The organism is Methanobrevibacter sp. (genome assembly GCF_045603845.1).
In the GTDB taxonomy this organism is placed as follows: Archaea; Methanobacteriota; Methanobacteria; order Methanobacteriales; family Methanobacteriaceae; genus Methanocatella.
Genome location: NZ_JAZUMY010000068.1, coordinates 1 through 54,960, shown reverse-complemented (window position 1 = coordinate 54,960; position 54,960 = coordinate 1). Strand labels below are relative to the sequence as shown.

The following is a 54,960-nucleotide window of genomic DNA, read 5'->3' as shown; positions in this document are numbered from 1 at the left end:
CTTTTTGGAAATCAGATCCTGAATGATTTTTCCCATCTCAACGTACTGGGTAAATATTATCACTTTTTCACCGTTATCCAAAATGTTAGTTAGAATCTCAACCAGAAGCTCCATCTTTCCTGACTCGGAAATCTTCGGCTTTTTGATATCCAGAAACTGTGCCGGATGGTTGCATGCCTGCTTTAAAGCTGTTAAAATCTTTAAAATAATACCTTTTCTCTGGATTCCCTTTGAGTTTTCAATGTCAAAGAATATCTCATCAAGAATAGCGTTATAAAGGACAATCTGCTTTTTGGTTAGGGAACAGTAAATATCGTTTACGAACTTTTCAGGAAGTTCCTTTTTGATGTCACCGTCACTTTTAAGGCGCCTCATGACAAATGGCCTTGCAATGCGGCGAAGATTAGCTAAAACCTCCTCATCCTCAAGTTTCTCAATCGGCACAACATAGTCCCTTTTGAAATCGTCTTTAGATGACAAATACCCCTCATTGACGAAATCAAATATTGACCAGTAGTCCATGAGGCGGTTTTCGATTGGAGTACCTGTCAAAGCCACCTTTACAGAGGCCTTGACGCTTTTGATGGCACGGGTCTGTTCCGTATTTGGGTTTTTGATGTTTTGGGCTTCGTCTATGACACATAAAAGCCAGTCGTTGTCAAACAAATCCAGGTCAAGGCGCACAACGCCGTATGAAGTCAGTATTATATCATACTCATCAACCGGATATGTCCTTCCCGGACCGTGATAGATGTAATAGGTCAAATCAGGTGTGAACTTGTTGATTTCGTTTTCCCAGTTTGAAATAAGGGTCGGCGGAACGATAATCAGCGTCGGGCGTGAGTCGAATTTTGCCTGCTCCTTAAAGTACAGTATGGCTGCAAGAATCTGAATGGTCTTTCCAAGCCCCATATCATCTGCCAGAATTGATCCGAAACGGTATTTGATGTTCTGAACAAGCCAGGAATAGCCGATTTTCTGATAGGGCCTCAGCTGGCCGTTGAGTGATTTCGGCTCGTCATAGACTATCGTCTCGTTGACAAGCTTCTTGAACCTTTTGTAGTCTTGAGGAGTTTTGGGATTCATTGTTAATGTATTGTCTTTAGATTAATATTAAATGTATGACCTAAAAAATACAGATAAATTTAAATAATTATTATGACAATTATTAATTAAGGGATTAACATGACAAACATTGGATTAAGATTAAAAACATTACGTAAAGAACACGGATATTCACAGATGCAACTTTCAGAATATTTAAAAATAGACCAAAGTAACCTATCAAAAATAGAAAATAACAAGAGAAATTTAAATTTAACCCTATTGGACAAAATATGCTCCCTATATAATTGCACACCAGAGTATCTTTTAGGTGAAAGCGATGATTACGAAAGGCAAAACATAATGTTCAAGTCAGGAAATGATATGGATTTGAATGCAATAGCTAAAATCAATAAGCTAGCATCCCATTTAACCACACTAAGAGAATATTCTACGCCTGCAGAACAGAAACTGCCCAAATTAAACATAAATATAAGAAGACATCTCGGAATTGACGAATACAGTCCGATAAATGTTTTCGCAATAATTCCACAAAAAATACAAAATCTCACAATAGTATCCTTTCCTATGAAAAGAAGCGTCAGCGGATGCTGCTTCAAGAAAAATTCTGACTTTATCATACTAGTAAACTCAACTCATTCAATAGGACGTCAAAATTTCACACTGGCACATGAGCTATACCACATATTGGATAATGAAGAAAATTTCTTTATCTGTTCGGAAGGCTTTAAAAGTGAAATTGAAGAAAAAGCAGATAAATTTGCATCCAATCTGCTCATGAGCGAACATGCATTATATGATTTCATTGAATCCAACAACATAGGCAAATGGACAATCGAAGACATAATAAAATGCGAACAGTATTATCAGATAGACCATAAAATGCTGATTAAAAGATTATACAGCGAAAACATTATTGACGGATCACAATTTGCAGAATTTTCATTCAATATCATTGCCAAAGCCAACAGTTTAGGTTATGACACCTCATTATATAGGCCTCCAAAAGACAAGGAGCATCATTCAATAGGCCATATGATACCACTGTGTGAAAATTTATGGAAAACTGGAAAGATTGGTAATGGTGTTAGAAAAGATATTCTGCTTGACCTTTACAAAGAAGAGCTTATTTACAAAACATGGAGTGATGAAAATGAGGGAAAAAACTTTTCTAATTGAAAATACAAAGTAAACCACAGGTGAAAAAATATGAATATAGCAATTCTCGGCGCTACAGGAAACTTTGGAATCGCCCTGACCTCAAAACTGCTTGCATTTACAGACCACAAACTTACTCTGATTTCAAGAAATGCGGCAAACAAGTTTGAGGACAACCACAGAATCAGGGCATTGAACGTGAATGCAACAGACGTAAGAGCCCTTAAAAAGGCATTGAAAGACCAGGACATAGTCTATTGTGCGATTTCAGGAGACTACCTGCCGGTCATTGCAGACAATATCATAAGCTGCAAACCTAAGCGGTTCATTTACATGACCACCGTCGGTGTCTACAACGAGCTTGAAAATGCAAAACATTTAAATGTTGACAACGAGCCTTTACAGATTCCAAACCAGTATGCGGTCAATCTGATTGAAGAAAGCGACGTTAACTACACCATTCTGAGATTAGGCCTTATGGAGCACGGCGATGAGGATGACTATGTAATAACTGAAAAGGGAGAGGGCGTCAGAACCCACAACACGACATCAGAATCCGTCCTTAAGATTGCAATGGAAATAATTGATGATCCAGAATTATACTCCCGCAAAAGCATCAGCATTACAAAAAAATAATTAAAAGGGATTGACTCCCCAACAATAATGGTTAATTTAAGACTTTCTTTTTTTTCTCACATTCTTTTTTGAAGGATTCTAGCAATCCTTCTAAACTCTCCTCAATAATCAAATCATCATAATCCTCAGGAGGTTTAGCACAACGAAATTGTAATGGTTTTTTAGGCTTAATACGTTCACCAAATCCAAACATAATATCACCCCAACAATTATCCAAATTTCCATACATATTCAAAAATAACTGATACAGTTAAAAAATGTATGGAAGGGAAAAATCCCTCACAATAATGGTTAATTTAAGACTTTCTTTTTTTCGCACGTTCTTTTTTGAATGATTCAAGATATTCTTCAAAACTCTCCTCTAAAGAAGGTAACTCCTCATAATCATCAAGAGGTTTAGCACAACGAAATTGTAATGGTTTTTAGGCTTAATACGTTTACCAAAACCAAACATAATATCACCTTTAATTATAATTTATAACAAAATTTATTTAAAATTTACTATACAATTAATTTTCATCAAAATATTTCTCTTTTTTAATCCATGCAAATCCATCTAATTTTGATATTACACCAACATTTATCTCACCCCCAACAATATTCAACTCTTGAGAGACTTTATATCTTAATGAAGTTATTTCCACTAGAAGTTCGACCATTTTTGCCATTTCTTCTTTAGAAAGCAAACTCATTGAATTTAGAAAATTATTAAAAAAATAATTTTTCCCAAATTCAATAAAATTTAAAAATTCTGATTTTGACAGACCATATTAGATTTAAACTCATTAACCTTCTTTAAAACATTATTAATATTTCCTTCGGCCAGATTATCTTCCAAATCTATGAATTCTATAAATTCATCTAAAAAATCATTTAAAAAAATAGGATTTGATTTAATAATTAAATCATGAAATTCTGGGCGAATACCATCCAAATAACCTAAAATTACATCAGTTTGAGCAAAAGGAACAATAATATTATATTCATAACATAACTCAGATTGTTCATTTGAAATTTCAATATTGCCATCATTATTCACTACCATATCAAAATTCATATATGATGGAAAATTATCATATTTTCCGAACCCCACAATTACAATTCCTGTTGAATATAAACATAGCTGATGAAAAAAATAATTTTTAAAGGTTTTCCATTTGCCTAAACCTAATTCTTCTTTTAGACTTTTAAAATAATGGTCATATTGAGAATATTCATCCAATTTCAAAACAAAAGAAGGTATTTCCAATCCCAAGTAGTATTGGATTTCAGAATCTATTTCTTCATCATTCAATCTGGCGAAATAATCTGTTATTTCTTTTTTGAAAATATCCAAGCGGGACTCAATATCCTTTTTGAAATTATGTTTTGGAGTGTTTTGAGCTAAAAAGTCTAAAAATAATGATTTTACTTTTTCAACATCATCCACTTCCTCAAAATTTGTTGTATTGATGAAATCTGCAATCAGATTTTCCATAGGAATATTTTCAAAATTCGCTGATCCATACATCATTATTGCCATCGGAAAATTATCTATTGGAAATAATTTTGTGAAACCGTTTGCCGTTTTTTGTCTGTTAATCGTTACTGCACTGTCTACTGCAATAGCAATAGAATTTCTATTCATAGCCAATATCTCTGTTGTCATTAATTAACACCCAATAATAGTAAATCAAGTAATAATTTAAAACAAGCTTTATAAATACTTTATTAATTTTTTAAAGCAATATTGGTCCGATAAAGTTATATTGTGCCATATTAGAATATTGTACGAGAAGGTAATGGTTAATCAGGTGTTTTGTTTACGGACAATTCAGTCCGAAAATCCGTAGGTTTCAGTCTCGAATGTCTTTGCAACATCTTTCAGCACTTCAGGAATAGATTTCAAACCAGCATGCCATCAATCTGTTGAAGAAAGAGATGTTGACTACACAATCCCCAGATTATGTTTTATAGTGCAGTACGATGAGGATGAACACATAATCACGAAAAAAGAAGAGAACACCAAGCCCACAATACGACATCAGAATCCATACTTAGAATTGCAAGAGAACTAATCGATAAACATATATTGTACTCCCGCAAAAACATCAGCATCACTAAAAAATAGAATTTAGTTTAAAACAAGAAAAAATAATCAATGTCAGAATTGCACACAGTACAAAACACTCGTAGACATTGATTAAGATTTTATTTCCATGATAAAAAAAGGATATAATCCTTGATTTAATTATTAATTTTTTTATATTTAAATTTAATTAAAAATTGGGTTGTACTATTAAAAAGACAACTGAGTCCCCAAGAATACGAGTTATTCTAAATTCCCCAATAGCACATTACCCAATTTAGAAGAGATAACAATAGACTTTAGTTAAATCATATGAAAATACATATAACAAGACATGCAATCAAATTGAAAACTAAATTCAAATCAATGACGGCATATAACTTGAAATATAACTCAAGCAACATGTTATCCCCCCATTTTTAATATGGAAATAATTATGACTTTCAATCAAAGACAAATCACAACAATATCCAGTTTTAAAATCACCAAATATCATAGATCATCCCCAATAGAATGTCAGGGAGCCAGCATATTACACACAAACAAGTTTGTATGCATATTAAAATTTAAAACAAGCCTTATAAATACTTTATTGATTTTTTAAAGCAATATTGACCTGATAAAGTTATATTGTGCCATATTAGAATATTGTACGAGAAGGTAATGGTTAATTTGGTGTTTTGTTTACGGACAATTCAGTCCGAAAATCCATAGGTTTCAGTCTCGAATGTCTTTGCAACATCTTTCAGCACTTCAGGAATATTGATCTTTTGAGGGCATTCCTCGATGCATGTTTCACATTCACTGCAGTCTGAAGCTATTCCGACATCAGGAAGCCTGGAATAATTCAGATAAGCATTTCCCTGCTGTGTCCAGTCATCCCGTCCGAGAAGCTTGTGCTTGTTGTACAAATCAAAGAGTTTAGCGATGTCAATCTCTTCTGGACATGACTCTACGCAGTATCTGCATTTGGTGCAGTCCACAGTAATGTTGCTGTTTATAATCTCAGATACCTCTTCAAGGATTTCAAATTCCCTGTCGCTTAAAGGATCGGCATTTTTAAACTCATCAATATTGCTTTCAAGCTGTTCGAGACTGCTTGCGCCTGTCCAGACAACGCAGGCATCCAGATTGGCCACAAATCTCATTGCCCAGGAGACGACTGAACGCTCAGGAGCATGCTCCTTCATTATCTTTTCAGCCTCTTCAGGAACATCGGCCAGAAATCCGCCCTTATAGGGCTCCATTATCATTACCTGCTTTTCGTATTTTTTTGCGACTTCAAGACATTTTCTTGACTCGATTCCCTCATCTTCCCAGTCAAGATAGTTGATTTGAAGCAGAACGAACTCCAGTTCAGGATGCATAAAGAGTATCTCTTCTAAAAACTCTGCATTTCCGTGAGTTGATATTCCGATATGCTTTATAAACCCTTCCTCTTTTTTCTTTTGAATGAATGAATAAAGATCAACGTTTTTCCAGGCGGTTTCTGTAAATCCGCTCACATTGTGAAGCATATAATAGTCAAAGTAATCCACTCCACAGTTTTTAAGCTGCTCTTCAAAAATAGGCTCCAGCTGGGACTCCTCGGAAATTATAAACAAAGGCAGTTTTGTTGAAATCTTATATGAATCCCTTGGATATCTTTCAACAACTGATTTTTTGAATGCATCCTCGCCCATGCCCTCATGATAGACATATGCGGTATCAAAGTGATTGAAGCCCACATCCATGTATGCGTCCACCATCCTATTGACATGTTCGTAATCTATGCTTTTGAAGTCGTTCTCGTCCAAAATCGGCAGTCTCATCATTCCCATACCTAACTTCATGATTATCCCCTCTTTATCTTTAATATATAATCTGTAAGCAAATTTATTTAAATGTTAATGGGTGCAACAATTGCCAGAATCGTTGTGAAAATAAAATTTTCATAAAATTTTATACAATTTATTTTAGCTTATTTTTTAAAAAATATATATTAAAATTTAACTAAAAAAAATTAGAAACATTTAAATAAGCAATATGACAATAACTGTAATTATAGGTTTGGAATAAGGGTTTAAGTCGATATGAATATTTCACATCGATGATATTCAAAAAGCATGAGCACATTGAATGAATAGAAAGCATCACTCGACGAATATCCGAAATTGAAAATTGGAACCTGAGTCGAACCTGCAAAAAATAAGATATAGGGGGATTAGAATGGGTAAAAAGCCAAGTCCAGATTTCGAAAATAAAGTTTCTTTAAAGATAAATGACATCAGCATCGAACTAAACGAATTTGCTGAAGATATGATTAAAGAAGTAATATTCGGTATGGTCAGAGCAATTAAAACAGCTGATTTAGAAATCAGAAATCTCAAAATTGAAATAGACAACGAAGAATAGTTCAATTAGACATATTTATCTCAACCTATCGCAGTAGAATAGTTAACCAATAGTTTTACTGCATCATCAGTCATTTGAAAGATTGAAAATTAGCTGTTGGCTGCACTGCAATAGAATCATGTTCGATTGAACCGATATTTTGAACCTGAATACATCAAAACTAAGGAGGTGAACGGATGGATAAGGAAGCAAGTCCTGATTTCGAAAATAAAGTTTCTTTAAGAATCAATGACATCCTCATTGGGTTGAATGAATTTGCGGATGACATCGTTAAAGAAACCATTTTCGGAATGCTTAAAGCTCTCAACACTGAAGATGTTGAAGAAATCAAGCATGTTAAAATCGAAATTAACAATCAATAATATGAATATTATTGTTTAAATTATTTTTTATTTTTTTATTTTTTTAACTATTCACTGTTTTCTGCGTTCCAGTCTATGAAATTATTGACTCCATTGATATAGCCGCATTGCGGACACATTTCAGTGAAATCATCATAGTATCGGGTGCAAATTGGACATTGCCACATGATAGTTACCTCCCATTATATTATAATTGGACTCAGCCATACATAACTTTTTGCAAAGATATGAATATTGCTTTCATTAATTAAAATTTACCTCAACCACTTTTAAACGATTTTTTAATATTAAAAACACCATATACACATAATTTAAAAGAAAAATTCCTTAGTTTTCCAAGAATTAAACAGTTTAAAGCCGAATATCTCAAAAAATATATTAAAAACAATAATTTTGAAAATGTCTCGGGGCAAAATTCATTTGGAAAAAATAGACATGCCACCAACCCCATTACAACATCATTATAATATTGCTTTAAAGAGGTTATTTTTTAATTTAAAGACCTTATTGCCTTATTTCATACCAATAACTTATATATAACTTCGTTTATACCAGTTATTGCATGATCATGAGTTTTTGAAATTTTCTCGAGAAAATAATATTTAGGAGAAAAATTGAAATGCAGAGGAAAATACGTATGAATAACCCTGAAGATACATTCATGAAGCGGCAATTCACCTATCTTGGCGATATAGCTCATGAATTCTATAATCTTCCGGGAGAATACATTGGAAGTGAGTGTAATGAATATCCCAACGTAGACGGCGGAATTCCAAGAGCAGACATAGTATATGAAGTCCGAATGGAAGACGGAAGCATATGTATTATTAACATAGAGGATGAAACAAGCTATGTAAATGCAGATACTCTAAAAAAGTCATACAACTACAAAACAAACATATACTATAAGACCAAAAATCCGGTAATCAGCGTTATAACAACAACGCTTCCGGAAGACAAATGCTTGAAGGAATTATGGATTTCGCCAACAGACCTTTTCAAACCATTTGTCATTTCACTACACGATGAAAATACTTGGAAAAAATTAAATAGCATGATAACTAAAGCTAAAAATCAAGAAGAATTCAGCGAAATTGAAGGGCTGGAATTGATAAATTTGCCCCGATTTTGTTGTGAAAACCAGGAAAAAGCCATCGAAGTGATCTGTAGTGTACTTTATGATTTGAAAATTGAAGACCCATACGTGAAAAATGAATTAATATATTCCATGCAATGTATGATTCACAAATACGCAAAAACAGATGAAGATATAATAAGACTTGAAGGGATGATAAGATTGAGACAGGTAATGAAAAAAAGAAGTCCGGTATTAGATGCAATGGAACGTCAAGGAGTTCTTAAAGGACGAAAACAAGGAATAAAACAAGGTCGAGAAGAAGGAATAAAAAAAGGAAGAGAAGAAGGAATAAAAGAAGGAAGAGAAGAAGGAATGAAAAAAGTTTTAAAGGATTTAGCCAATAATGGAACGCCTATAGACGAATTGGCAGAAAAATACGGATACACAGTAGACGAAATACTAAACACAATTATTGAATAAACACCAAATATTCGATAATTAACCATCACCCCCCCCACTACCAAAAAAAACAAACAAAAGAGGATGTAAAGTTGAAAGAAAACCAAATGAAAAGAAGTCCCGTATTGGATGCGATGGAACGCCAAGGATTTCTTAAAGGACGAAAACAAGGAAAAAAAGAAGGAAGAGAAGAAGGAAAAAAAGAAGGAAAAAAAGAAGGAAGAGAAGAAGGCCGAGAAGAAGGAATAAAAGAAGGAAGAGAACAAGGAATAATAAAAGTTTTAAAGGATTTAGCCAATAATGGAACACCCATAGACGAATTGGCAGAAAAATACGGATACACAGTAGACGGAATACTAAACAATGACATTAATTGATTTGCTACCGTACATCAAACAGAGAAAGAAATCCTGATTTGAAACAAACATTAATTAAATGAATAAAAAGATTAAAATTTATAATAGTTACAAGAGCAACATATATTTTAATAATGCCTATATTTAATTAAAATGACATCACAACTTATCCCTCAAGAACCTTCAAAAGCAGCTGCTGGGACGAACCCCTTAAAGTCACATTTTTCCCGTCAGCGACATAGCTGAATGCAACTGTTGAATTGGTCTGATTAAGATAACCCATATGTGAACCGAACATCGTATAGTTTCCGTCAACCATAGCGGATCCTACAGTAATGTTGATTGTTTCATTTTTCTCGTTTATGAAAAATATTGTCGTTGCGTTTACTATGGACTTGTCCTGACCAAAGCCGTGAGGTATGGTAAAGTTAACTGAATCATATTCTATTAACGTGTCATTTTCGTAAAATTCAATATTTTCACTTGCCCAAACGCAGGAAACTGCAAATGCAAGCACCACAATTATCAAGATAATTCTTTTCATAATGCTATTTTTTGCTTTTTCAGTTAAAAAATATTTCCTAAAACGGCTCCGATTGACAGTAAAAATACAAATTAAGGAAATGTTTGTTCAACTTATTATTTGAAATATTAAATAAATACCATTAAATTTAATGAAAAAATAAACTAAATTTTTATCTGTACTTTCTAAGGCAATTAAAATAAAGAAATGTTTAAATACTTGGTTAATGTTATATTAATATGGTAACACCTCCCGTGTTACTATTTTTAAAAAATCATTTATCTGATGCATGTTTTTTCTTTTTAGATTAAACATGCATTTTTCTAAAAGATTTAACTAATTTTAAGCTTTTTTTACATTTCATTTTTAAATTTAGGCATTCTTAAATATGGAAATGGTTATATATTAAATTTAACAGAATATTTTATTGTAACATCTCCCGTGTTACTTTGAAAAAAATCGTTTTAGTATATGTTTCGAATCCGGAACATATACCTAAACTTCAAACCCACTATTTTTTAAAAATTATAATCACTTAAAAGAAAAAAAGAAAGGTTAAAATGAATTAACCTATTTTATAAAGTCACTTTAACAGTGTTTGCGATAACGGCACTGATCGGTTCATACATTGAAGTGATAATGTACTCACCAGGAATAAGGTTGATGTTTAACCTTGCAATACCCTCATCGTTTGTAGTACGGTTGTAGAAAACACCGTTGATGTTAAAAGTAATCATCTGACCGGTATAAGGCAATCCCTGACCGTTAACCAATGTCACTGCAAACGGACTTGCAACACCATACTGTTTGGTCAAATCAGAAGCGTTAAGCACAGGTTTGACAGTAATCTGATTTGAAACAAGACATCCTTTGTAATCCGCAGTGATAATGTAAGTGCTAGGACCTAAGTTCAGGTTCAAACGAGCAATACCTTCATCATTTGTTTTACGTTCATACAATACACCGTTGATGTTGAATGTAACAATTTCACCAGCACCTGCAACGGTTCCGTCTTGTTTGATAACTTTAACAGTGTATCCGGTTCCGTTTCTGTAGAAGAGCTCGGTATCCTTATTGTCGACTAATAATGATTTTACAATCAAATCAGTAGCCAGTTTCTCACCAGTGTCAGTTCTCTCAGCGGTTACGATATATTCGCTTGGCAAGAGATTGATTGCAATGCTTGCGCTTCCGTCAGCTTTAGTGACACGGTCATAGAAAACACCGTTGATGTTTAACTTAATTGGAATATTCGCCAAGGGAGTGCCGTTCTGTGAGACTGTAACGTAATAACGAGTACCGTTTTTATACATCATTGTGATGTCATTTGCGTTTAATGTTGGTTTTACATGGACGTATGAAACAACACTGTCATCGTCAGACTCAACAACAACCCTGTAGTCTCCAGGATTCAAATTGATAGCTATTGAAGTCTTACCTTCAGCACCAGTAGTTCTTGTGTAATTCTGACCGTTAATCCTGATAACGAGTGACTGGTTAGCCACAGGGTTTCCGGATTTATCCTCAACAGTCACATAGAACCTTTCAGAGCCGCCGAAATACTTGGTAACTTCCGGAGCGATTATGACAACATTAACGTCTTTCACATCAATTGAGGCACTGTAAGAAACATTATAATACCTGTCATCACCAGCATAGGATACAGTGTAGTTATATGTTCCAATGGTTAAATTTGAAACCTTAATGATCGCTTTTCCGGAAGATAAATTATCTTTATATGTTTCTTTGTTGATTGAAACAAGCACTTCGCCGGTAGCGTCATCATCGAGTGTGATTTCAAATAATGCATCCTGGCCAGCACCGATATCATCAGCAACAACATCCAAGGTCGGAGCTACTTTAGATACCACGAATGCTTTGGAATCCTCACTTCCCAAATAATTACCTTTAGCATCGAAATAGCTAGCAGTTACAGTATAATTACCTGCGCTTAAACCTTCAATAGTGTAGTTTGCTTTATTATTGGATAAAGTAACATTAGCTGAATCGGAATTGATTTCAAATGTGACAACACCTTCTGTTGCATTGACATGAGCAGTTACAGTTAATGAATCGCCAACATTAATGTCACTGACACCAGACAATTCAGTTTTAGTTGAAACCTGATTAACGGTGACATTATTGGATATGCTTTCACCAGTGCTCGGATTGGTTGCGCTAACAACATATGAACCATGATTTTCACCAACATTCAAAGTAGCCTTAGCATCTGAAACCTCAGCAGTATAGTTTTTAGAATTGATTGTGAATGTTACAGTTCCGCCTGTTAAAGCTTTACCCTCAGAATCTAATAAATTGACAACATAACTTACATTATTGTAATCACCTGAAACATCATCTCCACTGATTGTTGGTTTAATTACAACCTTGGAAGAAGCACTTACATCCCCATAACTGCTGATAACGTTATATTCACCACTGGCCTGGTTTAAATCAATGAAGACCTGTCCATTATCATCAGTCACTTTGGAAGTTGTTGCACCATCAATTGTGACATTGACAGTAGCATTAGATACAGGATTATTGTTATCATCGGTTAAATTGACTACAAACTTCTCACTGCCGCCATAATACTTAGTTACATCAGGAGCCAAAATATAGATAGATGATTTCTCAATAGTGAACGTTACATTATTTGATATGGACGAATCATGATTTTCATCACCAGAATATATGGCTACAACAGTATAATTGCCTCCAATTAAATTATTAACATCGACAGTGGCCAGACCCTTATTAACAATGCCCTCATAGACCTTGCCACTGACATTAAACATGACACTGCCGCCAACTCTAGATGAATTTATAGAGGCACTCAAACTGACAGAATTATTGCCTGTTTTATTCAATGATAAAGTTGTGTTAGTTGGTGCAGGAAGGACAGTTATTTTAGCAGTTTCAGAAATATTCTGATAAGTTACAATAGCATGATAAACACCAGAATGCAGATTAATATTTAATGATGCAACACCTGAGCCGTTAGTAACCCTATTATAGAAAACATTGGAGATATTAAAGACAACCGTTTTACCGACTAAAGGATTATTGGATGAATCCAAAAGGGTAGCGGACAACTTATCATAAACTCCGAAATATTTAACCAAGTCCTGAACAATTAAAACAACATTTGTATCTATAACTTTGATTTTACCAGCGAATGATGATGCATTATACTTGTCATCACCAGAATATGAAACCGTGAACGGATAATCCCCAATAGCTAAACCAGGAACACTGATAGTTGCCTTACCGCCAGATAAAATACTGTCATAAGTTTTATTTTCAATATCGACACTCACATTACCGCTAGCATCACTGTCAAGAGTAATTTCAAATATTGCAGTTTGACCGGCATCAATATTTTGTGCAACAACATTTAACTTAGGATTTGCTTTAGATACTTTAAATGATTTGATATCAGAGCTGCCCAAATAGTTAGCCTCAGCATCTTCATATGTGGCGCTTATATTATATGAACCCTCAGGTAAAGCATCGATAGTGTAAGTTGCTTTTCCATCAACAACATCCACTTTTTGAGAATCGGAACCTACTTCAAACGTAACGGTACCTGAAACGGCATTGACAATGGCAATTACAGATAATGAATCACCAACAACAATATCTTTAACACCAAACAGTGTGGTTCCAGTTGAAACCTGATTAATAGTAACGTTATTGGATATGCTTTCACCAGTGCTCGGATTGGTTGCGCTAACAACATATGAACCATGATTTTCACCAATATTCAAAGTAGCCTTACCATTTGAAACAGTAGCAGTATATGTTTTAGAATTAATTGTAAACGTTGTAGATCCATTGGTTAAAGCATTGCCTGCAGAATCCAAAAGATAGACAACATATTTCACATTATTATAATATCCTTCAACATCATTTGCACTGATGGTTGGCTTGATTGTGACTGTGGAAGTGGAGGTGAAATCCTTATAACTGCTTATTACATCATACTTGCCACTAGGCTGATTTAAATCAATAAATACCTGACCATTACCATCAGTTAATTTGGAAACGGTTACGCCATCAATTGTGACATTAACAGTAGCATTGGATAACGATTTATTACCATCAGTTAAAGTAACAATAAGCTGTTCATCTCCCCCATAATATTTTGTTACATCAGGAACGGTTATATAACCGATTACAGAGACATTTTTGCCAACAATGACATAATCATTATGTCCCGGTGAATAATAGAAATTGAAGTTATTATACTTCAAAATACCATCATTACCTTTCCAATAAACTGCACCTGCACTATCCGCAATATTTTCAATGAAATTTGAATTTCCTAAAGTACAATCATCTGCAGCCAAAACAAGAGCACCACCTTTTCCAGAAGCAGTGTTGTTTGTAAAATTACAGTCAGTTACATTGCTGGAATCACTGATGTAAATTGCACCACCATCCCCTGAACTTACAGAGTTATTGACAAAATTACAATTGGTTACATTTGATTTGAAAGTCAATTTAATGTGAACCGCACCATATTCCTGTGCAGCATTATTTGTGAAATTACAATTGTCCAAAATAATACTGGTGGTATAATCATAGCCATACCAACTGTATGTAGTAATAGCACCACCTGAAGTAGCGGAATTATTAACAAAAAGAGAATTTGTTACTTTACTTTCATAACGGAAGTAAACAGCACCTCCGGAATCAGAAGCACTATTATTAATAAAAGTACAATTGCCCACAGTACCCTCATCATAAAATCTGATAGCACCTCCACGATTTAAAGCAACATTATTTGTGAAATTAGAGTTTGCCACACTACCTTTAAGATAAAAATCCACAGATCCCCCATAAGTGGAAGCCCTGTTATTGACAAAAGTACAATTATCCACAATACCTCCGGCATTAAATCTGACAGCACCACCATAATTAGAAGCACTGTTATTGACAAAAGTACAGTTATTTACAACCCTCTTAGAAATATCAGGAACATAATAATCCATATTGACATCAGAATCATAGAAATAAATGGCTCCACCACTGCCTGAGCTTACAGAGTTATTAACGAAAACACAGTTATTCACATTACCTTCATCGTCAAATCGGATAGCACCACCATAATTAGAAGCACTATTATTTACAAAAGTACAATTATCCACACTACCCGAATCTATGCGTATTGCACCACCATCTCCTGAACTTGCAGAATTATTGACAAAAGTACAATTATCCACACTACCTGAACCCATAGCTATTGCATGGGAGTTATTTATAAAATTGGAATTTCTAACTTCCAAAGTTTCGGAACCCCCAATGATTGCAGTTTCAAGGTTATTAACGAAAATACAGTTATTCACTGTACCTTCCATATTAAATCGGATAGCTTCACTATTATTAGTAAAATTAGAGTTTTTAACTTCCAAATTTCCGTAAGCAGAATAAACAGCACAATCCTTATCACCGTCTGAATTATTAACGAAATTACAATTATCAATACTGCCACTAAAGTAAATTGCTCCACCACGCCCGGATGCATAGTTATTAGTGAAATTACTATTGTTTAAACTACCAGCACCATAAAACATATATATTGAACCACCCGAATCAGATGCTGTGTTATGGATAAAATTACAATTATTTATAACATTATTACCTGTAATGGCACCCCCATGCCTTGAAGCATTATTATTTATAAAAGTACAATTTGTTACAGAACCAGAATCCATATCTATTGCACCACCATCCACAGAAGCAGAATTATTGACAAAAGTACAATTATCCACATTACATTTTTCAGTAGATATAATAGCTCCACCGTCGCTAGCAATGTTACGAGTGAAACTACAATTCACAATATTTCCACCCATACCAGATAATCTAATAGCTCCACCATCACTTTCTGCTTTATTATCTATGAAATTACAATTATTCACATTACCTTTACTATTAAACCAGATAGCTCCACCACTTTTGGATGCATAATTATTAACGAAAGTACAATTGTCCACACTACCGGAATGCATGAATATAGCGCCCCCATACTTAGAAGAACAATTGATAAAAATACAATCAGCAAAAGTCAATTTATCAAAAGCATCATATGCATCACAATAAAAGGCACCAGCATCTACAGAAGCAGAATTATTGACAAAACTGGAATTTATTACTTCCAATGTTCCAGACTCATAATAAATAGCACCACCATACTCAGCAACATTACTTGTTAAATTACAATTATAAATACTGCCTGATCTAATAAGGATAGCACCACCATTTTTAGATGCAGAATTATTAAGAAAACTAGAATTTGTAACTTCTATATAACTTCCATATTCATTATAAATAGCCCCTCCAGAACCAAATTCATTATCATAATAATCATCATAACCCCCATCATCATTAAAATTATAAGGGTAAAAAACAGAATTATTAACAAAAATACAATTATTTATACTACCAGATGAAGCATAATAAATTGCACCGCCATAACAGGATGCATTATTATCAGTGAAATTACAATTTTCAACACTTCCGTAACCCATAAAGATAGCACCACCAGATTTAGATGCAGAATTATTAACAAAATTTGAATTATTTGAATCCACATTATTATCGGAGAAAATTGCGCCTCCCTCTTCGGATGCATAGTTATTTACAAAATCAGAATTATTTACTTTTAACTCACCAGAATTTTTATAAATTGCACCACCCCTATTTGAAGCACTGTTATTTATGAAAATACAATTTTCAACGCCACCAAGAAATTTGTAATAAGAGAAATGAACTGCTCCACCTTGATATGCAACATTATTAGTAAAAGTACAATTAGCCACATTACCATCAGACAATTTAACAGCACCACCCTCTTCTGCAGAGTTATGTGAAAAAATACAACTATTTATATCCACATCACTTCCTTCATCTGCAAAAATAGCACCACCATGATATGCAACATTATTAGTAAAAGTACAATTAGCCATATTACCATCAGACAATTTAACAGCACCACCCTCTTCTGCGGAGTTATGTGAAAAAATACAACTATTTATATCCACATCACTTCCTTCATCTGCAAAAATAGCACCACCATAAGTCGCATTACCATTAATAAAATTAATATTATTTAAAACAACAGTATTGCCTTTGAGAATATTGAATACTCTAACCATATTATTGGCATTTATCACATAACCATTCCCCATAATTTCCTCATTTTCACTAATATTTATACAGGAGGAATCTGATTCATTATATGTGTAATTATGATAGAGTTCAAGAGCTACATAATTAGCATTGAAATCTATGATTTCCTGTAAATCTGTAAATGAATCATCTGCAGGATTTAAAATCCAGAATTGTATTGAAAGAAAATTGGAGTCATAATTTTTATCACCAGTATAATTAACAGTCAAATTGTATTTTCCATAATCATAATCGGATAAATCTAATGTTATATAATTACTAGTTAATGTGAAATTTTTTTCATCTTCATTGATTGTGACAGTCAGATTGCCTGTAATATCCTCAATAATTCCCCAGTTGTCACGGAAATTTATTGTTAAACTCTCATTTTCCCGGAAAAGTTTCTTATTAATTCTTATTTCGGGATTTATTTTATTAATGTTATTTGGCGTGTTACCTTCAAAATTAAGATTTTCAGCTGCAATATGTCTGCCATTGGTATCTATGGCACCATAATTAAAAATTGCAGTGTTTTGGATGAAATTAGAATTGGTGATATTTAAATCACCGTATGAGAAGATAGCTCCACCATAATTTGCAGAGTTATATTTAAAACTACACCCCATTATAGTTACATTACTTCCTTCATCTGCAAAAATAGCACCACCATAAGTCGCATTACCATTAATAAAATTAATATTATTTAAAATAACATTATTCGCGCCAATAGTGAATATTCCAACACCATTACTGCCATCAATGGTATTACCATTACCATTTATTGTAATGTTTTTATTAATCGTTATGCCTTTATCAGATCCAACATAATCAAAGTCATTTTTTAAGTTAATCGTTGAGCCGTTTTCTGCAGTATCAATCAGAGCCTGTAAATAATCATAATTCATACCTCCAAGCTCATCATCATATTGCGATACACTTAAAGCATCAGCATCTGTTTGATTCATATCATCTGTCGCTGAAACAGCACCGAGAGAAACAATGAACAAAATCAAACAAAGTAAAAACAAAATTTTCCTATTCATAAAAATTACCCATTTTATTGCATTATTTAATGTAAAAATACATAAAATATGAATAAAATTTTATCAAAAGATATATATATATATAGCGAATTGGAGCGAAAAACAGGAAAATTATAGAAAAATAATCAATGTCTGAATTACACAAAGTGTAAAACCGTCTTAGACATTGATTAGTTATTTTTATCATTTATGGTATGAAGATTAAAAAAAATCTTCTTATAATATTTTATTATAATTTTATTATTTAAATTTAATTAATAAGACTGTACTATTGGAAGAGGAAAACTGACTCCCATAAACAATAGACGAAATTTTAGTTTAAATCCTCAACCAATAATAAGTTATTTCTTATTTTATGGAGAAAAAATATTTTTTTGGGCTAAATCATGAATAAACACACGATAATAAGTGAGATAGCCAAATCAATGCCCAATGTGACATGGATAAGCATCCATAACTTGAAAAATAACCCAAGTAAAGACATGTTTTTCCTCCTATACCATTAATGATAAAAATATGACATCCAATCGAGATTGCATCACAACAACATTTCATATTATAAAAAATATTCAACATCATTATAAATAAACCTCAAAAGAGCATCCAGGAGCCAGCATCACACATACAAAAAAAACTTTGTATGCACAATAAATTATAAAAAAAGAATTATATAATCTTTATTAATTTTTAAAAGCAATATTGACCTGATAGAGTAAAATTGTACAAATTTATAAAAAGAAAAAAGAAAGGTTAAAATGAATTAACCTATTTTATAAAGTCACTTTAACAGTGTTTGCGATAACGGCACTGATCGGCTCATACATTGAAGTGATAATGTACTCACCAGGAATAAGATTAATGTTTAACCTTGCAATACCCTCATCGTTTGTAGTACGGTTGTAGAAAACACCGTTGATGTTAAAAGTAATCATCTGACCGGCATAAGGCAATCCCTGACCGTCAACCAATGTCACTGCAAACGGACTTGCAACACCATACTGTTTAGTCAAATCAGAAGCGTTAAGAACAGGTTTGACAGTAATTGAATTGGAGACAAGACATCCTTTGTAATCCGCAGTAATAATGTAGGTACTAGGTCCTAAGTTCAGGTTCAAACGTGCAATACCTTCATCATTGGTTTTACGTTCATACAATACACCGTTGATGTTGAATGTAACGATTTCACCAGCACCTGCAACGGTTCCGTCCTGTTTGATAACTTTAACAGTGTATCCGGTTCCGTTTCTGTAGAAGAGCTCAGTGTCCTTGTTGTCGACTAATAATGATTTGACAACAAGATTAGTAGCTAAAACTTCACCAGTATCAGTTCTCTGAGCAGTCACGATGTATTCGCTTGGCAATAAATTGATTGCAATGCTTGCGCTTCCGTCAGCTTTAGTGACACGGTCATAGAACACACCGTTGATGTTTAACTTGATTGGAACGTTGGCCACAGGATTGCCGTCAGCAACCACATAAACATAATAACGAGTACCGTTTTTATACATCATGGTAATGTCGCTTGCGATTAATGTTGATTTAATTGTTATGTTTACCGTTGCATTTGAATCAAAGTAATTGTCATTTCCTGCAAATGCCAAATCGGCCGTGTAGTTTCCAGGATCAAGGTTCAATGGGAATTTGAATTCCCCTGTAGCATTGGTGGTTCTTGTATATTGAGCACCGTTAATGCGTATTGCGATTTTTTCACCAGAAATTGCTTTTCCAGACAAATCAGTTAATTTAGCAGTCAATACAGTACCGTCCCTACAATTCATTACAATATTGCTTGCAGTCAGTTGGGTGTATTCCTTACCGGTAGCTACGGAAGATAAAACCGCATCTCCTGAGCCCTGTTTATAGTTATCACTGTCATCGACAACAGCTATGATAGTGAAATTACCTAACAATCCTGCAGGAACTTTAATGTTTGCAGTTGCAACACCATTTTCATCAGTTACAGCAGAACCGATATATTGTGCGTTTCTGTAGAATTTTACAGTGTAGCCGGATACAGGATTATCATTGACGTCAATGACGGTTGCCGTAAATGGAGCAGTAGTTCCAGCTTTTGCAACTACATCCTTGACAGTTACAACAATTTCTGATTTTAGAATTTCCAGATTGGAAGTGACAGAACCTGACTTGAAGCCGGATTTTGTCAAAGTAGCTGTAATTGTGTAGTTTCCAACATTGTAGTTTTTATTCAGTTTATAAGTTGCAACTGCTTTTCCATTTTCCACAGTTGTATTGGCTATAATGACGCTGTCTAAAGTGAACAGTACGTTAGCTCCATCAGCTTCTTCGCCAGCTTCAAGAGTTATGTTGAATTCACCATAATATGGAACTGTTACATCTTCCATTGTAAGATTGTCAAAGCTTGATCCGTAATTGTCTTTGACAGTGTTTGAACTTGTTGCGTTAACACCGGCATCACCTGAGCCTTTTTCACCTTTAAGGTAGTTGTTGGTTACGGTGTTTCCGGTTGACTGTTCGGACAATACAACAGGATAGCCTGTGGTTGCTACGATTTCATTATCATTGATTAGGTTTCCGTTTGAAATTCCGTCCAAGAAAATACCTGAGTTAGGTGCGTTGATTACGTCTTTTAAAATGAATCCTGTGTCGTTTCCATCACCGTTTGCAGTGATGACATTGTTTTGGATTACATTATTGCTTGATTTTACACCAGCAATGCCAGAGACAATGTTTCCGTTTCCGACAATAGTGTTGTCTTCAATGGTGTTTCCGCTGGATTGGAAAGCTTCTATTCCATATGCAATGCCTCCATCCATAGTAATATTGTTTCCAGTAATTGTGGAGTTATCGGACATTTCAAGAGTTATTCCGTAAGCTGTACGGTTAACGTTAAGGGTAACGCTGTTGTTGCTTATGACATTGTCTGTGCATCCCTGACCAAATATGAATCCTTCAACGACATTAGGACCTGTTACGGTAATGATGTTTCCGTCGAAAATGTTGTTTTTAGCTGAATTGGATGAGTACTGGCCTGTGGACTGTGCAAGAGCACCTGCACCATAGAGATAGTTGTCAAGACCAAAGACGTCAATCACATTGTTTCTGATTACGTTGTTGTCACAGTCATAATAGAAATCAATACCAACAAGTGAGTTTGTAGAGTTTACTGCGAAGGATTCGTTGATTCCTGAAGTTACGGTAACGCTGTTGTCAACAAGGGTGTTGTTGGATGATTTGATCATCAATATACCATATGTTCTGTAGATTTCAGGGACAACATTGGTTCCGTCAAGACAGTGTTCCCTTAAAACATCACCTAGACATTGGCCGATACATTGGCCTATGCAGACTTCTGAAGAGTTTACGTTCAGGTCTTTTGAGTCTTCAAATGCATGAAGCTCATCGGTTCCTAAACAGTAGATGTTGTTGTTTTTGAATTCACATTCTTCAGCGCCATATCCGAGCAATGTGTATGTCAGAGATTTACCGTTTGAGAAGAGATTGTTATCTTCGACATAGACTTTTGATGCCTTGTAGATATATATTGCATAAGCTGCTACAGGGTCGTATACTGTAATGTTGTTGTTGACGATTTTTACAAGCTGAGTGTCTGCAACAAAAATACCCCATGCATCAAGACGGTTGTCTCCCTTATTGATGAGAGTGATGTTTTCAATCCATACTGAGTCACTGGTAACCATCAATGTTGAGTTGTTGAATGTGGCGTTGTCACCGACTATTTTTATGCTGCATGAAATGAGAATTTCCTTATCGTCGAATGTTCCGTTGAAGTATAAGATGTCCCCATCATGTACAAAGTCATTTTTCAAGTTACCGTCACTGTCAATGAAGTTGTGGTAATTTGCAGGAGTTACGTAATGAGTTGTTCCGTTGAATACGAAATCAGGAACAGAAGGGTCGACTTCACCGTTAGGAGTCAATATAAGACCTGAACCTGTGTTGTTTGATATGGTGAACGTATTTTTATCCGCATCGGCCGCATTGATCATATATGTATTTGAAGTGGTAATCTTGTTGTTGGTAATTGTAATGTCTGAAGGATATTTGGTTTTTGATGATTTTGAAAGCAAAACACCAATTCCTGATTCTGAAACTATTGTGTTTCTGTCAACGACAATACCTGAGTATCTTCCATGCTGGTAGATACCTGCACTGGAAACTGTGTAAATTGTGTTTCCAATGATTTTAATGTCTTCACCAGGAGCAGTAATACCGTATCCTTTTGTAGAATTAATTACGTTGTTTTCTATTACCGCATCGTCAGTACCTGAAATACCTGCACCTGTAAATACACCAGTTACGGTGTTGTTGTAAATGGTGGAATTTGAAGCAAGAGCGATACCGTAATCCCCACCGGATTTGAGGCCAGTGTTGAAATCGGTACCGTCAACAAAGATAATATTGTTTAAAGCCTTGTTTCCAGGGAAGTTTGAAGATGAAATACCTCTGTATGCTCCATAAATCTTATTTGAATCAGCAGTATTGTTTCCACCCATCATCTGAATACCGTAAGCCCATGAAGTGGTATTTACAGTATATGTAATAGTGTTGTTGAAAATGATATTGTTATAGGATTCACCGCCTTTGAATTCACCACCGGCATATGAAGACAGATAGATTGCATTTGCATCGGCAACACGAATGTCGTTTCCTGCAATGTAGTTATTGTTGGCGCTTCCAAGTACAATCACTGATGTTGACCTTGAACCGTGTCCATATGAAGCTTCGCTGGTCTCCAGTTTATTGTTTAAAATATTGTTGTAATTGGATCCCGCATTAAGGCAAATCGGATATGCTGAAACACCAGTGTTTTTTATTTCATTGTCTGAAACGGTACAGTATGATGCTCCGTTCAAGTAAATGCCTCTGAGGCCATCTCCGTTATTCACAATTTTCAAGTTACTTACATTGGATCCGGAAGCTGCACTAGTGAAAGTCAGCATACCGCTGTAGATAGTTCCTCCGGAACCTAAAACATTGAGCTTTTTAGTAAAAGTAAAGTTCTTGGCTGAGAAATCTCCGCTTAAAATGACTGTATCTCCTTCATTAACTGAAGATGAAATCAAAGTACCCTCCTTACCGGAGAAATATTGATTGTAGTTAGATGAAGTGACAGTGCGTTCTGTAACGGATAATATCTCGCCGTTATCATCATTAACCTCATTAATAGCTACCGTTTCATTTGCATCGTCTGCCGCACAGACAGCACCTATTGAAACGAATAAGAGTAATAACAAGATTATAAAAACATTAAATCTTTTAATCACATTAATCACATCTAAACATTTTTTCTAAAATACATTTGAAAAGAATGTATCATAAGTTTATTTATGTAATTAAACAATATTTAAAAATTTCTAAAAAAAAAGAAGGATGATTTAATAATCATCAAAATCATCATTTCGCATGTAACCAACGAGGAATATTGCAATCAGGACAATGATTGCGACAATCACAACAATTGGCATACTTGAGTCTGAGCTTGAACTTTTAGCCGGTGAACTTTTTGAAATCTCGTAAGATTTGGAATCACTGGCTTGGGAAGCGTCTTCACTTGAATCACTAGCAGAATCCTGGCTTGAAGAAGCATCACTTGATTGTGAAGAGGATTTGCTTGCATCCTGAGATGAAGTTGAAGGCTGGTCCCCAACTGCAGTTTCACCGCCGGCATCACTAGGAGCTGCCTGACCGTTTTCTTCAGTGGTTCCGTTAACCAAAATTTCATCGGTCGGATTTGTTTCACTTTGACCGTCACCGTCAACAGGAGCATCGTCCATCACATATAACGGATTAGTTAAGGTTGCAGTAGCTAAAATGTCTGCATACTGCGCCTTCTTGTCCGGGGAAAGTGAACTTGCCTGAATGATTTTCATGTTGAAATCCAGGTTTTTACATGTGTGGTGACAACATGCAACACCATATTGGATAGCCATCTCCATAATGGCATCAGCCAATTTCTGAGAGTATGAAGCATCAGCAGCCCATAAACCCTGGTCCTGCAAGTAAAACATCCATGCGGCATTACTCTGGAAAGCAGCAGCCTGAGCAGTTGATTTGACAGAGCTTACCTGTGAAAGAACAACATCAGCCAACTGATTACCCAATTGAGTTTGAAGAGATCCTCCGCTTAGCACAAGACCACCGTAAAGGTTCTGCATAGCCATAGCATAGGACAGTGAACCTGCCTGGGAATTGATTAAAGGCTCATAGTAGTTCGGATTGATAAGCATACTGCGAATCTCGAAGTTTAATTCCTCTTCATAGTTTCTTGAAACGTAATTGTTCTGATTCCTTATATCTACAAATGCGGTGTCCGGATTAGCGCCGAGAGTACGTGCCGCATTGTACAGACCGCCGAACCAGTCATAGTAATCGTCTGAATCGATGAATCTCCATGTACTGTCGAAGTTCTGAGTAATTAAGTCAACTTGTGAGAGTAATTGTTTATAAGCTTCTTTTTGTGGAGTAACAACAATATTTCCTTTTTCATCCATGTTCCATGCAAATGAAACCTTATCAAGATAGATGCTTGTTGCTTCCTCGTTGACCGTTTCGATATTCCAGTCTGCAGTATTAGGAATAAAGTTACTCATACCTGTACCTTCCAGGATTGCACCAGGAAGACCGAAGAGCCTGTCAAGAGATCCTGTCTGATTATAATGAAGTTTAAGATAGTTCTGTGAGAAATCCTCTCCTTCAGCATTAGCTGCAAGACTTACACCTGTAAGCAGCCATGTCAGCCAGTCCTTGTTGCTTGTTACGATACTTGCAAATACGTCGATTCTTGGACGGTTCACGACACTGCCGTCATGCAATTGAACTGTAAGTTCATCCAATGGCAGCAATTCAACGCCGATAACCTTTCCGTTTTCAGCCCATTTTGGCTTGCATCCGAGGAAGTAAAGGAATTCCGCAAGACCGATACCTTCAGTCCTTGATATTTCCGTACCCCATAAGATTAATGAAGTCAGTTTAGGCCATTCGCCATGCTGTTCCATGTAATCGGCCAGAAGCAAGTCAACGATTTTGACTGCTGAAGCATAAGCTGATTTGGAAGGCATTTTTGTTGAATCGGATGCATAACCGTCATATCCTGTAGGAATTGAATCCCCATAGGAAGGATCTGCAAATAAACCTGCAAGCAGATAGTCACCTTGAAGCGCCTTAATAAGAGCAGCCCATTCATTATTATTTTCTATATTGACAATAACACTAGCAGCATATTCGGTATCATTATACAAAGCGGAGCCAAGTGGAATATTATATTCCCTGTTCAATGCCTCGACAGAAGTTCCGCATACCAATGCAGTAACATATTCCTTAAGGAATGCCTTTACCACGGCTTCGACTGCTGAATATTTTTCAACATGACGAATGTCATCGTAATAATTCAGATTAGCCAAATCAGGGTAGAAGAATCCTAATATATGGTTGTATATGGATGTCTGTGAGGAAGTTACCGTGATTACCTCTTCAATCAGCTCGTAATCTGAGAGGACCTTACCCAAGTGGTGAAGACCGTGAGTATAGAAATCGTCTTCCATGCTGTCGAGATAAGCGTGAAGCTCATCAAGATACTCGTCAAAGGTCTGATTGCCTGATTCGTTGAATGTGGCGAAACCTAAAGTAGGTGCCAGTTCAATGATTAAGGCCTTATATTCCTCAGCATTGGTTGTAACGTTGAGCTTGACCTGATCCTTGTAATGTGAAATGTAGTTTGACAATGTAGTGTAGTTACCGTAGAGTTCGGATGAAACCATAGCTGGAGTCATGTGAGTAATCATCAAAGCTGCGATTCTGTCACGGGCAACCATAGCCTCACCAGGGTTTGAAACGATATACGGATACACTGTAGGATTCAGAGTCAGTTCGAATGTCCAGTCTCCTTCCATTACCCCGATATTTCTTCCAGGCAACCATTCAAGCGTACCGTGAGTACCCATGTTGATAATTGCATTAATTCCTATGGTCTGGTCGAGCCATTCATAGAATGCAACGTACTGCTGATGAGGAGGCAAGCTTAAATCGTGATAATTCTGAATTTCCTCCCATCCTCTTGAAGGCTGGAAAGTAATGAATACATTGCCGTACCATATACCTGGGAATACGAGGTATGTGTCATTATAGACCATTATTTCACCGAGTCCGTCTCCCCAGCGGTCAATCATCCACTGATAAAGCTCAGGATTGATTTTGGAAGTCAAGTTATAGAACTGATTAAGGTCAACCAACTGGTTATGAGCCATCAGCTCATCGAAATGGGCCTCAACATATTTGTTTAAAAGACCTTGAGCCCATGTACCCTTATTACCGAAATCAACGATTAACTCAGTTAAGTTGTATAAAGACGGAATGTCAGAAATGTTTCCTACGTTAAAACCTGCTTTATCCAATTGGAAAAGTAAATCATAAGTACTTTCGAATACATCCAAGTATGAAGCTCCAATTTCTGCCTTACCCGGCGGATAATTATACAGTACAATGGAAACTTTTTTATCAGCATTGTCCATATCCTTCAGGTCTGCCCATTGTGAGGACAGCTTGACCATCTTGTCGACACCGCTTTGGATTACGTGGGATTTTCCCATACCGTCAACGTATGACAGGACGATAGGTCCGTAGACACCTTCAAAACTAGGATAGGTTACTGAGAAAGTCCATTCTATCTGCGGACCGAGTTCGTTTAGATAACTTGTTTCTGAAATGTCATATACACCTTTCAATACGGCAAGATCTATATCTTCCAAATCACCCTTAGCAGAACCATTTGCATAATTTAAAGACCAACTATAAAGTGATACAATAGCTGAAATACCTACAGTAGAAGTATCTGTTATCTTAGTCAGGATTGAAGACATAGGAGGAATAGTTCCGGTTTTAAATACATTGAAAGCTGCCCTTCCCTGTGCCTCATAACCTCTAATTAACGCATCAACTACGGAACCACCAGAATAGTAAGTAGCAATAGCTATGAACGGCTTGTCATAATTGATATTGCCAATATAATCATTTTCAAATGTTTTGAAAAGAACTGTTGGGTCTAATGTATTTTCCAGCCAATTAGGATAATCGACAGTCATCCAGTTGAGACTTCCATGTCCGTCTGCGTCATAACCAGGATTTTCATGAATCCATTTGTTAATCAGCTCCGGTTCCGGAACGATAGTATAAATTCCCAAATCAGGATGGTAAAAACCGCACTCAGGACTCATCAATGGAGCGCTGTCCAAGTCCAAAGTAGGGTCTGAATATTTGGAAGGGTTGATTATATAATAAACATATTTAAGGTAGTTTACCATATTCCTTTCCAATACATCAGAAGCTTCAATATCCTCTGCCTGGAAATAAGAGCCTATATAAGTGTTTTCTATCGTATGATAAGTATTGTTCTCAGGACTTGCCCCGACAATGTGTATACCCGTTGCGTTGAGAATACTATTTGAATATACACCGAAAGTATAAGCTACCTTATAGTTTATATTCGCCGGTGAAGTGGCAAGAATCTCTTTCAGATACTGTCCTGTAAGCGTGTGATATGCCCCCTCGTTAAACATGTCCAGATGAATGTAGTTTGCATAATCAACAAGCCATTCCCGAGTATTATCATAGTTAGTGGTACTTATGTAAGCAACCCTTTTTGACATTTCCATAAGAACATCAACTTTTTCGTTGTGAGAGTCGTAATCCACCAGCAATAGTATATCTGGGATGAACATGTAACTGAGAGAAGCTGTGTTTTGAGTTGACAAATCCACGCTTTGAGTGTATGGCTCATAGGTGGAATATTTAATCTCAACATTATATTTTGCTGAGTTTAAATTTGAAATAACTAAATTACCCTCACTGTTTGTTAATCCTGAAAATACCAAATTGTTAGATGAATCATATACAGACACGTTTGCATTTGCCAGATTGATACCGTCTTCCGTCCACGTGTTGGAATCGGGGACATATGAATCATTGACATGAACCGTTATTAAATTGGAAGCCTGCAAAAGGTCTCCTGAATCGGCCGATGCAAGTAAAGTTGAATTATCCGCTGCAGAAACCATACCTAATGATAACATGAGCACTAGTGAAATTATTAGAATAAACAACAACTTATTACCTAACTTTTTGATATTTTCACCTCCTTTTAAGCTATTAATGATAAACATAGCAGCATCAAAAATATCCACTATAAGTGTGATATTTATCTTACATAATATATATAACTTAGTTTTATTAAGGTCAGCTTGATTTTTTTATCAAATATGATTGGGAGATGGCAATATTGCTTTTGGATAATAAAAATGATTTGACCGTGTGAAATTGCATCAAAAAAAGTTGAAAATATAAGGAATTTATTTCTATTCCTTTAAAACAATAACATCATTAATCATTTCTATCAGAAGCTTATTGATAGGATTTATTAAAGACAGTACATGTTCTTTCGGAAGGTCCGGCGTTAGCGGAAATACCTGAAGTGAGGACATGCACAAATCAGTTGATCTGACGGCAAAGTATGAGAAATATTGGCCGTCATCATATGTTACAAGCAAACCGATATCGTCAGTCGGCTTATGGCCCGAGATTCCTTCCTCCTCATATATCTTAAACAGTTTATGAACCTTTGAAGTCAATAGAACATATTGCCTTTGAAAATACAGATCCTCCTCATCAAGTTCATAATCATCATATTCGATGACCTCATCAATGAAATCCGGAGGTGTTCTCATTTCGGAATTGCAGTATGCCAGTGAAATATAAATTCCCTCCTCATCGAGAGCCTTGGATATTATGTCAAAATAGAAATTATCAAGCCCTATTTTAGATGGAGGATTTTCAAAAAGACGGTCAACAGGATATGTGAAATTGGAATTTTGAATAACGCTGCAGTAGAAATGCTCTTCACCCAAATAGCCTGCAGTTGCTGCTTTTTCAATGGTTTTTTTAACATCTATATTTATATGCTCGATTTCACGAGCCATTTCAACGGCTTTCTCATCACTTATCAAGTCCAACACCTTCAGTTAATACTCTCATTTTCAAAACATTTAAATATACACACAACTTATCAACATATACATTTAAATACTACTTATTATAATTATAATTTAGAGGTGAAAATATGCGCAAATCTTTGATTGGTATAATACTCTTATCAATTGTTATTGTTGGTATTGCTTTACCTGCAGGCTTTTCAGCTCAAGCAGACAATAAAGTAATTACCTATGGTGAAGCGACTTATAATAATGCACAATATAAGTCCAGTGTAGATAACTTCTTTAGCCAACAAGCAAATGTTGACGTTGGCAGCATAAACTACAAACTTATTACAGCAGACGAAGTTAATAAGATTGCAAGTACTATTACCCATAAAACTTACAATTCTAATCAAATATTATCTTCTGCATTAGTGGACCTTGATGAGCAGGGAAGCATAAAAGTTACTGTTGATAAATCAAAAATCACAACAATAACTGCTGACATGTACATTTCAGCTTTAAAATCCGCTGGAATTACTCACGGACACGTATATGTAACCAGTCCAGTATCAGCTACCGGTGAATCCGCTCTTGCAGGAATAATGAATTCATACGAAGTAGTGACTGATGTTGAAATTCCAGAAACTGTAAAAGAGGCGGCTAACGAGGAAATTTACACAGAAGCAGAAATCATTGAAAACGACAATGTGACTGCAGACGAGTTATCCTCATTAGTTGACGACGTCAAGGAAACCGTTCAAAATGAAAATATTACTGATCATGCAACAATAGTTAATATCATTTACAACTACACAGTCAACAACAATATTAACCTGACAAACAGTAGTATTGAAAACCTTGCAACCAGTATTGGAGGAGTCCAAGCTGTTCAAGGAGACGTAGAAAGTTACACAAGTCAAGTAACTGAATTTGTAGGAAACAATTCAGGCGACTTTTCTTTAAACGGATTATTTAGCAGATTAGGCTTATAATCCCAACTTTTTCTTTTTTTTGAAATCTAAAAAATAATATGAAAGAAATTAAATTTTTTCTTTCAGTTCAATTACACGATTAACAGGCAGATTCGTATTAATTGCAACATAATCCACATTACCGCCATCATGCAAAAGATTAATAGCAATTCTTTCTGAATTTTCGCGGGTAACCCTCTCAGTAACATCACGAGTGACCCTCTCAGTAACATCACGAGTAACCTGCTCAGTAACATCACGAGTAACCTGCTCCATAACCTTATCAGTTCGCTCTTTAATACATTTTAGTTCTTCATCAACTCGCATAGACACTTGTTCATTTATATAACGAGATACACAATCTAATTGACCCATAAGCTTATTCTCCAATTGTTTTTTGAAATCACCATCAGTCAATAATTTATTGGATAACAACATTACAATCCCGAAAATGAAATCCTTTGTTTCAAAATCTTTAAAATCATATTCGAATAAACCGTTTTTGACGATGGCAAATATATTTTCTTTATTTTTTTCTTTTGTAATGAGAGGAAGTAGTGCAAAATCCACTAATTCTTCTACAGACAAATCTTGGTTACTTTCTATTTTAGTATTCACATTATTTATAATTTCGTTTTCATCATTTTCTTTCAATGATACAATCGAAAAAGTGAAAACAGATTTATGATTAATTCTATATTTTTTTGTTTTCGAACCTTCAGCGGTGGACAATACGCACAGATAAACAGGCAAATCATCGTTCTTATTCAAATCAAACATATGTGCATATGCAGAAAATCTTTTATCATCATAAGGACCCACATAATATGATTGAAACTCTATTATCAGATACATATTATCCAATTTAATTATCAAATCCGCTTTTCTTGCGGAAAGCTTTACCACGAAAAGTTCAGTGTTCAGGATTTCCACATTTTCCGATTCAAATCCTAATTTAGTTAAAAGGACATTAATTGGACCATTGCCGATGGCCTTAAAAATAATATCCTCTTCATTCTTTGACATAATTATCACCCAATCGTGTTAATTATTCTTTAATTTATAATTTATGAAATATAAATGTTTTGTTTGTAAAAATAAGTCCTATAAATTGTTTTAATCCATAAAAATAGCTTTTAGAATAAAAAAATATCCCGAGTGATGAAAATTGTCCTGACCTGAAAATATTGACCCCATAGAATTCCCCGCCATTAACTGCAAAATATCCCATTTTTGAGAACAATCAACATCATATCGCCAATTATATATTGAACATTGCCTAAAATATAACAAATAAGTGATGAAATATGGCGAATGAAAATAGAAGCGAATGGAACAGTAACCTAACATTCATTCTGGCAATGATAGGTTCAGCGGTCGGATTGGGAAATATATGGCGATTCCCTAATGTATTATACTCAAACGGTGGAGGATCATTCATGATACCATACATCGTGTCATTATTCCTTTTGGGAATCTCTTTTGTGTTGGTTGAGTATGCTGTGGGATACAAATTCAAGACTTCCTTATCCAAGATTTTATACACAGTGCACAACAAATTGGAACCTGTAGCATGGTTTGTTCTGCTGATTGTATTTTTAATCACGACATATTACGTATGTGTAGTGGGCTGGGATTTGATTTATGTTATTTTAAGCTTTACAAAGGCATGGGGATCAAACCCTGACATTTTCTTCTCACAAAGCGTCCTGCAGTCAATCGATTCAATTAACGGAATATTTACAATCGTGCCTGCAGTATTAGCATCCATCATAGCCATCTGGTTTGTTGCCTGGATGATTATAAGAACCGATCTTAATGACGGAATCGGGAAAGTAAGCAAAGTCCTGCTCCCACTGCTCTGCATAATCGTTGTGGTGATTGTCGTATACTCACTGACATTGCCCGGTGCGGCTTCAGGTTATACACAGATATTTTCACCAGACTGGTCCGCATTAACCAATCTTAACGTGTGGCTTGCCGCATTCGGACAGATTGTATTTTCCCTAAGTTTGGGAATGGCAATTGCTCTTACATACGCAAGCTACTTACCTGAAGGGTCCAAACTGGTGGACAATGCACTGATTGTTGCATTTTCAAATTCAGGTTTTGAAGTGTTTAACTCAATCGGAATCTTTTCAATATTGGGATTCATGGCATTGACAAGCGGAATACCGTTCAACGACCTGGTAACCGAAGGAACAGGCCTTGCATTTGTAGTGTTCCCGCAGGTATTTAACATAATGGGTCCTGCTGCATCAGTAATCGGACCGTTATTTTTCCTGTGCATCCTATTTGCAGGAATCACATCCATTATGGCACTTCTTGAGGGAGTGTGCTACTCAATATCCGAAAAGTTCGATTTCTCACGTAAAAAATCAGCGACTGTAGTGTGCATTATCGGAGTTCTGATTTCATCAATATTTGCAACAGGAGCAGGAAGCATGGTTTTAGGAGTTTTCGACGCATTCCTGAACAATTTCGCATTGCTGTTTGCAATATTGCTTGAATGCATCATATTCGGCTGGATATATGACTTCGATGAATTGATAGCTACATTAAATGAAAACTCAAGGATAAGTGTCGGGAAAACATGGAAAGCTGTCATAAAATGCATATTGCCAATCTGCATATTGGGCCTGTGGATTCAGGGAATCTATTCAACCCTTTCAACAGGAGATACCGTAAGCATATCAATCATGGCAATACTGACTGTAGTCCTCATTGTTGTTCCATTCATCTTCACGAAACTTCCCGCCAAAAACAGGGATTTCTACAAGAAAATTCAATAGCAAAATACTGAAAGATAGCTATCATTAAAATATGCCAAACACAAATGATAGCTATTTTCATTAACCTCACAATTATTTTAATTGAATCATAATATTAATCAATATTTTTTAAGAACAGCCATCTACATCAAATTTTAAATATTGATTAAAAGAAATAGAATTATGGTAACTATGAAGTGGAAAATAGGTGATGTCGAAATAGACAATCAGGTGGTTTTAGCCCCAATGGCGGGAATATGTGATTCTGCATTCAGAAGAATTGTAAAATCAATGGGATGCGGACTGATAGAAACTGAAATGGTTTCAACAAGGGCCATAATGCATCTAAACAACAAGACTCAGGAAATGCTGATGATGAGAGAATATGAACGGCCTATTGCACAGCAGATATTCGGATCAGATACGGAATCATTTAAAATCGCATCCCAATACATTGAAGAGAACATGAAACCTGACATCATCGACATCAACATGGGATGTCCCGTGACGAAAGTTGCAGTGAAGTCAAAAGCAGGAAGCGCACTTCTCAAAGATCCTAAAAAAGCCTTTGAAATAGTTGAAAGCGTAGTGAATACTGTAAATATTCCGGTTACAGTTAAAATCAGAAGCGGATGGGATGAAAACAATGCAGTTGAAATTGCAAAAACAGTAGAGGAAGCCGGAGCATCAGCCATTGCAGTCCATCCGAGAACCCGCCATGACAGGTATGACGTTAAAGCGGACTGGTCAATAATCAGGGACGTTAAGGATAAGCTTTCCATACCTGTGATTGGAAACGGTGATATCAGAAGCTGCTATGATGCCAAAAGAATGATTGATGAAACCGGATGTGACGCCATAATGATTGGAAGGGGCGTTATGGGAAATCCTTGGATAATCAAGCAGTGCGTGGAATATCTTGATTATGAAAAGGAGCCTGAAAGGGTATCATCAAAAGAAAAGCTTGCGATGTTTAAAAGACACAGCGAACTGATTAAGGAAGACAGTGACAATCCCAAAATCATTGCCCATAAGCTAAGGACAAATGCGGCATACTACATGAAAAACCTCCACGGAAGCGTGGAAATAAAAAAGAAGATATTTCAAACAGATACTGAAGAGGAACTCTTTGATTTGCTTGATAACTATGTCGAAACCTTAAGATACTAATCGTCACGAATTAATCTGACTAAAGAAACGACACCGACCAGTGCGGTGAATGATTCAATGGCAACTGAAGTGAAGTCATATATTGCAAAGAAATAGATTATATAAATGAGACTGTTGATGATAAAGCTTAATTTTATCGGTTTGATTGACTTTAAAAGGAAATTGCACAAGGTAATTTCAACAACGGCAATGACCGGCAAAAGTCCGACAAAACCCAATGTATTTACATAAACTCCCAAAACGACCGTCACAACAAGAAATACAATTGTCCAATTGCGCGTCAGCCTGTCATAATAAACCATCAGATTTCTGATTGCTGCAATAAGCATTGTGGTGATTCCAACCCATGAAAAAAAGAAAACTGATGATATGGCAAGTATGAAGGCATTTAAAAACTGATAGAGGTATGCCTTTTTAGCATCGTTAATGTAATAGCTTATTATTAAAAAAATACCTGCAAAAAGAGAAATTCCATTACCTATGACAATATTCCATGCAAAACTCATTACTATTACATTAATTTGAATTGGTATAAATAATTTAAAATTTAGGTATGCCAAAATTTTTATATTGAAAAAAACAATAACATTAATCAAGTGATTATTATGGGAATCTTCGACAACATGAGAAAACCGAAAGGAAAACTGGGAGAAATACAGCTGAAATCAATGAACAAGGAACATACACCGATATCACTGTGGGTTTTGAAACATTTGGACATCAAAGAAACAGATACCATACTGGACATCGGCTGCGGAGGAGGCATCAACATAAACAGAATGGGTGAAAAGGCTAAAAAAGTCTATGGTGTCGACTACAGTGAAAAAAGCGTCAAAATATCAAAAGAGGTCAATGACGAATTAATCAAAAAAGGAACAGTTGAAATCAAACAGGGAAATGTTGAGAATCTTGAATTTGAAGATGAAAGCTTTGACATAGTAACCGCTTTTGAAACAGTCTATTTCTGGCCGGATGTTGAAAAATGCTTCGGGGAGGTCAAAAGGGTTCTGAAACCTGGCGGAATATTTATGATAGGCATGGAATCAAACGGATCAGAGCACATAACCATGAAAATATCTGAAAAATTAATCGATATGACCGCATATAATGACAGGGAACTTAGAACATTTTTAGAAAATAATGAATTCAGCCAGATTACAGTATATTTAAAGGACTCCAAAAACCGAAAGGAAAAAATCATGACCAATGAAGGCACAAGACTGATTGATGACGACTGGGACAACTTTTCATTTTCAGACAGGTTTCTGGAGTGGATGTGTGTCATAGCTGAAAAGTGATTGTTGCTTAAAGCAACATTTATATATTTTAAAAGAAATACCATTAACCATGACAGACGTAGTTTTACTGACCGGTGCCGGACAAATCGGAATGGCGATAGCCAGACGAATAGGGCACGGTAAAAAAATCATAATTGGCGATAAAAACCTAAGCAATGCTGAGACAATCTCTAAAATAATGACTGAAGCAGGATTTGACTGTGAAGCTCATGAATGCGACATATCATCAAGGGAATCAATAAAAAGCATAATAAAAGAAGCACAAAAATACGGTGAAATTGCATACTTCATCAATGCTGCGGGAGTATCCCCTTCACAGGCCCCAATAGAAGCCATCCTGAAAGTGGACCTGTACGGAACGGCAGTTTTGCTTGAGGAAGTCGGGAAAGTAATCAAGGAAGGCGGAAGCGGAGTGACAATCTCATCACAATCCGGTCACCGGATGAAACAGCTGGGCGCTGAAATTGATGAACAGCTGGCGATGACCCCAACCGAGGAACTGCTTGACCTGGAAGTTCTGCAGCCGGAAAACATAGACGATACTCTTCACGCATACCAGCTGGCCAAAAGGTGCAACGTGAAAAGAGTTATGTATGAGGCATGCAGATGGGGCGAAAAAGGAGCCAGAATCAACTCAATATCTCCCGGAATCATAGTGACTCCACTTGCAATTGACGAATTCAACGGACCTAGAGGAGACTTCTACAAAAACATGTTTGCAAACTGTCCGTCAGGAAGACCCGGAACGGCAGATGAAGTTGCAAGCGTTGCAAGATTGCTCATGAGCGATGAAGGAGCATTCATTACAGGCTCAGATATTTTAATAGACGGCGGAGCAACCGCATCATATTTCTATGGAAAATTAAGACCGAAATTGTGATTGAAATGAAAAAAATAATTATTATAAGCATTATTGCATTGATTATTCTGGCAGTGGGGATAAGCGAAGCTGCAGCAATGAGCGATGCGGAATCAAAATCAAACGATATTCTTAAGAAAAACAACACTAACGGCAAAGTCCTTGTAGTGTACTTCTCAAAAACCGGCGAAAACTATAATGTCGGAGAGGTGGAAGTCGGGAACACTGCAATGATGGCATCATACATCAAAGAATATCTGAACGCCGATTCATTTGAAATAGTTCCTGTTAATCCGTATCCTGATGACTATAAGGAAACTACCGACCAGGCATCAAAAGAGCAGTCAGACAATGCAAGGCCTGAAATCAAAAACAGGATAGATAATTTCGACAACTATGACACGATATTCATCGGATATCCTATATGGTGGGGAGACTTGCCGAATATAATGTATACTTTCCTTGAACAATACGATTTCAATGGAAAGACAGTTATTCCTTTCAATACCCATGAGGGATCAGGGGATGCCGGAACATATCAGACGATAGCATCACAGCTTCCAGAAGCTAAGGTGAATACTGACGGACTTGCAATTGATGGAAAGACCGCAAGAACCGAATACGGCAAACAGCATACCATAGAATGGCTAAAAGGCTTAGGATTTTAAATGAAAACTGAAAAGATAATTGTAGATGTCTTATTGTTCATTCTGATGATAATTGAATTTTCAAGACAATATCTCGACCCCACAATTCACGAAATAATCGGAATCTGCCTGATAATTCTTATCATCATTCATCTCTACCTGAACAGAAAGTATCTGAAAGGCATCAATAAGGGCAAATATAATAGGAAAAGAAAGATAATGCTGGCAATTAACATTGCATTCATGGCAGTATTCATCCTATCATGTGCCTTTGGACTGATATCAGGCCAGTTCATAGATATGGGCAATTTAACTACAATCTATCTTCACAAAATTCTTGCATACCTATCCGTAATTCTTTTAGGCCTGCATTTAGGCATCAATATGAATGGATTGGTTAAAAAAATAAAATATAAAAAAGCAATATTTCCAATCATCATATTATTTGGAATATATTGCCTGATTCAGGTTGATTTCTGGAATCATTTAACAGGAAACTACGGTTTTGCCATGATTACGGAGAATATCATGATTAATTCCATATATTACACCGGAATCGTTTTGATGATTATTGCTTTAGTTAATCTGAAAAGCTAATCATCCATTATCTTTTCAGCAATTTCTGCTGCTGAGGCAACCATCTTTGGACAGAATTCCTTAAACAGATTGTTGTCACGTGCATACTGCACTCCTTCAGGAGTGCTGATATCGCATTTAAGCAAATCCCTGCAAAGATATGACCCGTTTTCCTTTTTGAACTCATCAAAAAATTTATTAGAAACCTCATCGCATTTTGCTTTGTTTTCACCATATTTCAATCCCAGCACCATCAGTGCACCTGTGCAGGCGCCGCAGACTTCGCCTTTGCGCATGCCGCTGCCGAAACAGGCCCCAATCTTAAATGCTTCACTTGATGCAAGCCCCAAATCTTCACTGAACACTTCAAAAACCGCCTGCGAACAGAGATGTCCGCTTTCAAATAACTTTACCGCTTCATTAACTTTAGACATTAAAATCAACTCTCCACATATTCATTTTTAACTTCCACAAATTCACCATCAACATACTTTAAAAGCTCCACTTCAGTTTTCTCAGCACCAGAATCTATTAATGTAAATGTTGCGGTGTTTTCCAAATCATCCGTATTTTTATCAATCCATGTTCCCTCATTTACAACGACTTTAGGCCTGTCATAGCCATCATAAACCCTGTATGCCGGAAGATGGGTGTGACCGAAGACAACCACGTCAACAGTAGGATCAAGGTCAAAATACTGCCTTCTGGAATAATCAATATAGTAATCCTTATTTAAAAGGTTTTTCAGGCATTCCACAGGAGTGTTCGGGCAAGGGACAAAATTGCGTCTTTGCACTTCAGCCCAGTTTCTCTGCACATTCCTGTATAATTTGGCATAGATTCCGTCATCATGCTCCTTGGGAATCAGGTCATTGATTGAAAAGCTTCCCCTGAATCCGTCGACGGCAACATTGATGAACTCCTCATCAAAAGACTCGTTTACAGGAAACATGTTAAGCAAGACATTTTCCCAGACCTTAAAGTAAGCATATGCGGCAAGCTGGTCATCATCATCAGAAGAAGGCATGGAAATCTCCTTAATTTCCTTTTCAACTTCAGGCATTCCCTCAGCAAATGAGGTTACGCCTACCCTTGCAAAAAAGTATCCTGCAGGAAGAATAGGCTCGCCGTATTCCATGAATTCCCTGTTGGTTAGGATATCCGGAGCGCAAAAGAGGTCGTATCTGTGGGAGTGTTCAACTACAATCTCCCCTCTCCTGCCGGTACGGTATCTTCCAAGACCTCGGACATCCCTTGACTGGACAATTCCTGGCAATATGTCTTCCAGAGTCCTGTGTGACAGTGTCATGTCATGGTTTCCGGGAACATAGACAAGCCTGATTCCGGAGTCATTCAATGACTGGAACTCATCAATCACGTCCCTGTTGTTTTCGGCAACTTCCTTGTAGAACGCATCACTGTCAGGATTTGTTTTGTAATTTCCCGGCAGAAACCACTGGTCTAAAAAGTCCCCGTTTATTACGACTTCATCGGCCAGTTTCTCATTTTGAATTTTCTTTAAAAATGAAATCAACAAAGGTTTATTTTTAACATTTTCAGCAATTCTATCATCAATTCCCAAATGAATGTCACTGATTACTATGATTTTCATACAAACCACCCCAAGTATAACTTTTCACATATTATTTTTTATAAAAGAACATATAAATTATATTGTCGGTGATATAATGAGTGATGGAATATCATATGAAGACGTAAAAGAGCATCATTATCTTTTTACGCTAGCCCCTGCTTTTATTTTAAAAATGATGGCAGGTACAAATTCAAACTTAGTTTCAAAGTTCAAATCAACGGTTCAATATTATATGGACGGATTGACAGATGAGCAGAAAAGCAAATTAGACATTATTTTGTCCAGCGATATCGATGATTTGCAGATTATCATGGACGAATCATATAGAAAAACAAAAAAAGAACAATATAAAATCCTGGCCGACCCTAAAAATAAGGAATTCATTAAAAAGAATCTTGATGAACTGAGAAAAATGATTTAATTTTAAAATATTTGAAATTAACAACAATATATCACCAAATTATATATAATCAAAAAAACATATACTACACTATGAAAGTTAAAGACGGAATCATCGGTTTATTGATTGGAGATGCCTTGGGCGTACCTGTAGAATTCAAATCAAGGGAATATCTAAGGGAAAATCCAATAACAGGAATGATTGGCGGAGGAACACATCATCAAAAGGCAGGAACCTGGTCTGATGATACATCACTGACGCTGGCCACTATGGCAAGCATCGTAAACAGGAAATGCATTGATTATGAAGACATTATGCAGGAGTTTTGCTATTGGCTCAAACAGGACAAATACTGTCAAAGAGCAAATTTTGACGTTGGAAATACGACAGCCGATGCTCTTTTCAATTATCTTGACGGAAACTCTGCATTGGAATGTGGAGGAAGAGGTGAGAGAAGCAACGGAAACGGATCATTGATGAGAATTATTCCTTTAGCATACATTCCAGATATCGATTATGAAACAATAGAAAACATATCCGCACTGACACACGCCCATAAACGGTCCAGAATCGCCTGCGTATTGTATATCGAAATTGCCAAATCAATGATTGAAAATAATGATTTACCCATAGAAGATTATGTTAAAAACGCAAGCGAAAAGATTATTGAATATTATGAAGGTTGCGAAGAACTGAAACACTTCAAAAGAATATTCAACGATGAACTGGATGATGAGGACACGATAAGCAGCGGAGGATATGTGCTTGACTCACTTGAAAGCAGCATCTTTTGCCTTAAAACCACTGACAGTTACAGGGATGCCGTGCTTAAGGCAGTGAATTTAGGCCGAGACACTGATACAACAGCGGCCATTTGCGGAGGCCTTGCAGGAATCTATTACGGATACGATGAAATTCCTGAAGAATGGATTGATGCAGTGGATAAAATTGATCAAGTGATTTCATTTTGCGAAGAATTCGAAAAATACTGTGATGAAGATTAACTCTTCATCATATTCATTAAATGAAATAATTTCAAATAATTCTATCACCATGACAATTAAAAAATTAAATATTGATTAGGATTTAAGTTAATTAAATATTAATGACCTGTCGAGAGTAACTTTCCATCTATTGTCTCAGTTAACAAAAAATAAGTTAAAATCATTGAGAAAAAAGGTATTAATTATAAAAATTTTCTAGTTTCTTTTAAAAATTCTTCGGCTTCAATGATTCTTTTTTTAGCTAATTTTTTATCGATATTATCAATAGCACTATAATCAGCATCTTCCCTATTTGATTGAGCATTTGAAAAATATTTATAAACATTATATTTAAAATCATCTTCATGAACATATTTTAAACTAAATAACTGAATTAAACCATTATGAGTTTTAGGAATATTACAGTCCTTCTTAATTAACAATGCTTTAGCACACAAATACATTGAATAATAAGATAAAGAAACAGAATCAGCATAACCTTCAATTTCATAATAAAGTTTTACTATGTTTTAATTTTGTTTCTGCCTTATCGACAAAAGCAATAATTTCTTTATCCTATTGAAACACCATCCCTTAAAACATTAGTTAAAAATGAAAAAGATTTGGTTTTATAAAATAACTCCTCACTCATCACATGCGCAGAAATTAACTCATTTTTATCATACATAATCCAAGCAATTTCATCAGCTATCATATCATCAATTTCCATATGATGATTAGATATAATTAAAATATCAATATCCGATTCTTCTGTATCCTCTCCACGGGCAACAGAACCAAACAGTATAATTTTTATAATATAATCTGATTTAATAGCTTCTGCAAATTCACGAGCAATTTCAACCCTATTATGCATGATAATCACCGATGAAATTAAATAATTTTATAGTTAATTATACATCCCAAATATTATTAAATCTTTTGAAAGTGCACATGTGTAAAAAAACACATCATTTATATATAGAAAAATCTTGTGTGTGATTCCTGATTTTTATATTCACTTAAAAGAGGATGGACTTTCAATATGAATTTTTCACATCCATCATAACTAGTCCTTTCAAACCAAGTGTGCTCATCAATAATCAGTTGAATATCCTCAAAATTACAATGACCCCAACTGTTATCATAGTCAATATCCAAATCTTCAGGATTATTGATAATTTTCCCTTTAAAAACAACAGTTACATCATCTAAATTCAAATCATATTCTTTTAAAATAGAAACACATTCATTCAGCAAATTAATTGAGTTATCAGTTTCAACCAACATGATTAATTAAACACTCTTCAGGTAATGATTAAGGTTTTAAGTAATTAAATATTCATGGCCTGTCGAGAGTAACCCACCTTCTGTTTTAACAGCATTCATCTTAGCGAACTACCTTGCCTACAACAGTGATCATCAGCAATTTTGCTCTTGCATCTTATGGGATAGCCGTTTCACCGATTCTTTTAATGTCCTCAATTAAATATCATCGTCAACCATTAAAAGCCGTGTCGTTTCTGCTCCATTGCCATGCCTCTCAGCATACATCTTTCAATGCCATAATCTGTATGATGGGCGGAGTTTCCTTAGTTAAAATAACCAGCAGCTGTCTTCAACTTGCCATGAAAATTTTAATTAAAAGTAGCAGGGCCTAGATTTGAACTAGGGATCTCGGGGTTATGAGCCCCGCGGGATCACCAGACTACCCCACCCTGCTATATAAAACAAAATAAATCGATATTAATATTATATTTAAGATAATATATAAAACTTTCGATGAAAATAAGAAAAGTTGAATTAATTTATTCAACTTTAATCGTGTTTGCAATATTATATCCATTATAACTTGACGTTATGATGTATTTTCCAGGTATCAGATTAATATTAAGGCTTGCAATACCGCTGGCATTAGTTACACGCGTATAAAAAACGCCATTTATATTGAAACCTATACTTTGATTTGCATATGCCAAACCTTTTGAATCCAGCAATTTAGCATGGAACTGGTCTGAACTGCCATAACTTTTAACCAAATTCTCTCCAAACAATACATCCAGCACGGAAATATTGTTGGATACCATGCATCCCCCTGATTCACATGTGATAACATAGTGTCCCGGACCTAAATTAATATTAAGTTTAGCAATTCCGCTGGAATTTGTAAAGCGAGTATACAAAACACCGTTGATGTTGAATGTGACGCTTACATTTTCACCGACAGCATTTCTATCATCGCCAATTATCTCAACGCAATACTGAGAATCGTTTCTATAATATTTGACCAGGTCCCTGTTGTTAACAATTCTAGGAAGTACCGTAATGTTGTTTGATAAACTCTGACCGGTCACATTATTGATTGCCGTTATCACATAACTACCCTGATTCAAGTTAATGTTGAGTTTTGCAAGGCCGTTATCTGCAACCTTACGGTCATACATGACTCCATTGATGTTAAAAGACACCCCAGTTCCTTTAGACAACAGATTGCCTTGTCCGTCACGGAAAGTGGCCCAATACTGGGAATCATTTCTAAAGACCTTAACCAGATTGCTTCCGTTGACAGTATCCCTGACTGTAACTGTGGAATTTACAGTGAATAAATTATAAGAAGTTGTTACATTATAAACTCCACTGTTTAAATTGATTGCAAGTGAAGCAATGCCCTGATTGTTGGTTTTTCTTGTGTATTCATTGCCATTGATGTTTATTAGAACCGTGGCATTTGCAATCGGATTGGAATTATCATCGGTCAAATTAACAATTAGGCGTTCATCCCCACCATAATATTTGGTTACATCATCCACACTCAGAATGACCTGATTGCCGCTTACGATTATCTCAACGGAAAGATTTTCATTATCAGCACATGCATATAAATAATATTTGCCCTCATCTGAAGATGAAAATAACCCGTCAGTCAAATTTCCTCCGGATGAAGAAATAAAAATATCCCTTTCAGGCATACTGGCCTTATTGTCCCCCAAATAAAAATCATATGAATATTCTGTTGATTTGTTTGTCTTTAAAACTGTTGAATCCACTGTAAGATTAAGCGTAATTACAGAAATAGGAATTTCCAGACGTCTGATGACATTTGACCAGTCAGGTGAGTTTTCACCCCACCAATTGCCGTCGATAGTTGAGTTGAAGTACTGTTCGAAATAATCGCTTAAAAAAATCGTGTCACGGCTATTATTAACGAATACATTGCTGTAAACGTCACCGACGCATCCTTCCAGATATATTGCTCCGCCTTCCTTTGCATAGTTGTTGATGAAAACATTGTTGAAAATGGTCATGTTGGCATATGCAGTGTGCATTCTTCCCTTGCAGACATGAATTGCCCCTCCGCAGTCACGGGCAGAATTGTTGACGAATAGACATTCGCTTACGTTAAGGGTTCCTATCCAATGGTAAATTGCACCTCCAAAACTTCCGTCAATATCATCATGTGCAGAATTATTGATAAAGGTACAGTTGAAGACAGTCAGAATGCCCCCATAATTTCTTACGGCTCCGCCATCCCTATGGGCATGATTGGCTATGAATGTGGAGTTCGTGATGCTCCCAGTTCCCTTATTTGACACTGCACCGGCGTCAATCATAGTCACATCATTTTCAACAAAGAGACAGGAATCAATTTCCAGTGTAGCACCCCTTACGCTTTCAACACAGCATGCATCTTCAGCATGATTATTGTAAAAGCTCAGATTGTAAAGATTTATGTCCTTAAAGTTCCATATTACCGTATCTGTACAGTTGACAAATTTCAAACCGGACAACGTGACATTATTGGCATTGTTGATAAAGATTTTTGGTCCCGTAAAGACAGCATTGCCATTTGCCTTAATGAGCAGATTATTGGACGTAACCCACAGATTAGTGTTGTTTGAACCGGTATACATACCCTCATTTATCAAAATTATATCATTATCTCCACTGTTGCCTAACGCCAAATTGAGATTGTTATACGGATCGTCAATAGTTCCCTGACCATCCACCATAGTGTTTGTACCTACATAATAAGTCTCATTATTTGCAGAAACCATAGGCAACATAAGTAAAAAAACAAATAAAAATAATATAAACATTTTCTTCATAACATAACCCCTTAATTATGATATGAATTAATGTTTATAACAAATAGTTTATAAAAATAGTGAAAAAAAGAGAATTATTTTTCTAAAGCTTCAATTCTCTTATCGATATCATTGAGTTTTTCTTCAGTAGCTTGCTGGAATTCCTGAGATGACTTTTTGAATTCCTGATAATCCTTGTCCAAAGCATCAACAGAACTTGTGGTCTCTTTAAATTTGGCTTCAAGCTCTTTTAAATCATCAGTAGTAGCAAGCGCCCAATCTTTAATCAGCTGATCGCTTTTCTCATCGAGAAATGCATCAAGTTTGTTGGAAAATGCATCGGTACTGATACCTGTGTCAAAATCGCTTAACTTGACTTTGATTCTATCGGTCATGGAACTGGATTCCTTTTCTTTTTTCAAATCAGCATATTCCGCATTATTGTTAAGCACTTCATTCATATGGGCATCAGCGCTTGTCGGAACATAGCTTTTGATTTTATCCATAGTCTTTGGACTGTTTAAAAGATAATAATAAACCAATACAATAATAGCTATTATTAAAATAATTACAGCAACAGCTTCAACAGCATCCATAATAACACCTATTTATTCCTATTGAGTTTTTTCTCTTTAGCTTCGATTTCCTTAAGCATTTTTTCCAATTTCTTTTGTTCGGTTTGTGCTTCTAATCTTGCTAACCTTTCATTAATCTCACTATGCAAGTAACCTATCTCATTTCTTACATCAGTAGTTGATTGTCTGATTGCTTTAAGAGAATCCTGCTGGTCTTGAGGTAATGGGATTGGATTATCCATTAATCTTTTAGATTCAATATCTTTTTCAACCATAGACATTTTTTTAAGTTGAATTTCTTTTTCAAGCATTGCAACAGACGTTTTTGCTTGAGCAACTCTTCTCCATTGAGCAACAACAATAATAATAACCAATGCAACAATAATCAATATTATTAATAAAAACATTTGATCAGGAATTGTTGGAATATCCATAAATTTACCTCCAATTTCATTTAGATATAATAAATATTTAAACCTTATTAAATATAAACATTTATTATTAAAGTGATATTTATGATTGATTCTTATATAAAAGCTGGAAAAATTGTATCAAAAATACGCACCGATGCATCAGAAATGATAAAGGAAGGATGCCTGGTCTTAGATTTGGTCGAATACGTTGAAGGAGAAATATTAAAACAGGATGCAGACATTGCATTTCCGTGCAACGTTTCAATTAACGAAGTTGCAGCACACTACACTTCCCCGGCAAATGATAAAACAGTCATTCATGCGGGAGATTTGGTTAAACTGGATTTGGGAGCTATGGTGAACGGATGCATAGCAGATTCAGCAGTTACAGTAATGGCTGACGGAAACATTGATGAAAGATTCACACAAGACCAGATCAATGAAAACCAGGAACTCATTGAAGCTTCAGCGGCAGGACTTGAGGCGGCCATTGCGACAGTCAGGGCAGGCGTCGAGCTTAACAAAATCGGCGCTGCAGTCCATGAGGCAATAAGCGATTTTGACTTTAATCCGATATTCAACCTTATGGGACACAGCCTGGAGCAATACAATCTGCATGCCGGAATTTCAGTACCTAATTATGACAATAACGATACTTTCAAACTGGATGAAGGTCAGGCTGTAGCTATCGAGCCATTTGCAACAACCGGAGTCGGCCATGTTAATGACGGGCCGGGACACTACATTTTCTCATATATTGCAAACAAGCCATTTAGGATGAAATCCACTCAGAAAGTCCTGAATTACATTCAAAAGAATAATCCGTACGTTCCGTTTTCAGGCAGATGGATTACTGACGAATTCGGAGAAAGACGTGGTGGAATTGCATTGAAACAGCTTTCAGAAGCAATGGCAATCTATCCATATGCGCCACTCAAAGAGAAAAAAGGTTGCTTTGTTTCACAAAAGGAACACACATTGATTGTAGAAAAAGAAGGCTGTACAGTTACAACATTATAGAAGAGTTTACCTCTTCATTACTTATTTTTTAAAAAAAAAGAAAAAGGAAAGAAGATTAGTATATTGTAGGGATACGTACACCCATTTTTGCTCTTCTTTCACGTTCTGCGGTGTTTTTGTCTTTTTTACCTTTAGCTAATTTTTCAAGTAAAGGAAGACCAGGTTTTACATCGTCCATTGGTTTTGCTTCGATTAAACCAGCGTCAACAGCAGCTTTAAAGATACTGTCACCATCGTCAGTTCTGGTTAAAACAGTAGACCAGCCGTCTGGTGAACCTACAGAACCGGTAGATACATCAGCCCATTCAGCAACGTAATCTTGACATACGTTACATCCAGCTTGTTCGTATCCGTGGGTATCTTTAATTGCTAAACCTTTGTCTTCACCGTCTTTGGTTAACCAGAATTTACCTTTACCGATGTCCATTTTACTAGCTTCGGTTAAGGAGTCAAATCCTAATTTAGCAGTTGCGAAAGTGTCAAGAGAAGCCATAGGGAAGTTTTCCATACAGTAGATACCGATGATTAAGTTTACTTTATCAGCGACAAATCTTGTGAATGGATAAGCTTTAGCTTTTCTTAAACCTTGTACTTGACATGGAGTTGCAACTACACCAACTTTTTCAAGACCGTATTGACGGGTAGCTTCTTTTAATACAGATAAAGTTGGGGACATGGAATATTTGGTTCCAGCAGCTGCGATAACTTCGTCTGAAGAAGTCACAACAGTAGGAACAGGCCTCCAATCTTCATCAGGAGTTCCAGCAACTACAGCACCTTCAATGATTCCTTCATCGAGTGCGTAACAGAGTAATGCAGAAACAATTCCTCCGTCTTGTGATACATCTAAGATCTTTTGTTCAGTAGATCTTGCAGATAATGCTTCTTTATAAGTACCTAATGGCATATCTATTCCTCCTAAAGTCCTGTTTCCTTTTTAATTCTTTCTGCAGGCAACCATGATCTTGGACACATTACGTAACAAGTTCCACACTTAATACATCTGTCTCTATCACAGCTTGGTCTACCTTCAGAATAGCCCATTGCCCTTGTTGGACAAGCTAGACCACAAGTTCCACATCCAGAACATAATCCTTGGCGGATTACGTTGGTTAATACATCACAACCGCATCCAGCGTTACATGCAGCTAAATCCATTGCAGGTTTTAAGTAATCTAAATCGCCTTCGCATATTGCTACAACGGTTTTTGCAATCATTTCAGGAGCTACTGGACAACCAGGGAGTGCTGCGTCAACTTTAACTAATGAACTAATAGGTAAGAATGATTCGTGTTTAGGTTGTGCTTGTTGACCACCACGTGCGTAGGTAGTGAAACAACCGGTTAGAGCACAAGATCCGAATGCAACAATTAAACCGGATTTTTTCCTTGCTTCTAAAAGTTCATGTACACTGTGTTCATCTTGTAAACAGACAGATCCTTCAATCAAACATACGTCCATTTCAGGCATTTCTTCAGCGAAAGTTCCGTGAATCCATTTATCGACTAAAGTTTGTCCGTATACAATATCAACCATATCAGTTAAAACGGTAGCTAAAATGTCATAATTTTCAGTTAAAGACATTGCATCACCAGTACAACCACTTAAGTGAATGTAACCGATACGAGGTTTTGCGGAAGCAGCTTCAGTTTTAGCAGGAGCTTCTGCTTTAACTTCTTCTTTAACAGGAGCAGCTTCAACTTTTTTTTCTACTTTTGGTTTTTCTGGTTCATCTGAACCGCCAAAAGCTTTTTTCAATTTATCAAACATTATTTTACCCCAATTTCATTTAAAATAATATCTATAGCTTTAGGAATTGCCTTTTCAACGGGTTCTGTTAAACCCATATCGACATCAGGAGTTGGAATTTCGGCAGGTTTGCATCCGACAATTACTACCTCACATTTTTCGGAAATCATTTGAAGAGGTTCTTCAACAGTCATTCCATGAGGGTTGTCATATTTTCCTACCTGCATTATGTTCGGGTCAAATACTTCAACGGTTCCAGGTTCTGCCTGAAACTCAACAACATCCAACACGATTAATTTTTTCCAATCATACTGATCGTATAACGGGAAGAAATTGGAAGGAGCTGCGGTTCCGCCATCAACAAACTGGACATTATCCGGCAATTCGACGCCTTCAAATTTTTCGTGTATATGACTTAGAATATCTTTATTAAAATCGTCTTCGACATATGAAGTTACAACCGGATCATAATAATCCTTAGTATCATTAAAATATTTCTGTAATATATTTATAAGAATAGGACCGAATCCGTCATCTTTAAACAATATGTTTCCACATCCAACCACAATAATATCAGAATTGTAAGGCATTTAATATTTCCTCCAAACTTAGATTCTCACCATTTCATTTTTAAGAATAGATTTGTCTTCATCGTCAACTACCATTACGTGAGTAGCACATGATAAACATGGGTCGTAAGCTCTGATAACATGTGGACCAAACTCGTGGTGGAATCCTTCTGTAGCAGGACCCATTGTTGGAATGTTCCAAGTAGTTGGTACAATTGCTGAGTAGAATGCGGTTTTACCGTCAACAACTTTTGCCATGTGTACATCAGTTCCTCTAGGACCTTCGATGACACCAAATCCAAGTTCGCCAGTTCCTCTTTTATCGTAACTTACATTTGCAGGTGCTGCAGGATCAATTGCGTCTAATGCTTCTAAACAAGCATTGTAGTTTTTCATCATTTCATCTGCACGTGCAACGTGTTGTGCGACTACACCTTTGTCTTTGAAACCTGCGAATTTTTCCATCCTTGCTCTAGGACCGGTTTCAACATTTACGCCTTCCCATAAAGGAATAACTGAACATGCTTTGGTTCCGAGTTCAGGATCATCATACCATGCTTCAGGCAATACTTCGGAGAATTTGTCCATGTCAAATTCGTTGGTACCGTAAGTTGCATCCATTGCCATTAATGGTTGGTTAACTACACCTAAATCGTTAGGTAAACCTGCTTCGAGGACACAGTTTTTGATGAATTCAATGTGTTCTTCGAGTTTTGGTTTGAATGCAGTCATTCTTTCGACTAATCTTTCTTTGGTGAATGGAGTAATGTTTCTTGCCATACCACCGACTCTAATATCAGATGGGTGAATACCTTCACCAGCAATCATTTCAACAACGTATTGAACAGTTTTTCTGACTTCACTTACACTGTTAACTGCATCTGCGAATTTGTCTTCAGGGACAACATCAGGTGCAACTAAGAAGTGGTGAATTGCTGCACTGTTAATACCGTGTGCTGCTGCGACAGCTTTTCTTAACAATTTAGCTGTTTTAGGAATTTCAATACCTAATGCCATATCCATTGCTTCAGCGGAAGCCAAAGTGTGTGGAATTGGACAGACCCCACAGATTCTTTGACATAAAACTGGAGCGGTTTCAGGTGCTTTGTTAAGAACCATCTTCTCTAAACCCCTAACAGGAGTTATACTTAGATACATACCTTTTGTAACAATCCCTTCATCGTCAACTTCCATGACCAATTCGGCATGACCTTCTTGACGAGTTGTAGGAGATATAACTACTCTATCTTTCAAATATGTCACCTTCTTTCGTAATTAAAAAATTTGTTATTTATAAATAACGATATATATATTTCTAAAATAACATTAATAAGTACTACTTTAAAAATTAAATAGTAAAATATATATAATAAAAAATCGGAGCCGAATCCTGCGAGCTTTTTTCAAAAATGACATACAAATTATTACTATAATGAAAAAAAGTAGTAAAAATTTTAGGTAAACCAAAAAAAGATAATGGGATGAAAAATAAAATAAAACAATGAAAAATAAATCAATATGAAAAATAATTTATAACGATGCAAAACCGATTAAAAATCACTAAAAGTAATACTGAGCAATACAAATATCAGAAAAATAATAAAAGTAATAAAAAAGTAATAACATTACTTGATTTCATTTAAAATTGATTCAACGGCTTCCGGTATAGCTTTCTCAACGGCATCGGACAGACCCAACTTTACATCGGGGGTTGAAATTTCACCAGGTTTGCAGCCCACTATGACAACTTCACAGCTTTCAGCCAGCTCATGAAGAGGTTCTTCAACAGACCAGGTATGAACATTTTCATATTTGTCCCTGGGCATCTCATAAGGCGAAAATGTCCTGACAGTACCAGGTTCGGCGTCAAACTCAACGACATCAACAACAATTACCTTTTCCCAGCACTCATCAGGAAGGGAAAATATGAAGTGTGTTGCACCATTGCCCGCATCGATGAATTTTACCTCACCGGTCAAATCAACATCTCTGACTTTAGCTTCAACTTCCTTGAGGACCTCCTTTGAAAATTCATTTTCAATATAGGAAATCACCATCGGATCAAAATCATCCTCAGTTTCATTTTCAAAATATTTCTCCAACAAGTTTACAACAATAGGACCGAACCCGTCATCTTTGAAAAGTATGTTTCCACTTCCAACAACTATGGTTTTAGCATGATAAGGCATTTCCAAAAATCCTCCTATTCCATAATCAATATAGTAAATTATTTATAACATAACTATTAAAATTTGTGTATTAAAAAACATTTAAGTATTTTAATAGACATAAAATTAATCAATTGTTGAAATTTAATTCAATACTTAAAAATATTATATAGGAGGTGCAATTATGGATAAAGCAAATTTAATTATTTCTATTATAATTGTATTATGTATTGCGACAGCAGTTGCAGCTTACGGTATAATAAATAATCAAGATGCAGTATTTTCAGATTTGGCAAGTATGGATTCCGGGTCTGGAAGTAGTGGTAGCGGAGGTATTGGAAATAATACAACCCACACAGGAACATCTACAGGTTCTGGAAGCGGGTCATCTAGTGGTGGAAGCGGATCAAGTTCAGGAACCGGCAGTGGATCAGGAACTGGTGGAGGTTCAGGTTCAGGCTCTGGCGGCGGATCCGGAGGAGGTTCTGGATCAGGAACAGTACACACATCCTCACAAATCAGGTCAATCGCAATGGATCATGTAGAAGTATCCGGATGTTATGCTGGAACTCCAACATATTCAGGTGGATACTGGTATGTTAATATTTATAACAGTACAGACGATACCATCGTAAGCAGTTTTGCTATAAACGATAGAACAGGTCATGTTGACCTTGCGTAAATTGAAAAATTTACCTTTCTATTTTTTTATTTTTATACTAATAAATAACTATATATAATAAGAAAAACAAAATAATTAATTGATGTTTATGAGGGCCCGTAGCCTAGCTGGATAGGGCGTCGGACTTCTAATCCGAAGACCCCGGGTTCAAATCCCGGCGGGTCCGCTTTCATAAAAACTTATTTTTTTATTGGAATATTACTTAACTCTAATTACATTATGGGCTTGTAGCCTAGTCTGGAAGGGCGTAAGACTCCTAATCTTAAGATCGAGGGTTCAAATCCCTCCAAGTCCGTTTTTAAAAATTATCCAAAGTAAGTATTTTAGGACTATTTTTCTCTTTAGCTTCCAAATCAAAATTGATTTCACCATATTTTCCCCCACCGCCAGGAGTGACATCAATCGTATTATTTCTAAATGCTTCAATTGCCTTGGAAACATTCAAATCAATTCGCTCAATATCAGAAATATCGGCATTAATCAATGCATCGATTTCACTTCCAAAAGCATCGACCAATTTCTGCCAGATATTCTGAACTGTCTTTGTCGTGACTCCCTTGCCATAGACTGTTGAAATAAGCTCAGCCAAAGGCATCAAATGAACATAAGGCGGTCTGAAATCAGGACTATGTGGCTCATCAAAATCAGATATTTCAGAAATCCTGTAATCAACACCTTTTTTAATTCTTCCCCCACAACCGCATTTCATTTTAGCTGACTTTGCAATTTCGGGATCAACCAATTTAAAGCATTTGGTACATGCAGTCATGTGATATTTTCCCAAGTTCGGCACAAGACCATAATTTGCTTTGATATCCGAATGTTTTATCGCATGTTTTATTGATGAAAATGAAATATCTTGAAGCTCCATCTGATTAAACTCACGACCCAACCTGTGCGGCCATGGAGAATGGGCATCGGAATTGCTTAAGAAAGTGAAGTCCTTCAGTTCCCCAACAGTATCTGCCATATAAGTGTCTGCTGAAAGACCCAGCTCCACAAAATCGACCTTTTTTTCATAACAGTCGTATATACTGTCAAAAGACTTGTACATTCCTGTCCACGGAGTAAATGCGTGGGCAGGACCAATCAGGCAATCATATTCACGCACAAGCTCCAAGATTTCAGCCCCATTCAAATTAGTTTTAGGCCTTCCATCAACATTCTTGTTTTTTGAGGGCAATTTTTCAGATATTTCACGTGCAATAGTAATATCAGGAATGATAATTAGATGATGAATCTTGTTCTTGCCTTCAATTTCAGTCGTTATGACAAAATCAGCATCATCAGTCGAATAAATTCCCTCGGCCGAATTAACTGTATTTTCTTCAATTATATCCAGCCATTTAGGATGAAGACCATCACCAGTCCCCAAAAGGCTTAAACCCTTAAGTTTGGCTTTAGGAGCAATATTTTTAATCAGCATATCCTTAGATGAAGCCATTGAAAAACAGCTGTGAATATGAAAATCCGCATTAACAAACATGATAATAAATATTAAATTGATTCATTAAAAATTTTTTTAAAATCAGAATATGAAACTCTTGAAGAAGGTTTTTTCAAATCAGTGTTAATGTCATCACTAACTGACTCGTCAAAGTCCTTTAAAAATAGATTAACCCTGCGAATTAAATCAATGATTTCTTCACGAGTAGTCGGATAAGCCAGCCTTAGAACAGGGATGTCTATTTGGCTTACAATACTGGCGGCAAGTGAATGTGCATTATTGCATCCGTTGCCGCAAAATAAAATAAGTTCATTTAAAACATCATACATAGGATTATATTTTGGTGGCCTTTGACCTAAAATAATGGCAGCATCTGTCTTATCCAACAAGGGAGCCAAAAGGGAAATACGTCCCCTGACGCCAGAGGGAGTTTCGCTGGACAGATTTACCCTAAAATCAGGATTTAAATTAAGTTCATTATCATATTTTGAAAAATTAGTCGGAGACAAATAAGTATGTCCATTCTTTTCAATCAACGGCACTATTATCATAGCGCCATCCGGAATAACTATAACATTCATGTAAAAAAAATAAAAATTGGATAATTATCCAATATATCTTAAGTCATCTGCATTGCCCGCATTGGCTCGATTAATCAGGTCTTGTTCCATTTGCTGAGCTTTAGCCAACATCTGTCTAGTTTCTTCAGCCCTTTCATCAAGTTTTTCTGTATTAATCTCAAAATTAAGCAATTCAGCTAATTTTAATAAGACGCCTTCAGCAGATTCTGCATCAATGAAATAACCTGGGGTTTCACCCAATAAACATGCCCCATATATCTGCCTGCGCATTCCTAAACCTAAAAACAGTCCTGAAGCACCGACGATTCCGCCGTCATTGGATCTCATTTCAACTCCAATTTCTTTTAAAAGTTCGACATGGGCTTCATCACTGGCCGCTCCAAGAACTCTTGGGTTTTCAACAGGCTGACCTGTAGGCACGCCACCTAAAGTGAAAATTCTGGAAATTCCATAAGGTTCTAAAAAGTCTAGGATTTCACTGCAAACAACATATTGGCCATCCGGAGATAAAGATTGGGTATTTCCGCCAATTATTATGATATCAACATTATCTTCTCCCAAATCACGAATGTAATACAGTTCATTGACCATATTCTCAATGATTCCGCCTTCACCGACCAAAACCTGTGGCGGGAAAGTTGGAGAATAGATTTCTGCAAATTTAGTTGCTTCAAGCTCGTCAATCATATGGTCTGCAACCAATTTACCTACATGACCAACGCCAGGTAAGGCTTCAATAAAAATAGGATTATCTAATTCTACTTCCTCTAAAATATTAATTTCAGCAGCTTTCATTTTTACTCCTTAATTCTTTTTTTAATATACGACGATACTTTCCGTATTTATCTTCAATAGAAAATTTTGGAGGATAAATAACTTTAAGTTCGCCTTTACATTTAGGGCATTTATCCTCTAAAGTATAAATTCCACATTCTGGACATTTATGCATTTTCATACTCATAAGAATCTAATCATCTAATTCTCTTAAAAATGAACCGTTTCCATCAGATTCTTCAACAACAGCAATACATCTATCAGCAGCTGCCTTATGTGCCTTTTCAGCAAGAATATAATCTGTGGATATAACAGTAATTCTGTATCTTGGAGCACCAACACA

General features: G+C 35.9%; 46 protein-coding genes, 3 tRNA genes, 1 other RNA gene and 1 pseudogene. 19 read left to right on the top strand and 32 right to left on the bottom strand.

Features of this window, described 5'->3' with window-relative positions; translation table 11 throughout:
• Window positions 1–1,086 (bottom strand): DEAD/DEAH box helicase (locus tag ACKI2W_RS06475; RefSeq protein ID WP_407380399.1); only part of this gene is annotated, 1,086 nt, incomplete at its 3' end.
• Between the two features lie 99 nt (window positions 1,087–1,185).
• Between ACKI2W_RS06475 and ACKI2W_RS06470 the strand changes: the two genes are divergently transcribed.
• Entirely contained in the window at window positions 1,186–2,244 is a 1,059-nt protein-coding gene (locus tag ACKI2W_RS06470) for a helix-turn-helix domain-containing protein (RefSeq protein ID WP_407380397.1), read from the top strand.
• A gap of 30 nt (window positions 2,245–2,274) precedes the next feature.
• On the top strand, window positions 2,275–2,859 hold the full coding sequence (locus ACKI2W_RS06465; RefSeq protein WP_407380395.1) for an NAD(P)H-binding protein: 585 nt from the start codon (window positions 2,275–2,277) through the stop codon (window positions 2,857–2,859).
• A 31-nt stretch (window positions 2,860–2,890) separates the two neighbouring features.
• Here the strand turns inward: ACKI2W_RS06465 and ACKI2W_RS06460 are convergent, their stop codons facing one another.
• From ACKI2W_RS06460 to ACKI2W_RS06445, 4 genes are all read right to left on the bottom strand, one after another.
• Window positions 2,891–3,052, bottom strand: coding sequence for a hypothetical protein (locus tag ACKI2W_RS06460; protein WP_407380393.1), 162 nt, complete (start codon window positions 3,050–3,052; stop codon window positions 2,891–2,893).
• A gap of 316 nt (window positions 3,053–3,368) precedes the next feature.
• Window positions 3,369–3,551 (bottom strand): hypothetical protein, encoded by a 183-nt coding sequence (locus ACKI2W_RS06455; RefSeq protein ID WP_407380391.1) that lies wholly within the window; start codon window positions 3,549–3,551, stop codon window positions 3,369–3,371.
• A 50-nt stretch (window positions 3,552–3,601) separates the two neighbouring features.
• Window positions 3,602–4,507: a hypothetical protein gene (locus tag ACKI2W_RS06450; RefSeq protein ID WP_407380389.1), complete on the bottom strand. Its 906-nt coding sequence runs from the start codon at window positions 4,505–4,507 to the stop codon at window positions 3,602–3,604.
• 1,115 nt (window positions 4,508–5,622) lie between these two features.
• The gene (locus tag ACKI2W_RS06445) at window positions 5,623–6,759 is read right to left on the bottom strand and encodes an aldo/keto reductase (protein WP_407380387.1); all 1,137 of its coding nucleotides are present in this window, start codon (window positions 6,757–6,759) and stop codon (window positions 5,623–5,625) included.
• 376 nt (window positions 6,760–7,135) lie between these two features.
• Between ACKI2W_RS06445 and ACKI2W_RS06440 the strand changes: the two genes are divergently transcribed.
• From ACKI2W_RS06440 to ACKI2W_RS06425, 4 genes are all read left to right on the top strand, one after another.
• Window positions 7,136–7,321 carry a hypothetical protein gene (locus ACKI2W_RS06440; RefSeq protein WP_407380385.1) on the top strand — a complete coding sequence of 62 codons (186 nt, stop codon included), beginning with the start codon at window positions 7,136–7,138 and terminating at the stop codon, window positions 7,319–7,321.
• 176 nt (window positions 7,322–7,497) lie between these two features.
• A complete protein-coding gene (locus ACKI2W_RS06435) occupies window positions 7,498–7,683 on the top strand; it encodes a hypothetical protein (protein WP_407380383.1) in 186 nt (61 codons plus the stop codon).
• A gap of 637 nt (window positions 7,684–8,320) precedes the next feature.
• Entirely contained in the window at window positions 8,321–9,241 is a 921-nt protein-coding gene (locus ACKI2W_RS06430; RefSeq protein WP_407380381.1) for a hypothetical protein, read from the top strand.
• Between the two features lie 86 nt (window positions 9,242–9,327).
• Window positions 9,328–9,597 (top strand): hypothetical protein, encoded by a 270-nt coding sequence (locus ACKI2W_RS06425; RefSeq protein ID WP_407380379.1) that lies wholly within the window; start codon window positions 9,328–9,330, stop codon window positions 9,595–9,597.
• 145 nt (window positions 9,598–9,742) lie between these two features.
• On the opposite strand, the gene ACKI2W_RS06420 is transcribed toward ACKI2W_RS06425, so the two are convergent.
• The 5 genes from ACKI2W_RS06420 to ACKI2W_RS06400 form a co-directional block, all read right to left on the bottom strand.
• Window positions 9,743–10,120, bottom strand: coding sequence for a hypothetical protein (locus ACKI2W_RS06420; RefSeq protein WP_407380377.1), 378 nt, complete (start codon window positions 10,118–10,120; stop codon window positions 9,743–9,745).
• A 554-nt stretch (window positions 10,121–10,674) separates the two neighbouring features.
• Entirely contained in the window at window positions 10,675–18,318 is a 7,644-nt protein-coding gene (locus ACKI2W_RS06415) for an Ig-like domain repeat protein (protein WP_407380375.1), read from the bottom strand.
• 770 nt (window positions 18,319–19,088) lie between these two features.
• A complete protein-coding gene (locus tag ACKI2W_RS06410) occupies window positions 19,089–23,585 on the bottom strand; it encodes a right-handed parallel beta-helix repeat-containing protein (protein ID WP_407380373.1) in 4,497 nt (1,498 codons plus the stop codon).
• Between the two features lie 111 nt (window positions 23,586–23,696).
• Window positions 23,697–28,385, bottom strand: coding sequence for a cobaltochelatase subunit CobN (locus ACKI2W_RS06405; RefSeq protein ID WP_407380371.1), 4,689 nt, complete (start codon window positions 28,383–28,385; stop codon window positions 23,697–23,699).
• A 282-nt stretch (window positions 28,386–28,667) separates the two neighbouring features.
• Window positions 28,668–29,315, bottom strand: a complete 648-nt coding sequence (locus ACKI2W_RS06400) for a hypothetical protein (RefSeq protein ID WP_407380369.1) — start codon at window positions 29,313–29,315, stop codon at window positions 28,668–28,670.
• Window positions 29,316–29,428: 113 nt separating this feature from the next.
• Here ACKI2W_RS06400 and ACKI2W_RS06395 point away from each other — a divergent pair, with 113 nt between their 5' ends.
• A complete protein-coding gene (locus ACKI2W_RS06395) occupies window positions 29,429–30,277 on the top strand; it encodes a DUF1002 domain-containing protein (RefSeq protein WP_407380367.1) in 849 nt (282 codons plus the stop codon).
• Window positions 30,278–30,325: 48 nt separating this feature from the next.
• On the opposite strand, the gene ACKI2W_RS06390 is transcribed toward ACKI2W_RS06395, so the two are convergent.
• A complete protein-coding gene (locus ACKI2W_RS06390; RefSeq protein WP_407380365.1) occupies window positions 30,326–31,282 on the bottom strand; it encodes a hypothetical protein in 957 nt (318 codons plus the stop codon).
• A 281-nt stretch (window positions 31,283–31,563) separates the two neighbouring features.
• Between ACKI2W_RS06390 and ACKI2W_RS06385 the strand changes: the two genes are divergently transcribed.
• A complete protein-coding gene (locus ACKI2W_RS06385; protein WP_407380363.1) occupies window positions 31,564–33,048 on the top strand; it encodes a sodium-dependent transporter in 1,485 nt (494 codons plus the stop codon).
• Between the two features lie 162 nt (window positions 33,049–33,210).
• Entirely contained in the window at window positions 33,211–34,197 is a 987-nt protein-coding gene (gene dusB, locus ACKI2W_RS06380; protein WP_407380361.1) for a tRNA dihydrouridine synthase DusB, read from the top strand.
• Here dusB and ACKI2W_RS06375 read toward each other — a convergent pair.
• Complete coding sequence (locus tag ACKI2W_RS06375) at window positions 34,194–34,703, bottom strand: YgjV family protein (RefSeq protein ID WP_407380359.1); 510 nt, start codon at window positions 34,701–34,703, stop codon at window positions 34,194–34,196. The two genes, dusB and ACKI2W_RS06375, sit on opposite strands and share 4 nt — an antisense overlap.
• 99 nt (window positions 34,704–34,802) lie before the next feature.
• Here ACKI2W_RS06375 and ACKI2W_RS06370 point away from each other — a divergent pair, with 99 nt between their 5' ends.
• From ACKI2W_RS06370 to ACKI2W_RS06355, 4 genes are read left to right on the top strand one after another with little or no spacing between them, the layout of a single operon-like run.
• Window positions 34,803–35,495 (top strand): class I SAM-dependent methyltransferase, encoded by a 693-nt coding sequence (locus ACKI2W_RS06370; protein ID WP_407380357.1) that lies wholly within the window; start codon window positions 34,803–34,805, stop codon window positions 35,493–35,495.
• 49 nt (window positions 35,496–35,544) lie between these two features.
• Window positions 35,545–36,375: an SDR family oxidoreductase gene (locus ACKI2W_RS06365; RefSeq protein WP_407380355.1), complete on the top strand. Its 831-nt coding sequence runs from the start codon at window positions 35,545–35,547 to the stop codon at window positions 36,373–36,375.
• A 5-nt stretch (window positions 36,376–36,380) separates the two neighbouring features.
• A complete protein-coding gene (locus ACKI2W_RS06360) occupies window positions 36,381–37,022 on the top strand; it encodes a flavodoxin (protein ID WP_407380353.1) in 642 nt (213 codons plus the stop codon).
• Window positions 37,023–37,598 (top strand): hypothetical protein, encoded by a 576-nt coding sequence (locus tag ACKI2W_RS06355; protein ID WP_407380351.1) that lies wholly within the window; start codon window positions 37,023–37,025, stop codon window positions 37,596–37,598. It begins immediately after the preceding gene.
• Here the strand turns inward: ACKI2W_RS06355 and ACKI2W_RS06350 are convergent.
• Entirely contained in the window at window positions 37,595–38,011 is a 417-nt protein-coding gene (locus ACKI2W_RS06350; protein ID WP_407380349.1) for a C-GCAxxG-C-C family protein, read from the bottom strand. The genes ACKI2W_RS06355 and ACKI2W_RS06350 overlap by 4 nt on opposite strands.
• Before the next feature lie 5 nt (window positions 38,012–38,016).
• A complete protein-coding gene (locus ACKI2W_RS06345) occupies window positions 38,017–39,189 on the bottom strand; it encodes a metallophosphoesterase (RefSeq protein WP_407380346.1) in 1,173 nt (390 codons plus the stop codon).
• Between the two features lie 76 nt (window positions 39,190–39,265).
• Here ACKI2W_RS06345 and ACKI2W_RS06340 point away from each other — a divergent pair, with 76 nt between their 5' ends.
• Entirely contained in the window at window positions 39,266–39,592 is a 327-nt protein-coding gene (locus tag ACKI2W_RS06340) for a hypothetical protein (protein ID WP_407380344.1), read from the top strand.
• A gap of 71 nt (window positions 39,593–39,663) precedes the next feature.
• Window positions 39,664–40,575, top strand: coding sequence for an ADP-ribosylglycohydrolase family protein (locus tag ACKI2W_RS06335; protein ID WP_407380342.1), 912 nt, complete (start codon window positions 39,664–39,666; stop codon window positions 40,573–40,575).
• A 182-nt stretch (window positions 40,576–40,757) separates the two neighbouring features.
• Here the strand turns inward: ACKI2W_RS06335 and ACKI2W_RS06330 are convergent, their stop codons facing one another.
• The 8 genes from ACKI2W_RS06330 to ACKI2W_RS06295 form a co-directional block, all read right to left on the bottom strand.
• Window positions 40,758–41,060 (bottom strand): HEPN domain-containing protein, encoded by a 303-nt coding sequence (locus ACKI2W_RS06330; RefSeq protein WP_407380403.1) that lies wholly within the window; start codon window positions 41,058–41,060, stop codon window positions 40,758–40,760.
• A gap of 65 nt (window positions 41,061–41,125) precedes the next feature.
• Window positions 41,126–41,431 carry a nucleotidyltransferase domain-containing protein gene (locus tag ACKI2W_RS06325; RefSeq protein WP_407380340.1) on the bottom strand — a complete coding sequence of 102 codons (306 nt, stop codon included), beginning with the start codon at window positions 41,429–41,431 and terminating at the stop codon, window positions 41,126–41,128.
• Between the two features lie 98 nt (window positions 41,432–41,529).
• Window positions 41,530–41,844 (bottom strand): hypothetical protein, encoded by a 315-nt coding sequence (locus ACKI2W_RS06320; protein ID WP_407380338.1) that lies wholly within the window; start codon window positions 41,842–41,844, stop codon window positions 41,530–41,532.
• Between the two features lie 57 nt (window positions 41,845–41,901).
• Window positions 41,902–42,181: RNase P RNA component (gene rnpB / locus ACKI2W_RS06315), an RNA gene on the bottom strand.
• Between the two features lie 21 nt (window positions 42,182–42,202).
• Window positions 42,203–42,277: transfer RNA gene (locus tag ACKI2W_RS06310), tRNA-Met, on the bottom strand.
• 85 nt (window positions 42,278–42,362) lie between these two features.
• Window positions 42,363–44,660, bottom strand: coding sequence for a hypothetical protein (locus ACKI2W_RS06305; RefSeq protein ID WP_407380336.1), 2,298 nt, complete (start codon window positions 44,658–44,660; stop codon window positions 42,363–42,365).
• Window positions 44,661–44,734: 74 nt separating this feature from the next.
• Window positions 44,735–45,235 carry a hypothetical protein gene (locus tag ACKI2W_RS06300; protein WP_407380334.1) on the bottom strand — a complete coding sequence of 167 codons (501 nt, stop codon included), beginning with the start codon at window positions 45,233–45,235 and terminating at the stop codon, window positions 44,735–44,737.
• An 8-nt stretch (window positions 45,236–45,243) separates the two neighbouring features.
• On the bottom strand, window positions 45,244–45,648 hold the full coding sequence (locus tag ACKI2W_RS06295) for a hypothetical protein (protein ID WP_407380332.1): 405 nt from the start codon (window positions 45,646–45,648) through the stop codon (window positions 45,244–45,246).
• Between the two features lie 81 nt (window positions 45,649–45,729).
• Between ACKI2W_RS06295 and map the strand changes: the two genes are divergently transcribed.
• Complete coding sequence (gene map / locus ACKI2W_RS06290; RefSeq protein WP_407380330.1) at window positions 45,730–46,647, top strand: type II methionyl aminopeptidase; 918 nt, start codon at window positions 45,730–45,732, stop codon at window positions 46,645–46,647.
• A gap of 55 nt (window positions 46,648–46,702) precedes the next feature.
• Here map and frhB read toward each other — a convergent pair whose 3' ends face one another.
• From frhB to frhD (ACKI2W_RS06265), 5 genes are all read right to left on the bottom strand, one after another.
• Complete coding sequence (gene frhB / locus ACKI2W_RS06285) at window positions 46,703–47,554, bottom strand: coenzyme F420 hydrogenase subunit beta (protein WP_407380328.1); 852 nt, start codon at window positions 47,552–47,554, stop codon at window positions 46,703–46,705.
• An 11-nt stretch (window positions 47,555–47,565) separates the two neighbouring features.
• Window positions 47,566–48,417, bottom strand: a complete 852-nt coding sequence (gene frhG, locus ACKI2W_RS06280; RefSeq protein WP_407380326.1) for a coenzyme F420 hydrogenase subunit gamma — start codon at window positions 48,415–48,417, stop codon at window positions 47,566–47,568.
• Complete coding sequence (gene frhD, locus ACKI2W_RS06275; RefSeq protein ID WP_407380324.1) at window positions 48,417–48,986, bottom strand: coenzyme F420-reducing hydrogenase, FrhD protein; 570 nt, start codon at window positions 48,984–48,986, stop codon at window positions 48,417–48,419. The genes frhG and frhD (ACKI2W_RS06275) overlap by 1 nt, the downstream gene beginning before the upstream one ends.
• An 18-nt stretch (window positions 48,987–49,004) precedes the next feature.
• Window positions 49,005–50,219, bottom strand: coding sequence for a coenzyme F420 hydrogenase subunit alpha (gene frhA / locus ACKI2W_RS06270; RefSeq protein ID WP_407380323.1), 1,215 nt, complete (start codon window positions 50,217–50,219; stop codon window positions 49,005–49,007).
• A 371-nt stretch (window positions 50,220–50,590) separates the two neighbouring features.
• Window positions 50,591–51,154, bottom strand: a complete 564-nt coding sequence (frhD, locus tag ACKI2W_RS06265) for a coenzyme F420-reducing hydrogenase, FrhD protein (protein WP_407380401.1) — start codon at window positions 51,152–51,154, stop codon at window positions 50,591–50,593.
• 163 nt (window positions 51,155–51,317) lie between these two features.
• On the opposite strand from frhD (ACKI2W_RS06265), the gene ACKI2W_RS06260 reads away from it, so the two are divergent.
• The 3 genes from ACKI2W_RS06260 to ACKI2W_RS06250 all read left to right on the top strand — a co-directional run bounded on the left by ACKI2W_RS06260 (window position 51,318) and on the right by ACKI2W_RS06250 (window position 52,110).
• Window positions 51,318–51,815, top strand: a complete 498-nt coding sequence (locus tag ACKI2W_RS06260; RefSeq protein WP_407380322.1) for an endoglucanase — start codon at window positions 51,318–51,320, stop codon at window positions 51,813–51,815.
• A 92-nt stretch (window positions 51,816–51,907) separates the two neighbouring features.
• Window positions 51,908–51,981, top strand: a tRNA-Arg gene (locus ACKI2W_RS06255).
• 55 nt (window positions 51,982–52,036) lie between these two features.
• Window positions 52,037–52,110, top strand: a tRNA-Arg gene (locus ACKI2W_RS06250).
• 3 nt (window positions 52,111–52,113) lie between these two features.
• Here ACKI2W_RS06250 and ACKI2W_RS06245 read toward each other — a convergent pair.
• From ACKI2W_RS06245 to ACKI2W_RS06225, 5 genes and pseudogenes are all read right to left on the bottom strand, one after another.
• Window positions 52,114–53,301, bottom strand: a complete 1,188-nt coding sequence (locus ACKI2W_RS06245; protein ID WP_407380320.1) for a TIGR00375 family protein — start codon at window positions 53,299–53,301, stop codon at window positions 52,114–52,116.
• 11 nt (window positions 53,302–53,312) lie between these two features.
• Window positions 53,313–53,843, bottom strand: coding sequence for a DUF2112 family protein (locus ACKI2W_RS06240; RefSeq protein WP_407380318.1), 531 nt, complete (start codon window positions 53,841–53,843; stop codon window positions 53,313–53,315).
• A gap of 24 nt (window positions 53,844–53,867) precedes the next feature.
• Window positions 53,868–54,638: a proteasome assembly chaperone family protein gene (locus ACKI2W_RS06235; protein WP_407380316.1), complete on the bottom strand. Its 771-nt coding sequence runs from the start codon at window positions 54,636–54,638 to the stop codon at window positions 53,868–53,870.
• On the bottom strand, window positions 54,625–54,804 hold the full coding sequence (locus ACKI2W_RS06230) for an RNA-protein complex protein Nop10 (RefSeq protein WP_407380314.1): 180 nt from the start codon (window positions 54,802–54,804) through the stop codon (window positions 54,625–54,627). The genes ACKI2W_RS06235 and ACKI2W_RS06230 overlap by 14 nt, the downstream gene beginning before the upstream one ends.
• 6 nt (window positions 54,805–54,810) lie before the next feature.
• Window positions 54,811–54,960 (bottom strand): annotated as a pseudogene (locus ACKI2W_RS06225) (translation initiation factor IF-2 subunit alpha); the annotation flags it as partial.

Coding starts and splice junctions, on each gene's coding strand:
- ACKI2W_RS06470 (WP_407380397.1), top strand. CDS start 1,186: ATGACAAACATTGGATTAAGATTAAAAACATTACGTAAAGAACACGGA.
- ACKI2W_RS06465 (WP_407380395.1), top strand. CDS start 2,275: ATGAATATAGCAATTCTCGGCGCTACAGGAAACTTTGGAATCGCCCTG.
- ACKI2W_RS06460 (WP_407380393.1), bottom strand. CDS start 3,052: ATGTTTGGATTTGGTGAACGTATTAAGCCTAAAAAACCATTACAATTT.
- ACKI2W_RS06455 (WP_407380391.1), bottom strand. CDS start 3,551: ATGAGTTTGCTTTCTAAAGAAGAAATGGCAAAAATGGTCGAACTTCTA.
- ACKI2W_RS06450 (WP_407380389.1), bottom strand. CDS start 4,507: ATGACAACAGAGATATTGGCTATGAATAGAAATTCTATTGCTATTGCA.
- ACKI2W_RS06445 (WP_407380387.1), bottom strand. CDS start 6,759: ATGAAGTTAGGTATGGGAATGATGAGACTGCCGATTTTGGACGAGAAC.
- ACKI2W_RS06440 (WP_407380385.1), top strand. CDS start 7,136: ATGGGTAAAAAGCCAAGTCCAGATTTCGAAAATAAAGTTTCTTTAAAG.
- ACKI2W_RS06435 (WP_407380383.1), top strand. CDS start 7,498: ATGGATAAGGAAGCAAGTCCTGATTTCGAAAATAAAGTTTCTTTAAGA.
- ACKI2W_RS06430 (WP_407380381.1), top strand. CDS start 8,321: ATGAATAACCCTGAAGATACATTCATGAAGCGGCAATTCACCTATCTT.
- ACKI2W_RS06425 (WP_407380379.1), top strand. CDS start 9,328: ATGAAAAGAAGTCCCGTATTGGATGCGATGGAACGCCAAGGATTTCTT.
- ACKI2W_RS06420 (WP_407380377.1), bottom strand. CDS start 10,120: ATGAAAAGAATTATCTTGATAATTGTGGTGCTTGCATTTGCAGTTTCC.
- ACKI2W_RS06415 (WP_407380375.1), bottom strand. CDS start 18,318: ATGAATAGGAAAATTTTGTTTTTACTTTGTTTGATTTTGTTCATTGTT.
- ACKI2W_RS06405 (WP_407380371.1), bottom strand. CDS start 28,385: ATGTTATCATTAGGTATGGTTTCTGCAGCGGATAATTCAACTTTACTT.
- ACKI2W_RS06395 (WP_407380367.1), top strand. CDS start 29,429: ATGCGCAAATCTTTGATTGGTATAATACTCTTATCAATTGTTATTGTT.
- ACKI2W_RS06390 (WP_407380365.1), bottom strand. CDS start 31,282: ATGTCAAAGAATGAAGAGGATATTATTTTTAAGGCCATCGGCAATGGT.
- ACKI2W_RS06385 (WP_407380363.1), top strand. CDS start 31,564: ATGGCGAATGAAAATAGAAGCGAATGGAACAGTAACCTAACATTCATT.
- dusB (WP_407380361.1), top strand. CDS start 33,211: ATGGTAACTATGAAGTGGAAAATAGGTGATGTCGAAATAGACAATCAG.
- ACKI2W_RS06375 (WP_407380359.1), bottom strand. CDS start 34,703: ATGAGTTTTGCATGGAATATTGTCATAGGTAATGGAATTTCTCTTTTT.
- ACKI2W_RS06370 (WP_407380357.1), top strand. CDS start 34,803: ATGGGAATCTTCGACAACATGAGAAAACCGAAAGGAAAACTGGGAGAA.
- ACKI2W_RS06365 (WP_407380355.1), top strand. CDS start 35,545: ATGACAGACGTAGTTTTACTGACCGGTGCCGGACAAATCGGAATGGCG.
- ACKI2W_RS06360 (WP_407380353.1), top strand. CDS start 36,381: ATGAAAAAAATAATTATTATAAGCATTATTGCATTGATTATTCTGGCA.
- ACKI2W_RS06355 (WP_407380351.1), top strand. CDS start 37,023: ATGAAAACTGAAAAGATAATTGTAGATGTCTTATTGTTCATTCTGATG.
- ACKI2W_RS06350 (WP_407380349.1), bottom strand. CDS start 38,011: ATGTCTAAAGTTAATGAAGCGGTAAAGTTATTTGAAAGCGGACATCTC.
- ACKI2W_RS06345 (WP_407380346.1), bottom strand. CDS start 39,189: ATGAAAATCATAGTAATCAGTGACATTCATTTGGGAATTGATGATAGA.
- ACKI2W_RS06340 (WP_407380344.1), top strand. CDS start 39,266: ATGAGTGATGGAATATCATATGAAGACGTAAAAGAGCATCATTATCTT.
- ACKI2W_RS06335 (WP_407380342.1), top strand. CDS start 39,664: ATGAAAGTTAAAGACGGAATCATCGGTTTATTGATTGGAGATGCCTTG.
- ACKI2W_RS06325 (WP_407380340.1), bottom strand. CDS start 41,431: ATGCATAATAGGGTTGAAATTGCTCGTGAATTTGCAGAAGCTATTAAA.
- ACKI2W_RS06320 (WP_407380338.1), bottom strand. CDS start 41,844: ATGTTGGTTGAAACTGATAACTCAATTAATTTGCTGAATGAATGTGTT.
- ACKI2W_RS06305 (WP_407380336.1), bottom strand. CDS start 44,660: ATGAAGAAAATGTTTATATTATTTTTATTTGTTTTTTTACTTATGTTG.
- ACKI2W_RS06300 (WP_407380334.1), bottom strand. CDS start 45,235: ATGGATGCTGTTGAAGCTGTTGCTGTAATTATTTTAATAATAGCTATT.
- ACKI2W_RS06295 (WP_407380332.1), bottom strand. CDS start 45,648: ATGGATATTCCAACAATTCCTGATCAAATGTTTTTATTAATAATATTG.
- map (WP_407380330.1), top strand. CDS start 45,730: ATGATTGATTCTTATATAAAAGCTGGAAAAATTGTATCAAAAATACGC.
- frhB (WP_407380328.1), bottom strand. CDS start 47,554: ATGCCATTAGGTACTTATAAAGAAGCATTATCTGCAAGATCTACTGAA.
- frhG (WP_407380326.1), bottom strand. CDS start 48,417: ATGTTTGATAAATTGAAAAAAGCTTTTGGCGGTTCAGATGAACCAGAA.
- frhD (WP_407380324.1), bottom strand. CDS start 48,986: ATGCCTTACAATTCTGATATTATTGTGGTTGGATGTGGAAACATATTG.
- frhD (WP_407380401.1), bottom strand. CDS start 51,154: ATGCCTTATCATGCTAAAACCATAGTTGTTGGAAGTGGAAACATACTT.
- ACKI2W_RS06260 (WP_407380322.1), top strand. CDS start 51,318: ATGGATAAAGCAAATTTAATTATTTCTATTATAATTGTATTATGTATT.
- ACKI2W_RS06245 (WP_407380320.1), bottom strand. CDS start 53,301: ATGTTTGTTAATGCGGATTTTCATATTCACAGCTGTTTTTCAATGGCT.
- ACKI2W_RS06240 (WP_407380318.1), bottom strand. CDS start 53,843: ATGAATGTTATAGTTATTCCGGATGGCGCTATGATAATAGTGCCGTTG.
- ACKI2W_RS06235 (WP_407380316.1), bottom strand. CDS start 54,638: ATGAAAGCTGCTGAAATTAATATTTTAGAGGAAGTAGAATTAGATAAT.
- ACKI2W_RS06230 (WP_407380314.1), bottom strand. CDS start 54,804: ATGAGTATGAAAATGCATAAATGTCCAGAATGTGGAATTTATACTTTA.